We start from the raw sequence: 50,055 nt of genomic DNA, 5'->3' as shown, positions 1-50,055 counted from the left end.
TGATGGGATCATTCAATTGATCTGCCGATTAATGTTTAACTGATCGGCATTAGTGCCAGTGCACTGCCTTTTGTCAGATAATGCAGCGCTTCATCGTATCGAGCGGCTTGATTACAAGCATTACCAGCCAAAAAGAGCAGCTGAGCATCATTGGGATTTTGCTTAAGCTTTTGCTTGTATATTTCTAAAGCATTATCTGGATGGCCATTAGTTAATGCGGTTTGTGCAAGCTGTAAATCTTGATCGCTAGGCTGATTTTTTGTCGACTGACAACCCACAACAAAGATTCCAGCCCATAAAAGGATCAACAACCGGCTCATAAGCTCTCCAAGGTATCAAATAGGCTTAGGATAACAGGGGCAACGATCATGACCACCACAGGAAGCATGATCAAAACGACAAGAGGGAAAGACATTTTTGCTGGGATCTTACCTGCCCATTCTTCGAGTTCAAGCAACTGATAATGGCGGCTATCTGCTGCTATTAAGCTCAAAGCCTGTGAAAGTGGCGTACCAAACTTCAGTGCTTGACACATGGTTACCACCATATTGTTGATATCGGAAAGTTCCAGCCTTTGATCTAGATTAGTGAGTGCCTGTATGGGCGAATCAAGTACGGCCATTTCTGTCGCAGTCTGACACCATTGACGAGAAAGCGCCGAAGAAACGTGTGCCATTTCTTCGCCCACAACTTGAAATGCTCTCTCAAGCGTCAAGCCAGACGCAACACACACAACCATAAGATCGAGTGCATCAGGCACCACCCTAGCGACTTGGCAACGAATCCTGTCCACCCATACTTTTAGTAAGCGGTCGACTAAGATGCCGAGTAATATAGAAATGGCGACACACTGAGCAACATCTACCATAGACCCTGTTAGCTCTCTCAGAGCAAACCACAGCAATGCGCCCACAACCATGATAGAAAGCCGAAACAATACAAACAGTGTTTCAGCTAAATCGTGATTAAACCCGATTAACGCTAATGCTTTACGACGCTCAGGATTAGCCTTCCAACGCCATTTAATCCTTTGTGAGTTAGCGGTAAGAGACACAGAGCTCACCTGATTAAGGCGACGCTGAACCAAGTCTTGCTGACGCGCTAGCCTAAAACACATCAAGGAACTAAAGACACCAGTAATAATCAAAACAGTCGCTATCATGGTGATCATGAGAACTTCCTATTTTTGGTGAGCGAATGCAGCGTCAACCCACCTAGCGCTAGGCTAATGCCACAATAAATGAGCACCCACTGACCACTTTCGCTGTAGATGAGCAATTCGAACAAGGATGGATCAATCCAAGCAACCGCCAATACAAGAAAAACGGGCAGAAACGACAAAAACTTCGCCGTCATCCTAGGCTCTGAGGTCATGCTGGCAACCTTCTTTCGCATCGCCCGATTGTCATGCAGCGTTCTGCTCAGATTGTGCAAGATATCCCTCAATTGTCCGCCATTACTTTGATTAAGTATTAGCGCGACAGTAAAGTATCGAAAAGTGTTATAGGGCAAACGAGTACATGCCTCATCCAAAGCTTGGCGCAGCGGAATACCAAGAGATAAGTTATCGTTAATGCGAGAAAATTCTCTACCTAGTACCCCCTCTTGAGTTTTCGCTACCTGCTCCAACGCCTGCTGAACAGACAACCCAGCAGAAACCGCTCGGCTCACTAAACCCAAGACCTGTACAATAGCTTTTTCAAACTCTTCGACTTGCTGCCTGCGGCGCAAGGCGAACAAAACGCCAAACAGCCCAATCACACAAGATATAACTAATAAAGCTTGCCAGTACCAATGTTGCGGTGGTAGCCACCATGAAATCAAAAACGGCAATATGCAAGCAGCTAAAGCCAGAAAAAGCTTATCTTGACGTCGCAACAGTACTTGCGTTCGGCGCCAAAAGCCTCCAACTTGCCCTCCTGAGTATCGCGGCTTAACAATAGCTTTTGCTATAGACTTGGGCTGAGCAATATATCGGACTAACCGAAGTTTGATGCACCGACGACGCTGCCAATAGTGTTTCAAAACCAGCAGACTGCCTAAGCACCAAATCGTGAACAAGACTATGCTCATACTGCAAGCCTCATTGCAGCGCGCAGTTGAGAATCAAGTTGATAGTGCTGTGCTTTAGCAACAAAGGAAGGAAGGCGCCGAGCACTGACATATTCACCTAAAATCTTACCTTGGTGATCTTCACCATGAGTATCAAAATGATACAAATCTTGAGTGATATATTGCTCGCTTTCGATGCCAACCACTTCGGTTATCGCGACTATGCGCCGCTTTCCATCACGCATCCTATCAACTTGTATAACGATATCTATCGTATCGGCAATTTGACGACGCAAGGCAAATAAGGGTAAGGTCGATGGCGCCATCATAAGCATATTTTCAACTCTGACTAACGCATCGGCAGGTGAATTGGCGTGCAAAGTAGACAGAGAGCCGTCATGACCGGTATTCATCGCCTGCATCATTTCAAAGGCTTCTTCACCCCTTACTTCTCCAAGTATGATGCGATCGGGACGCATTCTTAATGCATTCCTAACCAGTTCTCTTTGAGTGACTGCAGCCAATCCTTCGGCATTTTCAGAGCGTGTTTCTGCACGCACCACATGAGGTTGCTGGAGTTTAAGCTCCGCCGCATCTTCAATAGTAATAATACGTTCATGAGGAGGTATGCTAAACGACATCGCATTGAGCAATGTAGTTTTACCCGCACCCGTCCCTCCGGCGATGAGCACATTCAATCGGCAACGAACAATGACATCAAGCAAATGCATCATCCCTTCACTCAAAGCATCATTTTGTACCATTTGGCTCAAGGACAGTTTTTCATGATTGAACTTACGAATAGAAATGCACGTTCCATCAAGCGCTAGCGGAGGGATCATCACATTGACACGGCTACCGTCTTCCAAGCGAGCATCAACCAAAGGAGAACTTTCATCAATACGACGTCCTATTTTACTTACAATTCTCCTCGCCATGTTAAGTAATTGTTCTTCTGAGCGAAATTCAACAGCGGTTTTATGCAATCTGCCCAGCTTCTCGATATACACCTCATTGGGTCCATTAACCATGATGTCACTTACGCTGGGATCGTCGATTAAAGGCTGAAGAGGTCCTAAACCCAGCAACTCATCGACCAATTTCTGAACAACCTTAGTGACTTCACGATGACCGAGCGGCAATTGGTGGGTAGCCACCACATCTGTAACCAATGCAAGAATTCTTGCCTCCAACTCATTCGAGCTAAGTTTTACAACCGCACTCGCTTCTATCGTATTCACCACCTTGGAGTGAATAAGCTGGTAATGATCACGAATGGGATCGGAGTGAGGCGTACCTAGCTGAGTATGGCTGGGGGTGTCAATGAGTCGAGAAGACTTAAACATTAAGCGCCCCTCTTCCAAAACTGAAATGATCTCGGGCTTTCAGCGCCCATCACTTCATCAGCTAACAAACAAAACGCTCGGCTGACTTTACGGTGGCCCTTCACAGCGGACTGACCAAGCGCGCTTTTGTTTAAAAAATGTAAAGGAGCAAAGGGGATTGAGACATCAATTTCAGCGCCCAAAGCACGATGAATATCGTTTAATGTTAATAATGACGCTTTATCAGATTTAGTATGATTGACCACCAATAAGTTCTTTCTGTTGAAAGCCGCTTGCTCCCCGGAAGATAAAATACTCAATATCTGTCCAGCATTACGAATCGCGGCCAAACTGGGCTCTATGACCAAAATACGCACATCAGAGCTCTTCAATGCGCTCATACCTACTTGATCTCTCAGTGAAAACGCCGGGATATCAAAAATTAGACTGTCTGTGTGCTGTAAACAAAACTTACTAAAATGCTCAAGCGCTTGTTTTTCTGGCCAAAATGGATCGCTATCCAACGGCAGATAACCAGTTAGGAGCGACAGATTTGTATCTACATTTATGCTGCTTCGCTCAAAAACCACAGGTTCGAGACGTTCAGGATATTGCAGCATTTCGACCAATGCCGCGTTGCCTTGCACGTCAAAATGTAAATCCAGATCGCCTGCTGAAAAATCAAGGTCAGCGACCATCACTGACTGCCGCCTCTCGCTCAAGATTCGAGCTAAACTGGCGACAACGGTCGAAGTCCCGACCCCACCTTTACAACCAACCACAGAAATACGACTGCCCATTGACTGAGTTTGCTGCTGGTCATGAAAATCCACCGCCACTAAGCCATGTTCAAGCACAGGAGTAACCAAATATTCAATCGCCCCTGCTTCACAAATAGCACGATAGTAAGGGATAGTCTGATCATCACCGATGGCAATCACTTTGCAACCCGTACGACGATTCATATCACTCACCCAGCCACGCGCCTCTTCTATAGGCATACCCATTACATCTAGGGCTATCACATCATGACTGTCCGATAAGGCTTGCTTAATGAGTAGTTCTCTATCCATAGCAACTTGAGTCAGTTGGGTTATCCCACGCTCAGCAAACGCCAAACTTAAGTGATAAGTATCAAGGGAAGGAGAGGCCGCGACTAATACGGAAAAGTTATCGACTTTCATCATTGGTTACCTGCTGTAATACCGACACTAGAATCCGAGTTTTGGCTGCTACTATTGTTCGCCGAAGGGCTGACATAAGCATCGATAGCAGCAACTGCCTTTTCGCCATTGGCTGGCCCCAAACGCTCTCCCACAATCAATTCTTTCGGATTGACAACCATTTGAGCAAGAGCAGCCGCATTAGTGCAGCCATAAGCCTGATGTGATTGATATTGGTTAAATACTACTGGCTGCATTTTGCTGGCTCCGCAATTTGCCACTTTGGCGCGAAATGATTCAACGATAAGCTGAATATCACCTTGCTGAGATGGGCTTGCGTCCTGGTTACTTATTTTGCTTTTACTAATGCCGCGAGCTAGTAAAACTTGATGTATTTTCTCTAATTGATCACGTCCCTTAGCTGAGCCACTAACCAGCTTGACACGCAAACCATAGGGATTACCGCGTCTAGCAATAAAATCTTCAACTCTAAGGATTTGCTCAGTAGATAGTTCATTGTTATCAAGTGTAAGAGTCAGCTTATTGGTGACAGCAACAACATCAATGGCAGGTTGTTTAGCAATACGGTCATGCACGCAGCCACCCAGTACCAATAAAACCGGCAAAACAAACAGATTTAGTCTCATCTTCACCTCAGTAGTAAAATCCATTATCACCTAACAAACGCGGTTTGCGGTTGTCGGTATAAGTTGCATCACCGCTGGCTGCGGCATTCTTTTTACTCGGCAGTGCTAATAACCTTTCTAGGTCGCTCTGGGGGATCAAAGTATCCGTTGGTAAAGGAAAGTTATTAGAGCGGGTAGGCTCAACCAGATAAGCCGTCGCAATGATGATCAGCTCTGTCTCTCGACGCTGATATTGGTTAGAGCGAAATAGAGTACCTAAGATTGGAATATCCCCTATTCCTGGCACTTTTTGTAACTGATCGATTTCACTACTTTGTAACAAACCACCAAGAGCAAAACTTTGTCCGCTCGCCAGCTCTATCGTGGTTGAAGCCCTACGCGAAGTGAAAGAGGGCAGCACATTACCATTAAATACGGCTTGGTTGTCCACCGAGACACTGCTCACTTCCGGCTCAACTTTTAGACTGATTCGATCAGGGCCAAGTACTATAGGTTTGAAGTTAAGATTAACGCCAAAAGGACGGTATTCAACCTTTGCAGTATCGCCTTGAATCAAAGGAATTGGCACTTCTCCCCCGACAAGAAAACTCGCTTCTTCACCTGAAATCGCCGATAGGTTGGGCTCTGCTAAAATCGACATATCACCCGTCGATGCCAAGGCATCAACTAAGGCACTAAAGTTAGGTTTAGTCCAACTGCTGACACCTGATGGTTTGTTGTACATAAAACTGCCAATCACATTCTCAGCGCTACTCCCTTCCCCCATTAGTGATCCCCATTTAATGCCTAATGTATTTGAGACATTACGAGAAACTTCTGCAATTCGAACACGTATATTGACTTGGGTTGGCATGGTGACAAGTAGCTGGTTGATCAGTTCATCATTGTTCTCAGAGCTTGGCTCGGCTTGCTGCGTTGATGAGCTATCAGATTGAGAAGAATCACTCTCATTTGAGCCTTGGGACGCAGTGATCGGAGATAGATAGCCTTTCGCCACATTGACTATGCTATGTGCCATAGCTGGACTTGGTACTGAACCTTTCAGCCATAACTTTCCACCCAAAGATTCAGTCTTGACTGAGGCCTCAGGAAACTGAGTTTTAATCAGGCTATCTAACTCTTGAGTATCATGAACAACACGAATTTTATTGCTGTATATTACCTGCTCTTTATCGTTCAAAATGGTCATTGTCGCCGTGCCAGCCTGCTTACCAAATACCATTAATTTGGTATTTGTCATTGGCTGATAGTCAGCAATATGCGTGTTAGAGATAAAAATCGATTTTGCCTTTTGGGGCAAACGTACCATTTGCGCTTCATTTATGTTTACTTCAAGCGCCGACGCCCAAGAAGAGCATGTGAAAAACAAGCTAGGAAGCAATAACAAGCCCCACCAGCGCAGTAATGTAGTCATTGGTTGTTCCTGAAATTGTTAGTTATTTTTGTTATTTGGACGGAGCTCAATCAAATCCACATCTGGCGCGATTATTTTGCTTTGTGGGTTAAGCTGCGTCGAAATAATCATGGAATTAACGGGTTCCGTCAAGTTCGGTTCTCCAGCACCACGCAAAGATAAAGTAAGCCGACCAAGTTGATTGGCTAAAACAATTTGTGTTGCTTGCTCTGGCGTAACTTCAAGTGAGACTGAACTGTTGTCAGGTATTTTGGCGCCGTAGTCTCGGCGCTGCTCTTGAAACCCTTCTGATGATGACAAGTTGTTAAAAGCAAGGATGCGCACATTATGCGCAATAGTGCTAACATATAAGCCTTCAACTTGGTTGTCATACTTTTTCAGTTCACTGAGCTTTGACGCCAAGAGTAACACGTCAACTTTATCTCCCGGTTGAACAAAGCCCGAGTTAGCTGTGACTTGATCAACAGGTACGGATATAGCTCGATAACCTGACCTGACTTTTAGTGCCAGTGATACACCGCCTCTAGGTGGCGTTAAATCCGCAGAACTTATCACCTGACCTTTCTCAATCGCAATATGCGCAACCCCAGCAGAAAGGTGAGCAGACTCAAGCTCATCTTCTGTAATGTAATCTAAATAATCATCCAACTCATTTTGGGGCACTGCCTGCCAACGAAACATGGTGGCGCTATACACATCGCCTGCTTCAATATTTTGATTTGAAACCAGAACTCGCTTAAACACCGCTGCAGCTTGGTTAGCCTCAGGGGACTGTGGCGTGGGTGAGTTTAAAAGCAGCAATACTATCCCTATCCCTGACAATAAGATAGACATCAACATCAATCGCTTCGCTGTCATGACTTGTCCTTGTTTGTCTTTTTAATTGCCTGAGTCTTGAGTCTGTTCGAGTGACTCAATCACAGTGTCATAGGCGCCAACAATTGCTCTTGTCAGCTTGCCATCGCTGCCACCCACAAATGAGAGTAGAACCACAGACATGGCCGCGGCTAAAATAGCGTATTCAATCGCTGCTGCCCCACGTTGCTTTGTATTACGTAACATTAATAAACTCCTGAAAATGCTGTTCAGTCTCATTTAGACTTAAGGTGTTGCGATAAAACGGTATAGGTATCTATCATTAGATAACGATACTTGTTTAACCTCTCCGAGAACGAAATCAAAATAAATAGGTTTACTTTGTGTTGGAAAATCAGTGAAGTATTGTTCGCGGATAAGAGTGCCGAATGGATCTTTTACACCATTGTAAATCAATACATTCCGCTCAACAGGGATTAGATTACCTAACTCACTAACGCTGGGAAGGCGCCAATTCGACAAACCACAAACTTGCTCTGATGTTTGAGCGTCTAGGTTCTGTGAGGTCCTCATAATCAACCCATCGTGTGTCTCCGCGTTTATCAAACAGTTGCCAAACATGGCCAGTAATTAGATTTTTTGCGCAGCTTGCCTCTTCGCGGTTTTCCACCGACCCACCACTTACATCCAAATATTGCCATTGATTAGGTAAAGTGTTTTCACTCACAAGACGCACTAGAGCCGCCATGTTGTTAGCTGGAAAGGACTTAGATTCCTCGCTGTTACTTGTTGATGCATAAACATACGCTGTTTGTTTGCCCTCTTTCTCTGGCTTGGAAGACCAATAATAAACTTGCTGATTGTACGGATGATTAACAAATACATTGGTGTCGATACTAAGACCTTTATCACTAGAATATTCTGAGGATTTAACATAGCTAGAGGCTAAGCTTTGTAACTGAAGTATACTTGGCACTTTCCAATCACTGACCCCGCAAAGTGCCTCTTGATTGACTTTTGAAATATACCCTTGGGGGCCTAACACATTTTTGCTTTCATCACGGCTGCCTTGATACGCGAAATACTCAAGTTCGTTTGCTTCAACGTTAGGCAGTAACATCCAAATTCGTCTTCTATCGCCTGAGCCAAGCTCTAATACGCAGCGCCAACCTTGCTCGTAGGTGGCATCTTCGGCCAGATACAGCCCTACTTTGTCCAACTTGGCATACTGTTTACCGGCTGCATCAACAATAATGGCTTCAGATCGCGAGACAACCTCCCCTGAGTTTTGTGCCTTTTCCAATGCCGCTACAATAAGTTGCTCTATCTTTTCCTTGTCGTAGTGACTCAACAAATCGTATTTATCTATCAGCGCCAAGGCACCATTACTTTTGAGGTTTGGTAGACTCTCAAGCCAAGCCGTTAGCTCAGTCCTTAATTGCTGAGAAGTAAAAAAGGCCTTGTGGATACGATTGGCGCCAATCTGTAGGTTTTTACCGTCTGACTCCTGAGACAGCACCGCTATGCTACTGGCAATAATATCATTTTGCTGATGAAGCTTAGCTAGGCTATCAAACGCTTGCAGCTCTTTGAGTAAAGCTGCTGCGACTATAAAGTTATACTCATATTCACGCCAGTCACTAACATAGTTGTTCACCTTTAACACAAACTCTTGGCTTATCCTGTCGCTACGATTTTTTGCCAGAGTCGCTTGCTGAATAAAGAAAGTCATCGCGGGTTGGTGCCCAGAATAGATATCTTGCCATGATGCCAAGGCGCTGCTTAATAGAGTTTGATACTGGGCGCTGTCAACACTGAGTCTGGTGTAATCAACTGAGGTATCATCTAACAAGCTAAGCAGATTCACCACAGCATCACGAATTTGTTGTAAACTACCAGCTTGCTCACTTAATCGAACTTTCTGGGTAAGCTGGGCACCATCAATCTCATCGACTAACTGAGCGCCAGCAGGCAAAGACCAAACAGCAAACCATTGGTGAGAGAGATCGGGACTAATATCACCTTCACCTGATTTTTTAATAGAAACGAGAGTTTCATTTCTAGCCGCAGCTAGATAACCTGAAAGGCTATTGATTACAACACCTCTGACTTTTTCATCAACCGTACGACGTCGCAACCTTTTTGCTTCATCAGCCTCGATAAGTCCCCACCCTTTAATGCCACAAACATCCAATTTGGACGCTTGGTCATTTGTCTTCTCAAATGTATTACTTTTCAAGCGTTCACTCGTAATCCAAAAAATAGGCTCACCAGATCCATCTAGATTATATTCTGCAACGCAATTCGCTCGCGTGTAGTCCCAGCCACTATCGCCAAAGGTCATCACTTGGTTTATATTATCCATAGGAACAAATTGCAGTGCTACAAACTCACCTCGACTGGTGCTAGTGGCAAAAAGAGTCTCGCTAGGCGGAGTTGGCATACCTTCCATAGCATTTTGTTTTACGCGTATACCAACCTTATTTTTCGCATATGCTTGCGGGCCAATAAACTGAGGTTTGGAAACTACCGTCTGCCAAGTACTTCCGCCATCAGTGGTATATTCATAGTGCTCAGGTTGATCGAATGTTACTGGCGAGTTCCAAATACTCACACTGAGGTCATCCCAAGAAATCATATTCCCGTAGATAGGGTTATCATCTGACGTCGATAGAATGTCCATTTTCTCTGGTGCTGGGAATTTGGGATTATTGCTAGAAGAAACATTATCTGTCGTCGTGTTAGCGGCAAGGTTAGTAGCGTCAAGCTTAGGATCCGACTCATTTCCTCCTCCACATCCAGCAATAAAAGCCGCACAGGCCATAATACCAAAGGTTTGGGCGACTATTTTCACGACCAATTACTCCTAAAACTTTGTGTTCCCTACAAAATCAGGCCGAGATAGTAATGCAAATGATATTTACTATCAATATCATTTGATCTTTTATTTGCACAAGTGATTAAATAAGCGCACACGATAACACTTTAAACCAAATTTGGTAAACAATTGATCAAAATGAACAAACTACCATCACCGCGCGTGATAGCCATCGCTGTTTCATCAGCAATCTCGCTTTATGGATGTGGCGGCAGTGACAGCTCAGACAGTACTTCGCCAACGAAGAGCTATGCTCACTACAATCAAAAAACATGCGCTGATACAAATTTTGATGGCCAATGCAGTCAATATGAACAAAAAGTATTACTAGGCAGTGGTTACCCTAAGATGCTCAATGTTGGTGGAGCTATTCTGACTGCTCCCGGCGAACTTGATATTATTTCTCCCTTTACAACCTTAATACACAGCGAAATGCTTTATAATCCCGCAGTTCAAGGGCAAGTCGTCAATGCTAAAGCTTACTTGCAGGCCAAATTAGGCAATTATGTTGGTGTTAATTTCGACACACTCGATATCAATTACGGACCTAAAAGTGAGAGCCAAGTCTTAACTCAATCGCTTATTCAAGCACAACAAAGCGGTCCAAATGGCGCTTCTCCTTTGGTCAAAATCGCTCATGCTCTTGATGTGATGATAAAGTATAAAACGCTTGACCTTAGCTCAATAAACTTAGACAAAGAGAGTTCACAACAGTTGAACCTTGATGGAGCGGTTCTTATACATGGGTCTCAGGAGGAAAAGGGACTCAAGTCACTTAAATCGATTGCACTAAACCCAGCCAACAATAAACTCCTTTATCTCGACGACTTGGATACGGTTAAAGAACTGAGTGCTTCAGTCAAAAGAGCAGCTGGCTCAGCGACTTACCTGCAAGCGCCCTCAGAGGGAGCAATAGCCCCAAGTTCAATAACAAGAGCAAGTCTCAGAAGTGATGACCATCACGAATCAGACTATGATAAGGAACACGACGATTTTGGTGGTAACGCAAGTAAACTGCCATATTTTGAAAAGGATGCTTCTCGAGAGTTAAAACAAGTATTACCTGCATTAAATGGCGTACAATCCTATAAGCTTTATAACCCTCAAAACCACGCTATGCAGGCCGATGCATGTGAAGCAAGCGGCGGCAATGGTATTTTACTGACCAGCCTACAAGATAACACTGGCCACGACAGCTCTTCAGAGGCTCCTGACGTAATCACAATTCAACCAGCTATGGCTATTGATACTATCGGTGGGGCATCTGGCAGCGAGTTACCAACCTTGCCACCCGCGCCAGTGGTGATTGAGCCCTCTTCTGCCGCCTGTTACAACGATAACTTCGAATGGATGAAGCCCCTATACAGTCAGAGTAGTATTCTAGCCCGTTGGGATAATGGCTTAGATACAAAAAAGGACCAGCTCTGGCTTTTGGATGAAATAAGCCTAAATAAATTATCATTACTGGATCAAATCTCTGAAAAAAATATCCTTGTATCTAAAGATGAGCAAGACATCCTGCTCATTGCGGATAGCGACAGCCAAACAATTGGCACATTAGAAGCTAAGTTGATCCCACTGACCAATCGAAGTTTTGGCGCTCCATCAATGATCAAACTTCGAAAAGACGACAATTACCCCATTATTACTACCGCCAGTTTCGCTGCCAACCAGCAGATTGTATTTGCCTTACAAGACGAAAATAAAACAAAGCACAAAATCACTTGGGTAAATAAAAGCGCACCGAGTAAACCCTTATATAGTATCCAAGGCCAAGGGGTTATAAAGTATTTAGAATCATCGCCCGATGGTAAGTTTACCGTTGCAGTTACGAAAAAAAATATCTACTTACTTGATAATCAAACGCAGCAGATTTCCAAAACAATCAACTTTGATGCAACCAGCATGACAAACTTATTTGTCCAGAATGATAAAGCGATTGCAATAGGAGAAGGCAAAATTGATTACTTCCAGTTTGCTAATATTTCTGGCCCTCCGCTGATCGTCGCCACTCATTTGATTACCAAACAGTTAGTCAATCAATGGGGAAAAGCCGAGTTAGGTCCAATTACTTTGTATGATATGTTAAACCAAACCCCTCAGTACACTAACTTGGAAGCTCATAACACACTTACTCCATTTGAAAACATTAACTTAGAATGGAATGTATTAGGTGGCCAGATCAGAAGCGTGAACATTAGTGGCACCTACAGGGGAGAAAATATTACTATCACCAAGCCTCTATAAAAGTAAATGTGTTGGTCCTCTCGCTACTTAAAGGCCAACACCCTTTTATTCTCTAGTTCCAACAAACCGATTAGTTCGCCTTTATAAGAACCGACCCAAATTCTACAACATGACGACTAGACATAAGAGACCACTGTCGATATGTTTCTCAATCATTAGGTTATAAAGGATGTTCTGATGACCCCGACTATAGAAACAATTTTATCTCATCGTTCCATTCGTAAGTTTACCGAGCAAGCGATTGACCCTGAGCAGCTAGATACCATTATCCAATCCGGACTTGCTGCATCTTCATCAAGCATGCTTCAAGTGGTCTCTATTATTCGCGTCACTGATTTAGACAAACGTAAAACCTTAGCAAAGCTCGCTGGCAATCAAGCTTATGTAGCAAGCGCAGCGGAGTTTTTGGTATTTTGCATCGATTATCACAGGCATTTTACTATCAACCCTAAGGTCAATGCTGAGTATACAGAACTCACTATCATTGGAGCGGTAGACTGTGGAATCATGGCTCAAAACTGCCTTTTGTCTGCTGAATCACTAGGGTTAGGAGGCGTCTATATTGGGGGGCTTAGAAATTCGGCATCTGAGGTCGATGAACTTCTCGAATTACCGCAGCATTGCGCCGTTTTATTCGGATTGTGCCTTGGCCATCCTGATCAAGATCCACAAATCAAACCTCGACTACCAGCGAAAGTGATCATGCATGAAAATAGCTATCAAGCTTTAGATTTATCCAACATTGATAGTTACGATAGAAAGATGCAAGACTACTACGCAAGTCGCAGCGCCAATCAAAAGCAAAGTATTTGGTCTCAAGAAGTGACTAACAAGCTTGCTGGTGAGTCCCGCCCACACATCAAAGGCTACCTAAATCATAAAGGGTTAACCAAACGCTGAGTTCACGATGAAATAAAAAGCAGCACTAACCGCACGTTCTTAGGGGTGTTAGGAGCATGTTTCAATGCTAGTGCTGCATAAGTTATTGATTTTTTGCTTTCAGTTGATCTTAAAGCCATCAACCAAATCAGGATGACCACTGACATAGGTTAATTAAGTTCAAAATCGCACGCCGCTCCCATTTAGACTGAGCAAGCTCTAGCCTAGCATAATAATAGGTGGCCATCTGGTTATGCTTGTTCGTATTCATCATTTTGTCCTATCTGGTTGCCTCAGTCATTATCACGCCTTATGAGGAAACTTAAAACTGAGACATTTTAAAAATACCTTTCCTAATTTTGATAAAAACAACCATAAACCCACTAAAATCGACTGTATTCTGATAAAATAGGGAAAATAACACTTCAATAAAATGCTTGTTTTGGAGCCCAAATGTCAGATCTCAATTTGCTGCGCTATTATGCACGCCTTGAACCATTAGGCGTGGGGGAAGATATTAAAACAGCGCTACCAGATGTCGCTGAACGGCTATTTACTAGCCATCGCCATGCGAGAAACTTACTCAATCAAATGCAACAACTAGAATGGCTATCATGGGTCCCGAAAGTGGGAAGGCATCAAAGGTCAACTCTTGTGCTCAACTTAACACTGCCAGACCTCAAATCTCAGTTGGCAAGCAAACGCATACGACAGGGACAGTACGAACAGGCCTTAAACATTCTCGATGATGATCAAAAAGCGTTTGGGCGTTTGCTACAAAGTACGTCAGGGGCCACCATACGTGAGGGACTACTACATATACAGCTGACTTATAAACGCTCTTTTGAACGCATAGTGCCACACCAATTACAGCGTTCTAGCGAACGTTATCTACTCAGGCAAATATACTGCTGCCTAGTGAGTAGTAACCTAGAAGGTCACTTGGAGCCTCAACTAGCTCACCACTGGCAATGCGAAAACAAGGGGCATCAATGGACTTTCTACCTTAGGCCTGCATTGACCTTCCATAATGGCGCCGCCATTGATGCCGATAGTATTGTGAGTCTTTTTGCTAAGCTTTCGACATTGGCGAATTACCATAATGAACTGGCTCACTTGGAAAGTGTTACTTCACCACTACCGAATAAGGTCGTGTTCGAATTTTCAAAACCCGATCTTGGATTTGGCGGCTTGGTTTCAGGAGTAAAGTACGCCATCCAACCTACCAGCCAAGTCAACAATGCAAACCATTATGGTGTCATCGGCTCTGGACCATTTGAAGTACGAGAACACAAAGAAGATCGCCTTTGTCTGCAAGCATTCGAGCGCTATTACGGCTGCCGTGCCTTAACTGACCAAGTCACTATCTGGAAACTGGACGAAAAAGAGCTGACGAATAGACAAATTCAAACCAACCAACCTGGCGTACAAGACAATAACGAGTGTGAGTACCACCTTTCTCACACAGATGACGCTCAACTTCAAAGCAATAGTCACAAGTCACGCCTCGAAGATGGATGCATGCTAGTTTTATTCAATCAATCTTCTCCCTCTACGCTTGATGACAGCCAAAAGCGCTATTTATCAAACATACTTAATCCACAGCATGTTTATGACCAGCTCAAACATAACCAGACACTTTTTGGTTGCAGCAAAGCATACAACATACTTCCTGCATGGCCACCTGTGCTAAGGCCACAAGTACCCGAAGCTGACCTTCCCCCACACATAGACATTGCTGTCTATGACTACAGAGCGCTGATAGACTGTGCTCTCGCCATTAAAAGCATATTAAATAAGCTGGGTATTGAAGCTAGAGTTAGTACCTACTCGTATCGTAAGCTTTATGAAATGTCGCAAAACAACCAATTAACCGAAACGCTAGTCGTGACCAACATTAACTTGGATGATAATCGCCATTCTTCAACCTTTTACAACTTGTACACTAATCCGGTACTTCATGCTTGTATTGGTCACAAGGCCAAACAGTGGCTCATGCACTCATTAGAAAGAATTCGGGAAACGACACCGCTTGATCGATATCTCGATGCTATAGAGCCCATTGCTTCAACTTTTATTCATCAGTATTGGGTAACACCTTTATTTCACCATCGACAGACACTTCGCTTCCATGGCGTACTCAAAAATGTTGAGTTAACCAACTGGGGCTGGCCCGATATCAAAAATGTCTGGTCAACAGACTAAGTCATTGGAGAGCAAAACAAGTATTGTCATAGAACTTATCACCAAAGCGTCGAATCGGGCCATCTATCACGCAATACATACCAACTCGTTATCCTAGATTTGAAGTTTGATCTCTATCACAAGGCACCCCTTGAATTTCAAAACTGATTACGTATCTTTTTACAAATCAAACACTGTATGGATAAACAGTTGAAAGAGAGTAAACTTCAATTTCACTACTATTTTAATGACGAGTCTCACTCTATGGATGCCATAGTTCGCAACCAGTGCGAGACTGAGATCGTTTCAATACTGTATGAAATAGCCAATATTCTTGATGTTCCACTAGTGATAGAAAGCGAAGCTCGCCAAGAAGGTGGACTGCGTGATATTTGGAAGTTGGCCAATTCAAACGCAGGTATTTTATCTGTCATCGTTGGTATTGCTTCTATCGCGATACCTTTGCTTCCCAAATCAGACTCAGAGTTAGAACGGCTACAAAAAGAAGAATTACGCCTAAGTATCGAAGAGAAAAGACTTAGAATACAGACACTAAAACAACAGGCGAACAAGGATAAAATTGAACCTAAAACCATTAAAAAAGTAGCCGAAGTCGTCAACGAGAATCACAAAGTGATCACGCGCCGATCCAATCTATTTAAACATCTTTGTGCCTATTCAAAAGTCACCAAGATCGGAATCAGCGAACTCGATTGTCATGGTGCACCATTAACCCCTGAATCATTGATCAGACGATCCAAGTTCAAAGCATTTGTACTGCCCTCCCATCGATTACCAGTACAAACCTTTGATGACACAACTATTGAAATTATTGCTCCTGTACTTGGCGAAGGTAAATATAAGTGGAAAGGGATATGGCAAGGTCAAAATATCAACTTTGCCATGTGTGATAAAGAGTTTAAACAAAGCATTCTGAATCAGAAAATGAGTTTTCAAAGCGGCTCCATTATCCGCTGTATCCTAAAGCTGAGTTCTAAGTTAGATCAGATAGGAGACATTGTGATTACTGGGTACTCAGTCACTAGCGTGCTTTCCTTCGGTGTCGATGAGACTCCGAAAGGCAAAATACATCGCCACCAGAAAAAATTCGAGAAAGCGCAGCTTGATTTGTTTGAAAACACATAGTCTGCGCTAAGAAGGCAAACCGATTGGAATAGTGACACGAATGCGATGTTCATCTGGGTCGAGCGCCACGAAGCTAACACCATAGGACAACTCCTTCGGATCTTGCGCAAAATCAACCGATTGTTTTTTCCAACTATGATACAAAGACTCAAGCTTAGTTTGGTCTTCAACCAATATAGATAGCTCAGCCCCACCACCCGTTATACGGCTTGTCGGCACTAAATTTGAGTTCTGCTTTAATAGTACTGACATATTGTTTGCAAACTTGATTTCCATACAGGTAGGAGAAAGAGATCTCGACTCACAACCAAGCACCTTGGTATAAAAGCCTTGGCTAATTTGGATATTTTCTACATAAAGAACATAGGTATCAATAGTTAACATATTATTTCCTCAACTGATAAAGTAACTAAGCAGTGGCATTACTATAATCCACCCCACTGTCAGAACCTGTCAGTAGGCTTTATCAAACTTAAAATATTATCCTTGGTGAAAATAGAGTTGAGTGCGTTTAGTACACGGTGGGTAGGTGATGTTGGCTGACTTAACGTTTTGAATATACAGAGCTACTCAATCGAGTTTTCGTCTTTAAGACTCCATTTGTGATAAATTTCTTTAATCTCACTTTCTAAGCCTAAAAAGGTATCCACCATATGTGGGTCAAAATGTGAGCCAGCGTTATTTTGTATTTCACTTAACGCGTCTTCAATTGACCACGCCCTTTTGTAGGGGCGCTCCATAGTCAACGCATCAAACACATCGCAGATGGCCACAATCCTAGCGCCTTGTGGTATTTCTTCCCCAGCTAAGCCTTCTGGATATCCTGTCCCATCCCAACGTTCATGATGATATTTTGCCACCTCTGCTCCCAACTGGAATACAGGATTGGAAGACATAGATAATATTTCATGGCCAATTTCCGAGTGCTTTTTCATCACTACCCATTCATCTTCAGCCAGAGGCCTTGGCGCTTTAAGTATCGCATCAGGTATTCCGATTTTACCCGTATCATGTAAGGGCGCAGCAAGTTCTAATAGGTTGTAATTCTCATACTCCCAGCCCACCGCTTTGGCTAATAACTTGCAGTACTCGGCCATGCGCCAAATGTGACTACCTGTATCTGTATCATTATAATGGCCCGCAACACCCAGCATTCTAATCGCCGATAGAGCCAAAGAGTCAACTTCAGCCAACCGCGTTAGAGACAGGTGAGTCGCCACACGGCGAAGCACAATAGCAGGAGAGAAGGGCTTAGTGATATAGTCGACCGCACCTAAGTCAAAACCCATTGACTGATCATCTGTGTCATCTTTAGCTGAGATAAAAATAACCGGAATATAAGCCGTTTCTGGCTCACGCTTGAGCCTTCGACACACTTCGAATCCATCCATCTCCGGCATCATGATGTCGAGTAAAATAATATTAGGCTGAGGCGACGTATTTGCGAGCTTTAGAGCCTTCTCACCGCTTGTTGCCGCTCTTACGGAATAGTTACCTTTCTCCAGTACGCTTTTCAGAATGCGAATATTATCTGGAACATCATCAACCACTAAAATCGTTTTATCCATTTTAGCCCCAACCTTTAACCCTGAATGCTAGACAGTATTTTGTCTAGACACTCTAGAGCTTCATCACTGTCATAGATTTCAACCGCTTCATTAAGATGTTCTATCTCAATAGCAGCGACCTGTCCTTGTACCATGGCGACCAAACTGGCGATGCTATCTTCTTCAAATTCGCCCAGTTCTAGTTGCTCCCTAATTTCTTCGCCTAAAGTTTTTACTCGTTCAAGGTCAAAGTCCTGAGATACAATGGGCGAAGCATCAATTTGAGTGTCAATAAGCGCAATAGATTCTAGAACCTGCAGCAAGGCGGATGAGAGCTCAGTCCATGATTCAGGAGCAATGTCCTTATCTTGTTGCTTAAACGCCTGCTCAAAGGTAAAAGCAATTTTAGATAAGCGGTGTGCCCCCAAAGAAGCAGAAGCCCCTTTTAAGGTATGTGCGGTAATTTCTCCCTGCGCATAGTCTTTGTCCTGCCACAAGATTTTCAAATCACGGAAGGTAGTCTGATTATTCTTCGAACAACTATTGAGAAGTTTGGTATACAACGCTTTGTCATCATTGACTCTAGATAGTCCTTCTTCAGAATCTATACCTTGTAATTCTGGCAGTTCTGCATCGTTATTAACCTCTTCACTCTTTTGAGTAGATGAATGTTCAAAATTTTCATCTTTGAAACTAGGATCAATCCACTTGAGTAACTTACTATACAATTCGCTGGTATCTATCGGTTTAGCAATATGATCATCCATACCCGCTTCTGCACATCGTTCTCTATCTTGCTGCATCGCATTAGCCGTCATCGCTATAATAGGGATCTCTCGATGGGTGGGTTGTTCCCTAAGTACTGCTGCAGCTTCTAAACCGTCCATCACAGGCATTTGTAAGTCCATAAGAATAATGGCATATTCACCATCAAGTGCCTTGTCCACCCCTTCTTTACCATTGTTGGCCACTTCCACATTAAGACCAACACTTTCAAGTAATTCCACAGCAATGATTTGGTTAACTTCGTTATCTTCCACCAATAACACGGGCGCTCCGCGAACACTGGCAAAGCTTTCATACAAGGCTTCTGTTTCATTTTTATGGCCGATACTGTCACTCATCACAGCCTTGCCTATAACTTCCATTACCGTATTGAGCAATGCAGAAGCATTGACTGGTTTAACTAAAAAGCCATCAATTTTTGCTTCAGAGGCTTTAACAACCACTTCTTCTCGGCCGTATGCCGTCATTAAAATGATTTTCGGCGAACAACCTATATCTAAGTTTTTAATAATCTCAGATGCTTTGATGCCATTCATTTCTGGCATTTGCCAATCCATCAGCACTAACTCAAAAGGTTTATCATCACTGACTGCTCTTTTAACCATATCAACCGCTTCAAGGCCATTGACTGCTGTTGTAATATCGAGCGAGTATGCACTTAAAAGTTCTCTGTTAATTTCACGTGCACTCTTATTATCATCAACAACAAGAGTTTTCATACCCTTTAATTTCTTCCAGTTGGTCGCCCTCTCCTGCTGGCTTTCAAACTCTTTGTCCAGCACGCCAAATTCAGCAGTAAAAATAAAGCTACTTCCCTCTGTGTAAACACTTTCTACCCAAATCTCACCCTTCATCATTTGGACTAAATTCTTACAAATGCTTAGCCCAAGGCCTGTACCACCATACTTTCTGGTTGTTGATGTATCAGCTTGACTGAACGCACTGAAGAGTTTTTGAATTTGCTCTGGTTTTAGGCCAATTCCGGTATCTTTAACCTCGAACTTTAACTTCACGCTGTCTGTAGCAGAGTTACAGCTGCTTATTTTAACGATGATCTCTCCCTGCTCAGTAAACTTAATCGCATTGTTACACAAGTTAGTCAGTATCTGACCAAGGCGTAAAGGATCACCAATCAAGTAATTAGGCATATCTGGAGGGGTAGAGAAAATCACTTCTATGCCTTTTTCTTGCGATTTAAGGGTTATGATGGTGCATAGATCATCCAAAACCTTATCAAGCTGGAAAGGAATAGACTCCATCTGCATTTTGCCAGCTTCAATTTTGGATATATCAAGAATGTCATTGATAATGCCCAGCAATGCACGACCCGCTGAATTTATCTTGCTCACGTAGTCATGCTGCTTGGAAGTGAGTTTGGTTTTGAGCACAAGCTCACTGAGTCCGATAACGGCATTCATAGGTGTACGAATCTCATGGCTCATATTAGCGAGGAAATCGCCTTTGGCTACATCTGCTTCTTTGGTTCTTTCCAAAGAAATTTGTAGTTCCCGCATTAATTCATGCTGAGAAAGTTGATTCAATTTTCGGCGCTGAACTCCCACATGATCGAGAGGAGAAAAACTAGGGTGTGGGATTTGCTTAAATGCCGTGATTGTGTGGGCATTATTACTGGCAGTATCGACGCTAAAATCTTCAAAAATATAATCATAATTCATGGAGGATATTGAACCCGAGTCACTACTCAATACTAACTTAATTCCCCATTTACCTACTCTATTTGCAAAATAGATCGCAGCATCAAAACGATTGGAAGTAGATAACAGCTTGTGGCAAACCTCGGATGCCGCAGTGGCAAGGCGCACAGCATTCACTCTAGAATATTGACAGCTTAAGGCCAGCTTTTTAATTTTATTTCTAAAATCAACAATGGATTGGCTATCTTCAATGCTGTATTCAGCAAGCTTTACGTTATCGTGAGTGGAAGCTTGCTCAAGTTCCTTTAAAACGGTTTCGAGATTCATGTGCCATTTACGACCTCTTAGTTAACCCGAATGACTAAGCACGTAGCATCATCTGACGTCTTAGCGAACCTCCGAGTGATGTTTTGGGCAATAGTTTCAGCATTATCAGTATAGATGCTTGGGTAGTCTTTAGGATCAAAATTAGTAACAATCCCATCAGAATAGAGAATCACAATTTCCCCCGGAGTAAGATGGACTGTATTTTCCACTGGAGTGCGTATTTGATACCCAAGAACCCCCTGCTGACAAATAAACCTTTGCACCTCTTTGCCTATCTTACACATGAAAATATTGCCAATACCGACATAGTCAAAGCGCAGTGAATCTGTATCAAGCTTAGCAATAATCGCAACTCCACCATTTGTACTGCGCAAACTATCATGCAATTGCTTCATTATGCTTGTCAGCTCTCCCTGATGGACCTGCTTTAACAAGCTGCGAGTCATGCTTGCGATTCTATGGGCACTTTTCCCATGACCCGCACCATCAAAAAGGCTGACGAAATACCCATTCCCATTTTGTTGAAAAAAGGCATCATCCCCATTGACGTCTGCAAGTGGTTTTTCACTAATCGCGATTTCAATGTCTGCCATCATTATCTCAGCCATTTCCTTACCGTCACTTCCGTTCCTTCACCAAGCTCTGTTTCTATATGTAAAGAATCCATTAACCTTTGGGTACCTGGTAGACCAACACCCATGGTGCCATGGGTACTAAAATTGTCACTTAGTGCTTTATTTACATCGTGAATGCCTCCACCATGATCCTTAGCAATAATTTCAATGCCTTTTTTTGCACCCTCTTCTAGATACTTGATGTAGAGAAGTCCTTTGCCCGCATGATTAAGAATATTGCGGGTAAGCTCACTAACAGCAATTGAGATCATGTATTGGTCGACTGTTGAGAAACCCAGTTTTTGAGCAAACTTCTTCGCATCCAAACTGGCATAGCCAACATCAGAGTCAGTCACTATGTCTATTTTGACAATATTATTCACCCTTAATCCAACCTCCGACCCATCAAATATACTCGTGACATTTATAGTTCGTTTAGCTTTGATATGTACGCAGATAATCTAAAGCCTCTTCCATATTTCGCTTTGTTTTTAGGCAACTGGTGTCTAAGTTGGAATCTATCATCGACGCGATAATGCCAGGACTTAAACCTGTTATTGCCGCCTGAGAGCCCATCACATTAATCATATTGGCCGACTTGATAAACACGTCCCAAAGAGAGCTATCGACAATATCTACCCCAGAGAAATCAATAACGACCCCTGTCACATGTCTACTTCCCAGCGCATCCAAAATCACTTCTTGGACTCTCTTCGCATCATCCACCGACAGTTCCTCTTGTATAGGCACAATCAAGCATCGACTCATGTCGTGAACGACGACTTTTATCATGTCACTCTGGGTATTACTCATGCCATTGTTCCTGATGATCTTCACTTTGAGACAATGTGTAACCAGCTATTTTGAATGAATTGTTGACGCCTTCTTTTAGTGTGGACTGGGTCACCACATCATTTAATTCAATCCCAAGATTGACTATTGCCTGGGCAACGACAGGAGAAATACCGGTGACAATACACACACACCCCATCAAACGTGTCGCCTTGGCAACTTTTAAAAGGTGATTAGCTACCGCACTATCCACTGTGGGAACCCCTTGGATATCAATAACGATCACACGAGCTTCAAAATCGATAACTTTTTGCAGCACTGCCTCCATGATCATCTGGATTCGGTTGGAATCAATTAGCCCAATAACAGGTAACATGAGTACTTTGTCCCAAAGCTGCATAACAGGCGTCGACATCTCCATTATCATGGACGCTTGCTTAGCCCTTTCCTCAGCCATTTTCTTCCTATCTGTAATATCAGAAGCGACTTTAAGTACCTTATAAGGTTGCCCCTTGATATCTAATACTGGATTATAGGTAGCTTGAATAAAAACCTCGCGACCATTTTTGGCAATACGTTTAAACTCCCCTGAACTGAACTCACCTGCACCAAGGTTTCGCCAAAACTCCTGATATTGCTCTGTCTCGCTGTACTCTTTTTCACAAAAAAGTCTATGATGTTTACCTTGGATTTCTTTGAGGGAATACCCCATAAGATCAAGGAAATTTTGATTGGCCGTTATTATGGACCCATCCAAGTTAAACTCTATCGTTCCGAGTGATTTATCGATTGCGTCCGCTTTGGCTTGAGCTTCATTAGTGATTTCTTTGTACTCTGTAATGTCTGATGCGACTTTAAATACCTTAACGGGTTTACCTTGATCATCAAATACTGGGTTATAAGTCGCTTGGATAAAGACCATGTCACCGTTTTTCGTAATACGGATATATTCCCCTGAGCTAAATTCACCTTTACTAAGCTGTTGCCAAAACTCTTTATATTCTTCACTTTGGTGATACGCTTTTTCACAAAACATCCTGTGATGCTTCCCCTGAATTTCATCCAGTGAATATTGCATAAGATTGAGAAAATTCTGATTAGCGGTAATTATGGTTCCATCCAAATTAAACTCTATGGTAGCAAGCGATTTGTCGATCGCCGAAATACGGCTGCTTGACTTCATGCTAGCAAGTTTATTTTCGGTGATATTTGTAGCAACCTTTATCACCCTAATGGCTTTGCCTTTATCATCAAATACAGGGTTATAGGTTGCCTGAAGGTAGATTTCTTTCCCTCCTTTAGCCACACGCTTATATTCGCCAGAATCAAACTCACCTTTTCCTAACTTAAGCCAAAAGTCCTTGTAAGCTTTGCTTTTAGCATGAGCAGGCGTAACAAACATTCGGTGGTGTTGCCCTTTTATTTCATCAAGCGTATACCCAACAACATCGAGAAAGTTTTGATTTGCGTTATATATGGTGCCATCAAGCTCAAACTCTATAACACCTTGGGAGCGGTTAATCGCATTGTAGACACTTTCATATAGTGCTGACTCTGTGTCAAAACCTTGATTTGTTTTTTTCATTGTCACTCCTTTGAATAATTCCGTCCCAGAAAACTTCAAGTAACTCGGTCGCTTTAATCACTAAACTATAGATTAATGCTTACAAAACAGCCTAGCTCAATTCTAACCATTATCGACAAATTTCACATATGGCTCCGGTTAACTCAGCGCACAAATTGTCACTTTCCTTTCATTTAAGTGCTTGATACAGAGTTAACTTACTACTGCATCTTTATAAAATTGGCTATTCTTAATACATAACTAAACGACATGTAACATAAACAGGAATCAACTCATGACTCAGGACAACTACAGCAAGCTTTCTGACAGCGAACTTGAGTATGTGGATGATAAAACTGCCGCCTTATTACTCAATACTCCCAGTAGTGCCCGTATTATGCTTTGGGTAATGGTGTTATTTTTAATTTTCGCGGGGGTTTGGGCGTCTTGGGCACAGATTGACAAGGTAACCGTGGGAGAAGGAAAAGTAGTCCCATCTTCTCAAGTTCAAATCGTTCAAAACCTTGAAGGTGGTCTTGTTAAAGAGATTTTAGTGCAAGAGGGACAAGCTGTTCAAAAAGGACAGCAGCTACTGTTAATAGACGACACACGTTTTCGGTCCGACTTTCGCGAACGCGAACAGCAGATTGCCAACCTCACCGCAAGCGTGTTGCAGCTATCTGCCTCAATTACTAGCGTGACCATCAATGCAAAGTTTAACCAAAGCTCTTGGCAAAAAAGCGTCGAAATTAATTTTAATAAGCTCGCTTTCCCCCCTTCTTTAGCTGAGAAACAGCCTCGCCTTGTTGCAAGACAAAGAGCTGAATATCAACAAGATCTCAACAACCTCAATAACCAAATTTCAGTCATCGACCAGCAAGTAAAACAAAAGCAACAAGACCTGGTAGAAATACAAGCTAGAGTAAAGAATTTACGTGAGAGTTATAATTTTGCCCGCAAAGAGCTTGAAATCACCAAACCACTTGCCGATGAAGGCGTAGTACCACAGATAGAATTATTGAAACTACAGCGACAAGTTAATGATACCCGTAGGGAAATGACGTCTAGTGAGCTTAAAGTACCAGTACTCAAATCTGCTATCCAAGAATCCATGTTAAGCCGTATTGATGCTGCGCAAAAGTTTCGTTCCGAGCAACAAGAAAAGCTCAACCAAACGCAAGACAAACTCTCCGCACTTACAGAATCGAGTGTCGGTTTAGAAGACAGAGTCAACCGAACCATCGTTATCTCCCCTGTCATTGGGACGGTAAAAACTCTTAATGTAAATACGGTCGGTGGGGTTATCCAACCAGGCATGGACATTGTGGAAATTGTGCCCAGTGAAGACACATTATTAGTAGAAGCCAAGATAGCTCCTCAAGATATTGCCTTCTTAAGGCCAAACTTAAGTGCCATTGTGAAATTTAGCGCTTATGATTTTACTAAGTATGGTGGACTCGAGGGCAGCCTTGAGCATATTAGTGCTGACACAACCACGGATGAAGAAGGAAACAGCTTTTATCTTGTAAGGGTTAGAACCAAAGAAACAAGCCTAAATAATGATGCTTCATTACCCATAATACCGGGCATGACAGCATCAGTTGATATAATTACAGGAAAGCGCACAGTGATGGAATACTTACTAAAGCCTATCTTCGGAGCCAAAAACAACGCACTCAAGGAATAACAATGCCAGCAACTCTACTTACTTATTTGCATAGACAGTGACGAAATGAAACTTCTGCTCTCACTTCTATTGTTTATTATGGTCTCAACCGCTTCACAGGCACTCAATACCCAAGAACAACGCTGGGTTGATGCGGTTAGGAAGACATATGGAGAGCGAGCAGGAAAAAGAGTCGAAACTTGGCGTCGTGAAATGGTCCAATTCAAAGGGCTACCAGAGAAGGAAAAGTTGGTGAAAGTAAATCGCTTTTTCAATCAACTCAATTTTGTCAATGATGATAGGCTGTGGGGCAAGAAAGACTATTGGGCAACTCCACTTGAATTTTTGGGCAGTAATGGCGGCGATTGCGAAGATTTTACTATCGCAAAGTATTTTTCACTGCTTGAGCTTGGGGTCTCAGATAAAAAACTCAGGCTGGTCTACGTTAAAGCAATCACGCTAAATCAATTCCATATGGTACTGGCCTACTATTCGAAACCAAGCGCAGAACCTATTTTGCTCGATAACATTGATCCACAGATTAAAAGAGCGTCCAAACGCCGAGATTTATTACCGGTATACAGCTTTAACGGTAAAAATCTATGGCTAATGAAATCGAAGAAAGGGCAACTGGCCGGGAAATCATCAAGACTAAGTTTATGGAATGATCTCAGGGCTAGAGAGAAATCACTCAAATTGAATAAACCAATTTTGAAATACGATGAGTAGGCAATATGACTTTATATAAACAACTTGTCGCGGGGATGATAGCGGTATTTTTGATGCTGATGGTTTCAGTTTTCATCATCGAATTTAACACAACGCGAAACAGCCTGATCCAGCAGCAGCGGTCAGAAATGAACAATACCATCAACACTGTCGGTCTTGCTTTGGCACCTTACTTGGAAAGCAAAGATCAAATAGCGGTTGAATCGGTCGTTAATGCTCTATTTGATGGCAGTAGCTATTCCATCGTGCGTCTCATTTTCCTTGATAATGGGGAAGAAATTATCCGTTCCTACCCCGTCAAACCACTCGATGTGCCCGACTGGTTTACTGGCCTGCATTTATTTGATCGTATCCATGATCGCCGAGTCGTGACCAGCGGCTGGATGCAACTCGCTGAGGTTGAAATCGTAAGCCATACTGGGGATGCTTACACCCAGCTTTGGAATGCATTTGTTCGCCTAGCCATGGCCTTTAGCCTCATCTTCGCCATTGGCTTAATGTCGATCGCTTTTATCCTAAAACGCGCACTGCGTCCTTTACACCTCATCGTTACTAAAATGGAGCAAGTGGCGCGTAATCAATTTGGAGACCCATTGCCCAGACCTTCGACTACAGACCTTATCTATGTTGTCGATGGTATCAATAGTATGTCTTCTCAATTGGAGCAATCATTTAAAGCCCAAGCACAAGAAGCCCAAAAACTCAGAGAACGCGCTTATATTGATCCCGTATCAAAACTGGGTAATCGCGCCTACTATATGAATCAGCTCAATGCTTGGTTAGGCGAAGGTGGGGTTGGTGGAGTTGCCATGCTTGAGGCAAGCTTTATTCATGATCTCTACGAAGAGAAAGGCTATAAAGCCGGTGACAGTATGGTCAGAGAACTGTCTGATCACCTCAGTGTCTCATTAACCTTTCCCGATATCACCATAGCGCGAATCTCTCCCGAAGAGTTTGCATTTATCATCCCTAACATGAGTGAAAATGAACTAAAAAATGTCTCTGAGAGCATCATTAATTATGTCCAAGGAATTAACCCTGATCCAACTGGGATGGCGAAATCAAATGTGGCGCTAGGTGTTGTGTACAATGAGGTGCCTAAAGACACATCCAGCATTCTGACTATGCTGGATAATGCGTTAGCGACAGCAAAATCGGATCCAGAAATTACTTTCGGTTACGTCACCAGTGACAACTCTGACAATCTGATGGGCAAGCAACAGTGGAAAGCACTAGTCGAAGAAGCCATGAGTAACGACTGGTTCAAATTCCGCTATCAGGCCGCAAACGATGGTTCAGGAGAAACCTACCATAGAGAGGTTTTCTCGGCGATTGAAAGAGATGGCGAAAGATTCAGTGCCAATCAATATATGTTTGCTTTGGAACAGCTCCACGCCAGCCATCTATTCGATGAGTACGTCATTCAAACCATGGTTACTCAACTCGAACAAGGCGCTTTCTCTGATCCTGTAGCAATTAATATCTCACAAAGTAGTATTGCTGAGCCAAGTTTTATTCGCTGGGTTACGCAAATCTTAAGCCGACATAAGTCAGCTGCCCCACTCCTACATTTTGAAATTCCCGAAAACTGCTTTGTTAATACACCTCATCACACAGCACTCTTTTGTAATGCAATTCGTAATGCAGGCGCTGACTTTGGTGTCGATAACTACGGAAGAAATTTCCAATCTTTGGATTATATCAACGAATTCAGACCCGCTTATGTTAAAGTTGACTATCTTTACACACACCACTTAGACGAGGAAAAACAGCAATTTACCTTAACTTCAATTTCGCGCACAGCACATAACCTTGGGATTAAGACTATTGCATCTCGTGTAGAAACTCAGGCACAACTCGACTTTTTAGCGGAGCATTTTATCGATGTATTCCAAGGCTTCATTGTAGATAAGTAAGAAGGTTACAGCCGTTAATGCAAGATCCTTTACTCAATTCACTCATATACATTAGCCGCTACTTTGGGCTAGCTAATTCACCAGAAGCTCTGATCAACGGCTTGCCACTATCGTCTGGAAAACTAACTCCGTTCTTATTCCCTCGATCAGCTGAACGCGCTGGGCTGGTCGCTAAAGAAAACCGTTCACAATTAACAAAAATATCAGAGCTAGTCCTCCCTGTTGTATTGCTTCTCAAAGGTGGGGACGCTTGCGTGCTCAATACGATTAACATAGAAAAGCAAGAAGCCGAAGTGGTCACTGGCGAATCAGGGCTAGTGCCCATTTCAATATCGATTGAGGAGCTTAATGAGCTGTATATAGGCCGCTATTTTCTCGTGAAAAAGCAGTTTCGTTATGATGAACGATCGCCAGAAATTTTAAAAACTCGTCAAGGTCATTGGTTCTGGTCAACATTGTGGCAGTCAAAAAATATCTATCGAGACGTTTTTATCGCTTCAATAATGATCAATTTGTTCGCAATAGCAGCCCCCATGTTTACACGTTTGGTCTATGACAAAGTTGTCCCCAATCTAGCCTTTGAAACACTATGGGTTTTGGCCAGTGGTATCTTTGTAATTTTTCTTTTTGAACTCACACTGAAAATTCTTCGCAGCTATTTTATCGATGTAGCGGGAAAAAAATCTGACGTACTCATATCGTCAAAGCTCTTCAGTAAGGTTCTTGGAATTCGAATGGAAGCCAAACCTCCGTCAGTCGGCGCTTTTGCAAGACACCTACAGGAGTTTGAATCAATTCGAGAGTTTTTTACCTCAGCAACGATTGGTTCTCTTATCGACCTTCCTTTTGCCATATTATTCTTATTGTTAATATGGCTAATGGCGGGAGACCTAGTCTGGATTCCTATATTTGGCGTTCTGATCCTCATTATCTATTCCATCATCATACAAGGACCACTCAAGCAATCGATTGAAGAAGGGTCTCGTTTGGCATCACAAAAGTATGCCAATCTCATTGAAAGTTTATCTGGATTAGAAACACTCAAACTGTTTGGGGCTCAAAGTCAATTTCAGTTCAAATGGGAAGAAGCTGTTGCACATATGTCGAACTGGAGTATTAAAAGTCGACGAATCACAGATGGTATTCACAACACTGCTGGCTTTGTTCAACAAGCCTCAAACGTAGGTATGATCATTCTTGGGGTGTATTTGATCGCCGATGGCGAACTTACCATGGGAGGCCTTATTGCTGCTACTATGCTCAGTAACAGAGCCATTGGTCCTATGGTTCAGCTATCACTCCTTTCGACTCGATATAATCAAGCCAAGTCTTCGTTGTCTATTATAGAACAAATAATGTCTATGCCTGATGAGCAAGAAGAGGGAAAACGCTATATTCATAGGCCAATAGTAAAGGGCAAAATCGAGCTGGATAAAGTCACTTTCCACTATCCGGACTCTACAATCGCTTCAATTCGCGATCTAAATATCACCATAAATCCTGGTGAAAAAGTCGCTATTATAGGCAGAATAGGCTCAGGAAAAACCACACTGGAGCGGCTAATTTTAGGGCTTTATCAACCAACAGAAGGCCATGTCCGTATTGACGATACAGACATACAACAACTTCACCATATTGATATCAGACGCAATATTGGTTGCGTGCCCCAGGACAGTCAGCTGTTTTATGGCTCAATACGTGACAATATCACCCTTGGTCGCCCGCTCGCTGATGATCGAGATGTCATGGACGCCGCAAATCGCGCTGGAGTGACCGTTTTTACTCAGCAAGATCCAGCAGGTCTTGAGCGCCAAGTCGGTGAAGGCGGGCTGCTGCTTTCTGGAGGGCAACGACAAGCGGTTGCGATCGCAAGAGCATTCCTACACAGGCCCCCAGTCCTTCTAATGGATGAGCCGACCAGTGCGATGGATAATCGCTCTGAAATGCACATTAAACAGCAGCTTTCCCAACTTAAAGCCTCAGAAACACTGGTTTTGATCACTCATAAAACATCAATGTTGGATGTGGTCGATAGAATCATAGTGATGGAAAAAGGCACTATCATAACAGACGGACCAAAAACTGAGGTTCTCAAGAATTTAAGACAAGGCAATATACGCGCGGTTAATTGATAGTTTAAAAAGATATTAATATGGCGAGAAAGAATAGGCCCAACGCACTCAAGTGCATTGGGCTGTTTTTACACAGTTAGTAAGTGGTTGCCATGGCATACTTTTGCTTTTAGATAGTTTTCGTTGCCGTCTTTAATATGAGCAGACGTATTTACTACTTCGATGATTTCAATACCAGAATCGGAAAGTTCATTAATTTTCTTGGGGTTATTGGTTACCAGTCTCACTTGAGTAATGCCAAGTGCATTTAGCATTTGTGCTGCCTCTGTAAAGTCACGGAGGTCATCATCAAAACCTAAATGGTTATTTGCTTCATAAGTATTCATGCCTTGACTCTGTAGCCGATAGGCATCTATTTTGTTGTATAAACCAATACCACGTCCTTCCTGTCGTAAGTACAAAATAATACCTCCAGACTCGCCCATTCGGTTAATGGTTTCCTCAAGCTGCTCTCCGCAATCACATCGAGAAGAGTGGAACACATCGCCGGTTAAGCACTCAGAATGCATGCGTACCAAAGGAACCACTGGCATTTTATCTGCTTGTTTAAATATTACAGCCACATGTTCTTTGTCCGTCTTAAGACCATGAAAAGATACTATTTCCGCGTCAATATTACTCTTAAGCCCAACTTTAAAATCTACTCGCGTACGTACTTTAGACATAGGTATACTCACTTTCGTGTTTGAGATAACTGGTGATTACTGACGTCTATTGAATGTGCACTTTTTATATGCAACTACATTATTTATGATTTGCATTATTAAGGCTAGGAGAATATCACAAATTTACCAAACTTGTTTCATATTATTTTGTCAATAGTGGGAATGGTACGACAATATCTATAAATAACAATCTATTAATAATTGAAACATTTATGTCACTTTCAGTGCTCGCGTTTGAATTCGGCTTTCAGTGCATGACAAACTGACGTTTTAGGCGAAAACATCAATAAAAGGCAGGCACAATCAATGTTTGTCTATTAACAAAAGAGAAATAAAAACATGCGCACTAGACTAGTGCGCACGGTAAGCTTTAAAAAATGATCGAGTGTGCTGAAGGACTCCAGCCAAGCACTATAATTAAACCGTCTTCAATCAATTAATTAGTTGAGCAGTTGGCAGGACCTAGTTCTTCCCACACACCCCATGGGCCAGATTGAGAGGGGTTTTCACCTTGTGTCCACCATTTGGCTTGCCACTCTCTCTTGTCCCAAGTGGCTTTATCGCCTCCATTGTAAGTGGCGTTTGCATCCCAGAGATTGTCACACTGACCTCCACCTGTACCTTTCTTTTCTACAACGACTGTCGTTGATGCAACCGAATTGGCTTTTGAATCGCTTACATTGACAGTAAACAATAGTGAGGTGTCTAGATCATACTCAGCGGCAGTGAAACTAACTCGCGCTCCATCAATATCGACTTTTAATTGAGAGGGAACTTCCCAACGATAAGTTAAAGGATCATTATCTGCATCGGTTGAACCCGAAGCATCAACAACGACTAAGTCTCCAGCTTTAACTCTTGCGGGGGCAGATACTTTAGCAATAGGCGGTGTATTGCCTGGCCCAGTATCTTTGGGCTCAACTTTGACGACCAGACTATCTGTCCCTGTTGCTCCTTGGTTATCAGTGACCACTAGCTTGAACTCCAGAGTTTCAACTTGCGCCACTTCTGAAACATCAAAGCTGGCCTTAGCCGTGTTTTTCCCCGCAAGGGAGACTGGTGTGCCAGCTGTCTGCTCCCATAAGTAACTTACGATGCTGCCGTCTGAGTCAGTTGACAAAGAGCCATCAATAACGACATTTGCAGGACCAACAACAGTAATATTCGGCCCAGCATTAGCGATTGGAGCTCTATTTGCTGGTGGACCACCCGCTACACCTTCATGCATAGCATTAAGAATATCGCCATTATCGGCATCAATTTCCCATGAGAATAAACCAGCTAAACCTAAGCTTCGAACATAAGCGCCTTTGGCTTTTACCGAGCGGTCATCATCGAAAGTAATCAGTTGGCCTGTTTTGGAATTCCAAACCCAAGGAGCCTCAGCTTGGCTATCATAGCCATACTCAAAGCCATTGACACCTTGTTTGTTGGCTCCAAGCATATAAGTTTTGATACCTTTATAATCAATCACTCCGTCTTCCCAGACACCTTGCTGTGTCGAACCTTTAAGCTTCCCTGTTGCGGTGCCTGTCATAGGATCATTTGGATCGGTCAAAGTATCAGGTTTAACCCCTTCCCAGCCTCTTCCATACATGGCGGTCCCCAGCACTAATTTGTTGGCTGGCACACCCTGATCAAGGATAAGTTTAATTCCATTGTCCCCTGTATAAGCTGGACCTTTGTAGGGCACACCATCTCCATCCACACCAGAGCCATCGCATTGACCAGGACGCATGAAAGTACCGCAATAGAGGGCTGTCTGGTGACCGGGCACATTATTCCAACCACCATAGAAGTCATAGGTCATAGCAAATATGTAGTCCATATACTGGACCGCATCGGCATAGTCCACATCTTCAATTTTGTCATAGCCCACACCAATCGCAGAGGTCAGCTCATACGTACGCCCTGAATCTCGCTCGAGCTGATCGAACATGGCACGTAGTTCTTGCATTAGAGCAACATAAGCGGGGCCATCATTTACGGGGTCTCCTAGATCAGGCGCAGCGCCACCGCCACCCGGAAACTCCCAATCGATATCAACACCATCATAAAATTTCCAAGTAGTTAAGAATTGTTTAACCGAGGCGACAAAAGTATCTCGATTCGCCTTATTGGTGAAATCATAAAAGGGATCAGAAAGGGTCCAACCTCCAATCGATGGGATAATTTTAAGCTCCGGATAACGCTGTTTCAGCGCCATTAGCATGGCATAGTTGCCCTTAATAGGAGAGTTAAAGGTATGTCCAGCTTGAGAAAAGCTCTTTTGATATGCAGCCCATGGATCATGGATTACTACCTCGTAGTCAGGCACTCCGGTACAAGCAGTTTTAAGTGCCTGATAGCTGTTGCCACCTACCGATTTTAGCGATTCATTGGGACCACAGATAGGGATAAAACCGTAAAGGATATGAGTGAGGTTGTGAGCAGGAATATTATCCACGGTAAAATCCCGCCCATAAATACCCCATTCGACAAAATATGCTCCCATAACCGTGTTAGCATCGATATTATAGTTTTTGTTATTAGGATCCACATTCATCGGCAAGGGTTCTAGGTGTGCACCGTCAGTATCAGCGACCACAATTTGTGCTGGAGAGCTCGCACTACAGCCCGATGAATCACAGGCTTCAACTGTTAACTGATAACGTCCACCTTGCGCATACTTGAAGTTGGCGGTAGTTTGGCTCGCTGAAATATTGCCACTGGCCACTTCAACACCATCAAAGTAAACCTTGTATGTGTCGCCAGTTGTACCACTCCATTGGTTAAACTTGATCTTGATATTGGCCTCATCAAAATACTTCACCATCTGTTTGTATCCAGACGTAGTATCCATCGCGAGTTCAATCTTGGAGAATTGAAGATTATTTGACCCATAAACATCAATGGTTGGGGTTGCGGGCAATGCCATTACTGAGGTCGATGATGCTAAAGCAATACTCGCAGCATACAAAGTTATCCGATTCATAGTTGTCTCTCTTATTCCTTGTTAACCTCCCTAAACTGGGAGTCTCGTCATGCCTGTTCTTATCAGATAAAGCACTGGAAAAAGGGAGCGTAATAACTCAGCTCTACTTCTTGTCGCATTCCGATGAACATAATTTGAGTATTTAAGAGACTTTTTTTTAAATGAAAAAAATAAACCTTGTTTTCGAGTCAAGCTTAAAAATTCGCGGAGCAAATTTACTGTGTTACATATTAAAGTGGATTTCGACCGAAATTTTATAACTATTCACAGAAGTTATTAATCAAATTATTAACTATAAAAGTTAACTTTCCGTGAAATCTTATCACTTTGACATTCCTCCAATTGAAATATTGGGTAGCACTAGGCAAAGTGTACGCTTTCCAAACTAAGTGGATAGAGTCATGAACATCAAAACAACATTTCTGGCTGCGGCAGCTCTGACGATAAATAGTCTAGCTATGGCAGATGTGACAATTACTGTACCAGACACTATCGATGTCTTGGTGGTAAACGATAGTAAGCCAGAGCTCTCGGGAAGTTTCTTCTCTTCAACAAAAAACCTCACCCTGCCCGATGGAGAAAACCAAATACTGTTTCGTTACCAGCCGTACTTCACCCAAGGTAGCGATCGTATCATCCTAGAAAGCGATCCAATTATTGCTAAATTTAATACCAGCGATGCCGAACTAAACTTTGATCTGCCTAAGTACAAAGATCGCTATGAAGGTGAAAAGGAAATCAAAAACCTTAAATGGCAGCTGACCACAGCAAGTGGTGCAGCTTTAACAATCAAAGAAGACAAACTCATTAAAGACGGGATGCAAGTTGGTCGAAATTTCAAATTAGAGTTAGCCGACTATAACCGTCGAGGTGGTGTGGCAGCAGTTGGAACCATGACTTCCCCAACAATACCATCGTCAGCACACAAAGTGGCGAGTGAAAGTCTAGAGACTGACTCAACAGCAGAAGAAATGTTGCATTTTTGGTACAACAAAGCCGATGCTGAAACCCAATCCCGCTTCAAACAATTCTTGCTAAGTAACGGCTCATAAGACGCAATTGCCAGCGTGTTTAAACGCTGGCTTCTTCGACATAATCTGTTGAAATTCCAAAGCAATGCTGTCCATGTGCTCGTAAACACTCAAACACCGCTTTGTCTAATTTACCCGCTTCAACCAAAGCACGTATTATTGGCATAGCTTCGCTCATTTTTAAACCATCGCGATACGGCCGAGACTGAGTCAAAGCTTGAAAAACATCCGCAACAGCAATGATTCTACTGGGTAAGTCAATATCTTTCGCCGTCTTTCCGAGAGGATATCCGCTACCATCAAGCCTCTCATGGTGATTAGCAGCCCAATCAACGATCTGACTAGAGTGGAAAATATTCATCAAGGCATGCCTGGTATCTGTCGCGTGACGTTTGATACATGCGTATTCCTCTTTGGTTAAATCTGTCGGCTTATGAAGAACAACAGAAGGCGTTTTCAGTTTGCCTATATCATGAACTAACCCAGCTAAGTACAACATACGCTGCGCCTTGGCCGAGAAACCAAGCTTCTTTCCTAGAAAAGCGCTAAGTTTGGCAACTTTTCGTGAATGTTGGCTGGTGAAGGGGCTTTTTGTATCTACAATCTCCGCAAAAAACTCAGCGACTGAAATGGAATCTTCTAAACCCATTCGCGATGCAAAAAAAGGCACGCTTGGGAAACGACTGGCTAAAGTCTCGATATATTCGGGTTGCATAGAAAACCAAAAATCATCACTGTTTATCAACTCGGACATACAGGTTACTAAATTCGGCTCAAATAAGGCGCCTGAATTTTCATCAAGTTCTTCTATGATTAAGTTCTTACCGTGTTTTGTGAGATTACCAAATTGGTCGAGAGGACTCCTGAGATAGAGAAAATCCACCCTATCACATATAAAAATCAAACTGGCGAGTTGTTTGTCTGTCAACGAAGGTCGGGAGTCTTTAGAAAGAGTTCGCCACTCGGTATGGTGATACAATACGGGCAATGCAAGCCCTGAAAGAGGCGGACAAACACTTAACAGTTGGTAGCCTTTATCGCAGTGGGCTTGAACATTCTCGGGTTGCATTGCTGCCAATAACGAAGCGCGTTCTTTAGGCTTAGATACACCACAATCATGAATCAATCCAAGAGCAAAAGAGACTTGAGCAAGTTCTTCTTCCCACCCCATTCTTTTAGAACATTTGTAGGCCATATACGCGACTCGATAACCATGCTGAATATCATCAACCCCCACGGCATCAAGGGAAGTAGCAATTTCAAACAACAAGTTACGCAAGTCTATACTGACATTATCCAGCAGCGCATCCATCTCTCACCACCTAACTTTATCTGGCTTAAACAGGCTAAACCAAACTATTTGCATAGGACCACACATTACTCATCGAAATTCATATAAATGTGATATGGGTAGCATTAAAGGGAGAATGGCGTGCTACATTTAAGGCTTCCACCCAGACTACATATTGCATAGTTACAAGGCTGGCTCTTTCTTATCGTCAATATACTCATTGATGGCCCGCACAAATTTCTTTTTGAGCTTGGCTATTTATCTGCGTCTAGTGATAGGATCAATGCTTACTTTAAACTGAGAACCTCCTGTGTCTTCGATACTCAAACTCTTCCTTGTGGTCTGTGCAATTGGTGTAGGATTCTTTACAAGAGATCTTTATCAATGGGTGAATACAGGCTCGCAAGTCAAACCTTTGTCAGAATATTGCCCTTTGACGACTCAGGCTTGTGAACTTGGTAATATTCGTGTAGAAGCTGATCGCGATATTAGTCAACCTTTAGTACCAACCAAACTCACCGTTGATTGGCCAAGCACTAAGCAGCAAAATCTGCTTGTTGTGTTGCAGGGTTATGAAATGGAGATGGGCACCCTGATGTTTAAGCTCAACAAAAGCGATGCTCATCAATATAGCGGTTCAGTGACACTCCCAGTCTGCACCAGTACCACTATGACTTGGGTTGGCGAGATCACCGACGGTCAGCAAAGTATAAGCACATCAATTAGGATGGAACAATGAGTAAAAAATGGTCTTTAATCTTAGTCGCTGCATTCGCACTCGGATTTGGCGTTAACTCTTATCTGGATTCAAAGCCCGACGAAGAAGCTCCCGTTGCCTCAAGCAAAGAAGTTATCCTGTTTGGCAAAGACGACAAGCCTGTTTCAATTTTTGATCAACAAGACTCAAGAATTCGTATCGTGTATTTTGGTTTTACGCGCTGTCCGGACGTGTGTCCTACATCACTTGCCATGCTGGCAGGTGCGTTCAACCAAGTTGACGATTCAATCACATCAAAATTTAGACCTGTGTTTATTTCCCTTGATCCTGAACGGGATGCAGCAGCGGACTCTTACAAATATGCACAATATTTTCATCCTATGATTGAAGGGCTGTCAGCACCACTGGATGTAACGACACCTCTCGCTCATAAATACGGTGTCATCTTCCGTAAAACTCAGTTAAAAAATTCAGAGCTCAAATACACCCTAGATCACAGCTCTTATTTTTACTTCCTAAAACCAGACGGCAAATTAATCACTAAAGTGCCGCACACGCTGACACCAGCACCTCTGGTCCAAGCAATGAAAACACTTACTTCACAAGGAAATTCGTAATGAAGTTCAAAGCCCTAATTCTCGCTTCTCTTGTTCTTAGCCCACTTGCTAATGCTTGCGGCGACATTATGTTCTCACATACTTATGCGCGTGCAACCCCACCTAATGCTGCAACTAGCGCAGTGTTCAGTCAGATCATGAACCACAGCGATAAAGACCGTGTGATTGTCTCAGCAACAACAGAAGCGGCTGGCAAAGTAGAATTGCATGACGTAATAAAAGAAGGCGACGTAATGAAGATGCGTCAAGTCGATAAGCTCACTATCCCAGCGAACAGCATGATCGAATTAAAGCCTGGTAGCTTGCACATTATGTTGTTCAACCTGAAAAAACCTCTAGCTGAAGGTGAAAACATTGATGTCACCCTCACCTTTGCTAATGGTGAAAAGAAAGTCGTCTCTGCACCGATTAAAAAGGTGATGAGCGGCATGAAGCATCAACACTAATTAGTGTGCCACCTAAAATAGATCACCCAGTTGGGTGATCTATTTCTTTTTCAATTACAATAGATTAATAAGCACGATGGTAAACGTTGCCCCTATCCCAGAGATAAACAAAGCGACACCGGCCCTTGAGGTACCATGTAACTTGGTCCACATGAATAAGCCCGTCAACGAGAACAAAATCAGAGATAGGGCCGCTAAATCACCAAAGAACTGCCAGCTTATCCCTGTCCCCATTCCTCGATGAAGTCTATTCATGAAAGCCCCAAAATTGGGATCTTGCTGTTTCACTCTCACCACCAATGTTTCCGGCACGTAGTAAACACGGAGACTACCGTTAAGACCAACCTTACTTAAGCTCCACACCTCCGGAATAGCAATAAACCCGCTCTCTGTTGGCAAGGGTATAGACTCTTTCACCATGACTTCAGTATCATCAAACCAGTCAAGATATTGATTTCTAGAGAAAGACTGAAACTCATGAGTGCTGTTAAACGGATGATCTAAGTTAAGGGTCTGGCTAATCATCTCCGTTTTTGGACCCGGTATTTTGAGTGTTGACCTATGCTGAAGCAATAAACCCGTCAGGCCATAAAGAAGCATGAGAGGGACCAATACGATTCCAGTCCATGCATGTATTCGGCGTAACCATTTGTTGTTATGTAAAGGGAATCTGCGTTTTCTCATAAAAAATGGCCAGCATTTTCTGGCCATACCTTTTGGTTAAAATTTATAGCTAGTCGTTAGGTAAAACTCTCTCGGAGAACCTGGCATGATCTGGCTAGCACTCGTTGCGCTGACGTAATACTCTTTATCCAAGAGGTTCTCAACACTTAGCTGGGCAATCCAGTTATCCCACTCGTATCCAACACGTGCATCGAAGCGAGCATAACCGGGTAAATTGACCTTGTTATTTTTATCTGCAAATCTGTCGCCAACCGCAATAAACCCGGTTTCACCAAACAAACCAGATTCTTGCTTGTATCCAACAAACAATTGACCATTCAATTGAGAGGTATTGGTTGGGCGGTTACCTTGCACATTACCCTCCGCTTTTACCAATTCTGCATCTTGGTATGCGACGCCACCTCTCACCGTAATTTGTTCGCTAATAAAACCATTGAACGACAGCTCGATACCGTCAGTTCTTTGAAGACCTGTAAGGATGATTTTGCTTAGATCTAGAGGGTCTTTGGTTCTTTGGTTGTACATCTCTAAACGGTATACCGACAAAGTCGTTGCAAGAGATCCACCAAACCAATCACTTTTAATGCCTGTTTCATACAAACGGGTATGCTCAGGGTCTAACTGATTGGCCTCTTTACCCGGGCTAATGCCGATAAGACCACCACCGACAGGTGAAAACGTCTTGCTGTACGAAAGGTAAGCGGCATGCTCCTTAACTGGATTCCAAACTAAGCCAAGACGAGGGCTCCAACTTGAATTAGAGACTGTTTCTTCAGAGTTATCAGTATTCTTATGTGTGTTAATTTTAAAGTCGTCATACCTTATGCCTGCCAAAGCAATCCAGTTGCCAATTGTCACCTGATCTTGAAGGTACAAGCCATAGCTTTCTACTTTATGCTCAGAATCAAACTGAAGTTTCATAGAACCATCATAGCTAGGTATCGTATCCGGGCGGTAGGCATTAGCAGGTGGAATGGTACCCGAATGTTTATATAATTTGGGAATACGTTCCTGCCATGACTGCTCCCAACCAAGAAGCAAGTTATGCTCAGCAATACCGGTGCCGAATTGGTTCTCTAATTCAAAAGTGTTTGAAAAGTTACTGGCGTTTAGATCTTGCTGATAGCGAGAGCGTTTTAAATCACCGTTAGCTTCTACACCTGACACGTAAGTGTTATCAAATTCGCTACTAAGATTGGTATAACTTAAAAGATGGCGAAGCTGCATTTCAGGATTAATCTGCCAAGTAAGTCTAGAGCGTGCTGATTGAGCAATGTCTTTTATGTAGTCACGGTCAGTATTGCTGTAAACCGTATCAATTGGAACATCAACGAGAGAGCCATTGATACTTGGAATTCCTCTATCTGGAACACGTTCTGATTCGTGACGTTCATATTGAACAAGCCATGTCACGTCATCATTGATATTCCAGTTGATGGAAGGAGCAAGCATATTTCGCTTGCTATCGACACCTTTGCGAAAACTGCCTGCATCTTCATAAGACATGTTAAGACGCACCTGGACCTCGTCATTCACTTCACCATTGAGGTCGGCATCAACTCGGTAGAAATCATGGCTACCAATCCTAGTTGTTAATTTAGAACCTAGGCCTACTTCTGGCTTTTTGGTCACTCGATTTATAATACCGCCAGAGCTACCTCTGCCATAGAGAACAGCCGCTGGCCCTTTTAGAATCTCGACTTTTTCTATATTTCCAAGATCTCTCGTGTACTGCATGTCATCTCTAAATCCATCTAAATAGAAGTCATTAGAGGCTTTAAAGCCGCGAATATTTAAGCCATCAAATCGAGTGTCACCGCTAGCATTAACCCCAGGGATTCCAACTAGGGCTTCACTAAGAGTGCTATTACTAAAGGCGGTGATTTCTTCAACAGGCAGGCTTTCAATGGTCTGAGGAACTAATTTTGCGGGTGTTGCGACTTTAGTCGCCGTCGTCACTTGAGAGTGCTGAGTTCTTTCACCAACAACGGTTATTGTTTCCTCTTGTTCGGCTAAAACAGGAGTGCTAGCGGCCATAATAGCCATAGATATTAGATTGAATTTAAGGTTGTTTTTCATAAAGTGTTTATATAACGAACATGAATGCAATTAAGAATTATTAACATTATCATTTATAAAAAATCAACTAAAGACAAAAGTGTCAATAAATGTAAATGGGGAGCACCCTCTGTAAGAAAAACAGAGGCTTAACTAGCCTTATTTATTACTGGAAGCAATGAGGCTATTAGCCTTGGGAAAGGCGGGGTTTTAGTAAGGGGGTCAGAAAGTCACATGAGGTCTCATAGAGACATTGGTGAAAAATAAGCGATCATGCCGATTTTGGGGGACGAAAAGAAAGTAGCGGCGTCATTCATGTCTTTCCCACCAAAGTGATGAATCGAAAGACCACTTTAGAACAAAAAGAAATCAAGGCTTAGAGGTAGAGAAAATATCTGGGTGCTTAATACTTCAATTTTACCGGATAAGCCATTTAGTAAGGGTAGTGAATTATTTGCAATTAATAATGACTAAACTCTGCTAGTAGAGAAGCCTGTCAGTCAAATAAATAACGACAAGGATTGAAAGGCTAAGAAAAAAGGGGATACTCAATTTCATGACCAGCTTTTTCACCAAACTTGGGTTATTATCAAATACCATACCTTCTGCTTGTCTTACCCTTCGCTCCTCATCAAAATGCCACTTAATCGCCAAAAAGGCTCCAATGGCTAATATAATGAGCTTAAAAGCTCCTGCAAAATATGGAAAAAAGTTAGCCCAGCTGTCATTCATTATCTATCTCCATCAAACTAAATATGGATTTTTTATTATAAAATTTAGAGTTTATTGGTTACATCCGAAAGAACAAGTTTACTGCTCTTACTAGAGGCCTACAAGTCAATTTAAATATTAACTTCCGTACTTGTTAACTTCATATAAAATCAGTATAAACATTTATAACACAATAAGTTATTGTAGAGCAGTCAAATAGATTTTCGCTACACATAACGCCATTCGAAAGGAAGGAGAATATATGGAAATAGTTGAAGCCAGTCTTTCAGATCTAGACTCATTCTTCAAATATATAGAGGTGTAGCTTCTTGAAAATGCCGATGATAATTCCCCCCTTTTTCAGCCAATATCTAAAGAAAGTTGCCACATTTCTGATGAGTTTAAAGCTGAGTTTCAAGATGGATTTAAGTACAACTTAGGAGAGCACGGCTGGAGAAAGCTCTGGGTAATAAAAGACTCTAACCAGAAGGTGGTTGGCCATATTGACTTACGACATCACAAGGATGCCTATAAATTTCATCGCGTTCTTTTGGGTATGGGTGTTGACTCTCGTATACGAAAACAAGGTTTAGGTATAAAACTCATTGAGTGCGTGACTCAGTTTTGTATTCAGAATCCAGCTATCGATTGGTTAGATCTCAGTGTTCTTTCTGATAACTTTCCTGCGAAAAATTTGTATTTAAAGTCTGGGTTCAAAATCATAGGAGAAATGACCGATTGCTACCGTATAGATGGAAAAGCTGTCTCAGAAACTCTGATGACACTATGTACTAAAAGTCATGCTTAAGTAATTCCTTAGTTTACATAATACACAAATAAATTTATGACCTTGTTTTACAACACCTCAAATTTCAATACATCTTAGGCAAGGTCATTCATAAGTTTTTCCCCTATAACTACTTATTTTTTGATCCGAGAAAGCCTCCTTACTTCAGCGACTGGTTGCCTTACCCACCCCTAAATATGAAATTAATTACAATAATAAATCAATAGATAACTTGAATATACATTATCAAACCCAATAAATGTGGTACTAGGTGAGTATTTATTGGTGAAAAAATGTATCTAAACAAAATCAACAATATAGACCGTCTCTGTCAACAGAACGAATTCAACAAAGATGAAAATAGTGAGCCCAGTTTGGCAAGTAAAGTTCGCTCTGTGTCTCATAAACGACGCCCTAAAAAGCTTGGCTTATCTTTAACTATGCCCAAGGAAACAACAAAAGGATCCTTGTTAGGTACAGGTCTGTGCGGTGAGGTTAGACGAGATCTTGCTCATGAAGGGTTTGTGTTAAAAAGCTTTAGCCGCTATTCCAAAGAACTTGCTCAAAAAGAATGCAGTCTATTTATTCGTATATATGGGGAAGGAAGCGCTGAAGTTATAGAAGAAGCTGATGGACTTTATTTACGCATGTTAGAAGTTCCCGGAGTGTCTTTGGATAAGTGCAACCCGTCTGAATTGCCTGATAATGCGCGTGAGTTATTTTTCCAAATGATATCTGATTTAAATGAAGCAGGTATCATCCATGGAGATCTGCATTCTGGCAATATTATGTACGATAGAGACGCAAATAGGTTTTGGCCAATTGATTTATCTAACGCCTATGACTCTTACTATGATAGCTCGCCTCATGGCCGAGCTTTGATGGATATAGACAACGAAAAAAGGTTCAAGCAGGTAATGAGAAAGTTAGGTGCCTAACTCTGTGTGATATGGGTGTATTTATCGCCATCTACTCAACAAAAAATAAACCATCGAAGATGGCCCCCCCTCGCGAGCTCCAACGAGCTCGCCTTTAAAGGCATTAATAATGTGTAAAGCGTAAAGCTCCCTCGTTTAAGTAAAATCAACGCTTTCAGCATGTTCCCTATTTATGCGATTTTAAACTTCTTTGTCTTTGTACTAACCACTTATCCAAATGGTTGGCGAATTGCTGCCTATCAGCTTGACTTAAAGGAGCGGGTCCACCGGTTTGCACGCCACTACTACGCATGGTTTCCATAAAATCGCGAATATTGAGCCGGGACTTTATATTTTCTTTGGTAAATAGCTCGCCACGAGAACTCAATGCGTGACCACCTTTGGTTATAATTTCATCGGCCAAAGGAATATCACTGGTGATCACTAAATCATCTTTCTCACAGCGCTTCACTATTTCGTTATCTGCCACATCAAACCCAGATTGTACCTGCAGCATAGTAACTTTAGGTGATGCGGGAGTGCGAATAAACTGGTTTGCCACCAAAGTCACTTCAACGCCTGTTCGCTCAGATGCTCGAAACAATACATCACGAATAACAACTGGACATGCGTCAGCATCTACCCATATTTTCATTACTTATTCTTCCCAATACCTTCAATGGCTCCATTAAACCCCAAAAGTCATGCTCTTGGTAGAACTATCTCTGTTAATAGGGAGATGAAATAATTCATAATCAGCATGAATGAATTAGAGGTAACAAAAAACAAAACTTAGTTATAGGAGGACAAATTATAATCTTTCTTCCACTAACTATTCATTTTTCACCAAGAAAAAATACAGCCTTGTTGTCCTAGAAACACAGCGATATCAGCTGGTAAACCCCCATAAAACTAATAATTAAATCAATAACAAGAATGGCAAACACTAAAAAATGAGATCTGTAATTAAAAGTATAAGATCAGCTTACAAAACGAAGCTTACATACAAAAAAGAATAAAAAGCCAAGAAATATGAATTGTTAACCAAAAAAAAGAGAGAGAAGCAAAAACATACATAAAGTGAATAATATGAAGATAATGGTGTTATTTTGAGCTAAAACGCCTTTTTGTGTAAACTTAAGATTAAAATTAACAGTAAAATAAGCAAAAAATGTTACCTATAGGTTAAAGTTAATGACAGATAGGTGATCTTTGTCACATCTATATATCTAACAATGCATTTTACGTTCGTATTTTTCTCTTCCCCTGATACCCTCCTGAACACCTTGAAGTGAACTCAAGGTGAATAACTATAAGGAGTGTTCACGATGAATACCAAGAAACCTATGTCGCTCACCAGCCGTGTTATCTTAGGCATGGTAGCGGGTATCTTGACAGGATTTGCCATTCGCAGCCTTTTCGCCGACAACGGATTTGTCGACACATATATAGTCAATGGATTGTTTGACGTTGGTGGCCAAATTTTTGTTGCCAGCTTAAAAATGCTTGTTGTACCGCTAGTCTTTGTTTCACTAGTCTGCGGTACAAGCTCACTGAAAGATCTTTCGACCTTGGGCCGAATGGGTGGTAAAACGCTCGCTTTTTATATTGCGACGACGACTATTGCCATCACTTTTGCTCTTGTTATGGGAAGTGTTTTCCAGCCAGGTGCTGGAGCAGATCTCACCGCAGCTAGTTCGTTTAAGTCAGCCGAAGCACCTTCTCTGGGACAAGTTATTATCAACATGTTCCCAACCAACCCTATTAGCTCTATGGCTGAAGGTAAAACTCTGCAGGTGATTGTATTTGCAGTACTGTTTGGTATTGCCATTAGTGCGGCTGGAAAACCAGGTGAAAGAATCGCGTCTGTATTTGCCGATTTAAACGAAGTCATCATGAAGCTTGTCGCACTACTGATGAATCTTGCTCCTTACGGTGTCTTCTTCTTAATGGCTAAACTGTTTACTGGTTTGGGCTTAAGTGCCATAACAAACCTTGCTGAATATTTCTTAGTTCTTGCGGGCACCCTAGTTCTTCATGGTCTGGTTACCTACAGCTTGATGCTAAAAGGCTTTACAGGCCTAAGCCCAATTAAGTTTTTGAAGAAAATGGAAGATGCCATTATGTTTGCTTTTTCTACCGCTTCTTCAAATGCAACCATCCCTGTATCGATGGAAACAGCGAAAAATCGTATGGGTGTAGACAACCGCATTTCCTCTTTCACTATCCCTCTTGGCGCGACAGTGAACATGGATGGTACGGCAATCATGCAAGGTGTGGCGACAGCGTTTATTGCTCAAGCATTTAATATTGATCTCACCATGGGTGATTACTTGATGGTCATCCTAACCGCGACTCTCGCTTCAATTGGTACTGCAGGTGTACCTGGAGTGGGCCTAGTTATGCTTGCTATGGTACTAAACCAAGTGGGCTTACCTTTAGAAGGTATAGCGTTAATTATGGGTGTTGATCGATTGCTTGATATGATCAGAACCGCGGTTAATATCACAGGTGATAACGCAGTTACTGTCATCGTTGCTAAATCAGAAGGGGCACTCGATGAAGAGCGCTTTAACAACCCACTAGCAGGTGAAAAAGAAGAGCAAGTGAGTCTAAAACACTCCGAAGCATAGACAAGTCGCTCACCTAATCATTAATAAATATTTAATGAGTTCATAGGTCTCATAAGTAAGATAGAAAAGCCCCCAAACAAGTGTTTCGGGGCTTTTTCTTTATAATCAAATTACTAAGGCTACCAGCCATTCTTACTAACAAAAAAACACCCTAATAACCGATCGACCCACTCTATTTACACCATTATCAATAGAGTCAAAAACCATTATTGCCATAAGCCAATTCGGAGGGTACGATCATGTTCCACAAAGCTAAACTTTCAACCTTTATTGCCGTATCTCTCACGCCGATATCATTGGCAACCATGGCAGAGCAAGCCTCATATGGAGCGAGCCAACTCATGTTCGAAGCTCATAATACATGTATAGTACGCTTCGATGATTCCGTCAGTAAATTTGATGTAGAAGGAATGGCTCGCGGCATACTTGTTTCAGCCAATGCAAAGGCCAAGCATATTTATAGCCACAGCATTAAAGGATTCGCGGTTAACATGCCATGCAACCAAGCACACAAAGCCTTTGGCGATAACGACTCCATTGCAAGCTTTGAACAAGACAGCCTTGTATTTGCGGTTGCTCCCCCTCCAGGAAAAGGCAAGAATAAAGATGAAGAGCCAAGCGAACCACCAGCAAGCCAAACCACACCATGGGGGATCAGCCGAGTCGGCGGGCCGTTTGACGGTTCTGGACTGACTGCTTGGGTAATAGATACAGGTATTGATCTTGACCATCCGGATCTTACCGTTGACTCTTCAAGAGGCTACAGCGCGTTCTCTAATGGCCCAGATAGTAATCCAGATGATAGACACGGCCACGGTACCCATGTGGCAGGAACCATAGCAGCACTTGATAACAGTATCGATGTTGTCGGCGTTGCCGCTGGGGCGACTGTGATACCTGTAAAGGTATTAGATAGAAGAGGCTCTGGCACGACTTCAGGTGTTATTGCAGGCATTGATCACGTAACTGCAAATGGTTCTGCTGGTGACTGTGCGAATATGAGCTTGGGAGGTGGTAAAAGCGCATCACTGGATGCTGCCGTTCAAGCATTGGGCGCAACAGGTGTATTAGTGTCACTCGCTGCAGGTAATGAATCCCAATTTGCTGGCAATGTGTCTCCGGCTGGAGCAAATGGCCCGACAATCTATACTATTTCTGCAACTGATCTTAATGACAACTTTGCGTCTTTTTCTAACTATGGAAACCCACCCGTCGATTATGCAGCCCCAGGGGTTGGCGTTCTTTCCCTAAGAGCTGGGGGAGGCACAACAACAGCAAGTGGCACATCCATGGCTGCCCCCCATGCTTGCGGTGTCCTACTCAGTGGCAGTCACACCAGCAGTGGCACTGCAAATGGCGATCCAGATAACAACCCAGACCCAATTATTCACATGTAACACATAAGACTGCAAGCAGCGCAATGAAGTAAGATCTTCATTGCGCTTCCATATGCCTACTTCATATTGAACTCACACCACACTTATTGCCAGATATCCTTAGTTAACATAGAAATTGTTCTACTCCAACCTTGTAAGTTTGCTAAAACATGTCTTTAATTTTATGAGGTTAGCAACACTGATTGAGTGACTAGCATCACCTCAAAAGATTGGTAATCAGAGAGTAAATTCAAGCGGTTCGATACTTTTTCTAGTGGCTTACGACTCGCTTTTTCCAGTGAACTGACACGCTTTTAGCCCGTATTTTTATCGCGGTAAGACAATATCAGATTTGGAACTCAGTCATGACTCAGCGTAAACCAAAAAAACAAACCTTTTCTATTCGGGTAACCATAGGCTCACTGTTATCGCTGGTGACTGCGCTGACCGCCACTTTAGCGTTATCGATTCACTATCATTTTATCTACCAAACCCTAGAAGAGCATCAACTCGAAGAATCTTCTAAAGTAGCAGAGCACGTCAGTAACAATATGAAGGATACTGACACTCGTATGCGTAACATTACCTCTACTCTTGCCCATGTCATTGACCCGTCAAACGATACTAAAAAATGGCTCCCTGCATTTTTAGCGACATTAGAAGCAACTCCTGAGCTTTATAGTATCTTTTACGGTACTCAAGATGACGATTTCTATCAGGTGATTAACTTAGATGTGGAAAAAACATTAAGAGCAAGTATGGATGCAGAGCCTACTGACAGATGGGTGATGGTCAATGTTAGACAAACCAAAGACGGAGAAAGAAAAAAGATCGTTTCCTTTATTAGTCAAGACCTCAAGGTTCGCAAGACTCAAGAAACCTTAAGTGGCTATTTTCCATCTTTAAGGCCTTGGTACCAAAATGCCAAGGCCAACTCTGACCAAATCATCAAAACAGAGCCCTATATATTTAGCCAAGTCGCGGTGTCTGGGCAAACCTACGCCACTCAAAATACCTCGGGAACAGCAGTAATAGGAATCGATGTATTACTCTCAACCCTTTCAACCATACTTAAAAAAACTTTTGAAGAGCAGTTAAGTGAGGCTTATGTTTTTCGTCAAACTGGGGAGCTGTTAGCAGATACTCACCCAATTCCTAAAGAAAAGCCATTGCCAACACTTTCCGCTCTAGTGATGACGGAGCAAGAAAAAGCACTGGTTAAAAGTTTAGGCCCTTTACGAATATCCAATCAAAGAAACTGGGCTCCCATCGATTACAGTGTTCTTGGCGAGCCCAGAGGCTACGCCATTGATATGGTTAAAATGATAGGTGAAATGACAGGTATACAATGGGCCTTTAGTAACGGATTGGATTGGAGTGAACTAGTCAAACAGTTCAATGACGAAAAGCTCGATGCCTTACACTCTCTTCAATACCATAAAGACGGCTATGCCCAAGGCGCATTTAGTGAACCCTTATTCTCTTTACCTTTTGGAGTTTTGGTTCCAACGTCACTTTCCGGGGTACGAGACCTTGCTGAATTCAATGGTGAGAGCGTTGCCATCTTATCGGGATGGTCTATTATACCCAAACTAAAGAAGGCCTATCCCAACATTGATATCATAGAAGTCAGTGACTCGTTCGAAGGGCTAACGCTACTCAAAACAAGTAAGGTTAGTGGATTCATCGATACTAGCGCCATTCTTCAAAACGCTGTTCATCAATACTTTACCCATGGTGTCACCGTTATTGAGGACATAGCACCTTTTAATCGTGAGTTTGAGACTAAATTTCATATCGCGCTCAACCAGCGCTACGCAGCATTACTGCCAATAATAAATCGAGCAATAGAAGAAGTTAATGGCACCCAAAAGGATTTCCTACTAGCTAAATGGTTTGGTGACTCGGCGGCAACAAAGCATAGAGTCATACCTCATGCTGCATTTTATGACATGATGACCTCACCTTCGCAGCAAGGTAAATTAATCAACGCGACAACAAAATCAGGTGACACCTATATCTATTTGCAGCCTGTCGGCTCTTCTTCTCCCAGTGAGTTTTTGGCTATCACCTTGCCAGTCTCCATCCTTCATAACCAAGTCGTACATCAGGTTTTATACGCCACGGGGATATCTGCATTAATCATGTTACCTATGCTATGGCTCGCGTGGCTATCTGGTACCCCAATTATTCAAGCAATTCGCTCACTTAGACAAGAGACTCGAAAAATTCAAGCGCGTAACTACAATGAACTGCAACCTGTTAAAAGCCGAATACGAGAAATATCTCAACTTTCAACCTCTGTCGAAGAAATGGCTAATCAGCTTCAAGCACATGAAAAGCAACAAGAAGCCTTACTTGACTCCATTGTTCAGCTTATCGCAAGAGCTATTGATGATAAGTCTCCCTACACCGCAGGCCATTGTAATCGCGTTCCTGTTATTGCCATGATGCTGGCTGAAGCTGCCGAATCATCAACACAAGGGCCTTTTGAAACCTTCCGTTTTCATAACGAACGAGAAAAACGAGAGTTTCAAATGGCAGCTTGGCTCCATGATTGCGGAAAAATAACCGTCCCAGAGTATATAGTCGATAAAGGCACCAAATTAGAAGCAAAGTAAGCTGGCGGTAAACCCCATCTAATCATTTCCTTTTAAATTCGGTATTG

Annotated in this window: 41 protein-coding genes and 1 pseudogene; 17 read left to right on the top strand and 25 right to left on the bottom strand. The window is 42.6% G+C overall.

The annotated features are described in order from the left end of the window. Window positions 1–35 precede the first annotated feature (35 nt). The 11 genes from AAFM34_RS08390 to AAFM34_RS08340 are packed head-to-tail and all read right to left on the bottom strand — an operon-like array spanning window position 36 to window position 10,271. On the bottom strand, window positions 36–320 hold the full coding sequence (locus tag AAFM34_RS08390) for a CDC27 family protein (RefSeq protein ID WP_341661836.1): 285 nt from the start codon (window positions 318–320) through the stop codon (window positions 36–38). Beyond that, window positions 317–1,171, bottom strand: a complete 855-nt coding sequence (locus AAFM34_RS08385) for a type II secretion system F family protein (RefSeq protein WP_341661834.1) — start codon at window positions 1,169–1,171, stop codon at window positions 317–319. The genes AAFM34_RS08390 and AAFM34_RS08385 overlap by 4 nt, the downstream gene beginning before the upstream one ends. Further along, window positions 1,168–2,073, bottom strand: a complete 906-nt coding sequence (locus AAFM34_RS08380; protein ID WP_341661832.1) for a type II secretion system F family protein — start codon at window positions 2,071–2,073, stop codon at window positions 1,168–1,170. The genes AAFM34_RS08385 and AAFM34_RS08380 overlap by 4 nt, the downstream gene beginning before the upstream one ends. Beyond that, complete coding sequence (locus AAFM34_RS08375) at window positions 2,070–3,398, bottom strand: CpaF family protein (RefSeq protein ID WP_341661830.1); 1,329 nt, start codon at window positions 3,396–3,398, stop codon at window positions 2,070–2,072. The genes AAFM34_RS08380 and AAFM34_RS08375 overlap by 4 nt, the downstream gene beginning before the upstream one ends. Then, the gene (locus AAFM34_RS08370; RefSeq protein WP_341661828.1) at window positions 3,398–4,564 is read right to left on the bottom strand and encodes a P-loop NTPase; all 1,167 of its coding nucleotides are present in this window, start codon (window positions 4,562–4,564) and stop codon (window positions 3,398–3,400) included. The genes AAFM34_RS08375 and AAFM34_RS08370 overlap by 1 nt, the downstream gene beginning before the upstream one ends. Beyond that, a complete protein-coding gene (locus AAFM34_RS08365; protein WP_341661826.1) occupies window positions 4,561–5,187 on the bottom strand; it encodes a CpaD family pilus assembly lipoprotein in 627 nt (208 codons plus the stop codon). Before AAFM34_RS08365 ends, AAFM34_RS08370 begins: the two co-directional genes overlap by 4 nt. A gap of 7 nt (window positions 5,188–5,194) precedes the next feature. Further along, on the bottom strand, window positions 5,195–6,601 hold the full coding sequence (locus AAFM34_RS08360; RefSeq protein WP_341661824.1) for a type II and III secretion system protein family protein: 1,407 nt from the start codon (window positions 6,599–6,601) through the stop codon (window positions 5,195–5,197). An 18-nt stretch (window positions 6,602–6,619) separates the two neighbouring features. Continuing rightward, window positions 6,620–7,459: a Flp pilus assembly protein CpaB gene (gene cpaB / locus AAFM34_RS08355; RefSeq protein WP_341661822.1), complete on the bottom strand. Its 840-nt coding sequence runs from the start codon at window positions 7,457–7,459 to the stop codon at window positions 6,620–6,622. 21 nt (window positions 7,460–7,480) lie between these two features. Then, on the bottom strand, window positions 7,481–7,663 hold the full coding sequence (locus tag AAFM34_RS08350) for a Flp family type IVb pilin (protein WP_114784101.1): 183 nt from the start codon (window positions 7,661–7,663) through the stop codon (window positions 7,481–7,483). A gap of 39 nt (window positions 7,664–7,702) precedes the next feature. Then, on the bottom strand, window positions 7,703–7,939 hold the full coding sequence (locus tag AAFM34_RS08345; protein ID WP_341661818.1) for a hypothetical protein: 237 nt from the start codon (window positions 7,937–7,939) through the stop codon (window positions 7,703–7,705). Further along, window positions 7,911–10,271, bottom strand: a complete 2,361-nt coding sequence (locus tag AAFM34_RS08340; RefSeq protein WP_341661816.1) for a DUF1566 domain-containing protein — start codon at window positions 10,269–10,271, stop codon at window positions 7,911–7,913. Before AAFM34_RS08340 ends, AAFM34_RS08345 begins: the two co-directional genes overlap by 29 nt. A gap of 162 nt (window positions 10,272–10,433) precedes the next feature. Between AAFM34_RS08340 and AAFM34_RS08335 the strand changes: the two genes are divergently transcribed. From AAFM34_RS08335 to AAFM34_RS08320, 4 genes are all read left to right on the top strand, one after another. Next, window positions 10,434–12,542, top strand: coding sequence for a hypothetical protein (locus tag AAFM34_RS08335; RefSeq protein WP_341661814.1), 2,109 nt, complete (start codon window positions 10,434–10,436; stop codon window positions 12,540–12,542). A gap of 177 nt (window positions 12,543–12,719) precedes the next feature. Next, complete coding sequence (gene nfsA, locus AAFM34_RS08330) at window positions 12,720–13,442, top strand: oxygen-insensitive NADPH nitroreductase (protein WP_341661811.1); 723 nt, start codon at window positions 12,720–12,722, stop codon at window positions 13,440–13,442. Between the two features lie 432 nt (window positions 13,443–13,874). Beyond that, entirely contained in the window at window positions 13,875–15,626 is a 1,752-nt protein-coding gene (locus tag AAFM34_RS08325) for an SgrR family transcriptional regulator (RefSeq protein WP_341661809.1), read from the top strand. 177 nt (window positions 15,627–15,803) lie between these two features. Then, window positions 15,804–16,751: a hypothetical protein gene (locus AAFM34_RS08320; RefSeq protein ID WP_341661808.1), complete on the top strand. Its 948-nt coding sequence runs from the start codon at window positions 15,804–15,806 to the stop codon at window positions 16,749–16,751. Window positions 16,752–16,757: 6 nt separating this feature from the next. Here AAFM34_RS08320 and AAFM34_RS08315 read toward each other — a convergent pair whose 3' ends face one another. The 7 genes from AAFM34_RS08315 to AAFM34_RS08285 all read right to left on the bottom strand — a co-directional run bounded on the left by AAFM34_RS08315 (window position 16,758) and on the right by AAFM34_RS08285 (window position 24,057). After that, window positions 16,758–17,135, bottom strand: coding sequence for a glyoxalase (locus AAFM34_RS08315; RefSeq protein ID WP_341661806.1), 378 nt, complete (start codon window positions 17,133–17,135; stop codon window positions 16,758–16,760). 182 nt (window positions 17,136–17,317) lie between these two features. Further along, window positions 17,318–18,319, bottom strand: a complete 1,002-nt coding sequence (locus AAFM34_RS08310) for an HD domain-containing phosphohydrolase (RefSeq protein WP_341661804.1) — start codon at window positions 18,317–18,319, stop codon at window positions 17,318–17,320. 14 nt (window positions 18,320–18,333) lie between these two features. Continuing rightward, the gene (locus AAFM34_RS08305) at window positions 18,334–21,066 is read right to left on the bottom strand and encodes a response regulator (protein WP_341661802.1); all 2,733 of its coding nucleotides are present in this window, start codon (window positions 21,064–21,066) and stop codon (window positions 18,334–18,336) included. 17 nt (window positions 21,067–21,083) lie between these two features. Then, on the bottom strand, window positions 21,084–21,674 hold the full coding sequence (locus AAFM34_RS08300; RefSeq protein WP_341661800.1) for a SpoIIE family protein phosphatase: 591 nt from the start codon (window positions 21,672–21,674) through the stop codon (window positions 21,084–21,086). After that, window positions 21,662–22,063 carry an anti-sigma regulatory factor gene (locus AAFM34_RS08295; RefSeq protein ID WP_341661798.1) on the bottom strand — a complete coding sequence of 134 codons (402 nt, stop codon included), beginning with the start codon at window positions 22,061–22,063 and terminating at the stop codon, window positions 21,662–21,664. Before AAFM34_RS08295 ends, AAFM34_RS08300 begins: the two co-directional genes overlap by 13 nt. 52 nt (window positions 22,064–22,115) lie before the next feature. Further along, entirely contained in the window at window positions 22,116–22,493 is a 378-nt protein-coding gene (locus AAFM34_RS08290; protein WP_341661796.1) for an STAS domain-containing protein, read from the bottom strand. Further along, a complete protein-coding gene (locus tag AAFM34_RS08285) occupies window positions 22,486–24,057 on the bottom strand; it encodes a PAS domain-containing protein (RefSeq protein WP_341661794.1) in 1,572 nt (523 codons plus the stop codon). The genes AAFM34_RS08290 and AAFM34_RS08285 overlap by 8 nt, the downstream gene beginning before the upstream one ends. A gap of 274 nt (window positions 24,058–24,331) precedes the next feature. Here AAFM34_RS08285 and AAFM34_RS08280 point away from each other — a divergent pair, with 274 nt between their 5' ends. Genes AAFM34_RS08280 through AAFM34_RS08265 form a run of 4 tightly spaced genes read left to right on the top strand, consistent with a single transcriptional unit; the run spans window position 24,332 to window position 30,479 of the window. Beyond that, window positions 24,332–25,723 (top strand): HlyD family type I secretion periplasmic adaptor subunit, encoded by a 1,392-nt coding sequence (locus tag AAFM34_RS08280; RefSeq protein WP_341661792.1) that lies wholly within the window; start codon window positions 24,332–24,334, stop codon window positions 25,721–25,723. 45 nt (window positions 25,724–25,768) lie between these two features. Continuing rightward, window positions 25,769–26,431 (top strand): transglutaminase-like cysteine peptidase, encoded by a 663-nt coding sequence (locus AAFM34_RS08275; protein ID WP_341661790.1) that lies wholly within the window; start codon window positions 25,769–25,771, stop codon window positions 26,429–26,431. A 5-nt stretch (window positions 26,432–26,436) separates the two neighbouring features. Continuing rightward, the gene (locus AAFM34_RS08270) at window positions 26,437–28,347 is read left to right on the top strand and encodes an EAL domain-containing protein (RefSeq protein WP_341661788.1); all 1,911 of its coding nucleotides are present in this window, start codon (window positions 26,437–26,439) and stop codon (window positions 28,345–28,347) included. 17 nt (window positions 28,348–28,364) lie between these two features. Continuing rightward, window positions 28,365–30,479 (top strand): type I secretion system permease/ATPase, encoded by a 2,115-nt coding sequence (locus AAFM34_RS08265; protein WP_341661786.1) that lies wholly within the window; start codon window positions 28,365–28,367, stop codon window positions 30,477–30,479. A gap of 68 nt (window positions 30,480–30,547) precedes the next feature. Here AAFM34_RS08265 and ribA read toward each other — a convergent pair whose 3' ends face one another. Together ribA and AAFM34_RS08255 are read right to left on the bottom strand one after the other, a co-directional pair. Next, a complete protein-coding gene (gene ribA, locus AAFM34_RS08260) occupies window positions 30,548–31,144 on the bottom strand; it encodes a GTP cyclohydrolase II (protein WP_341661784.1) in 597 nt (198 codons plus the stop codon). Window positions 31,145–31,580: 436 nt separating this feature from the next. Continuing rightward, window positions 31,581–34,118, bottom strand: a complete 2,538-nt coding sequence (locus AAFM34_RS08255; RefSeq protein WP_341661782.1) for a glycosyl hydrolase family 18 protein — start codon at window positions 34,116–34,118, stop codon at window positions 31,581–31,583. Window positions 34,119–34,519: 401 nt separating this feature from the next. On the opposite strand from AAFM34_RS08255, the gene AAFM34_RS08250 reads away from it, so the two are divergent. Continuing rightward, the gene (locus tag AAFM34_RS08250) at window positions 34,520–35,170 is read left to right on the top strand and encodes a DUF2057 family protein (RefSeq protein ID WP_341661780.1); all 651 of its coding nucleotides are present in this window, start codon (window positions 34,520–34,522) and stop codon (window positions 35,168–35,170) included. 19 nt (window positions 35,171–35,189) lie between these two features. On the opposite strand, the gene AAFM34_RS08245 is transcribed toward AAFM34_RS08250, so the two are convergent. Next, the gene (locus tag AAFM34_RS08245) at window positions 35,190–36,461 is read right to left on the bottom strand and encodes an HD domain-containing phosphohydrolase (RefSeq protein WP_341661778.1); all 1,272 of its coding nucleotides are present in this window, start codon (window positions 36,459–36,461) and stop codon (window positions 35,190–35,192) included. Between the two features lie 289 nt (window positions 36,462–36,750). Here AAFM34_RS08245 and AAFM34_RS08240 point away from each other — a divergent pair, with 289 nt between their 5' ends. Genes AAFM34_RS08240 through AAFM34_RS08230 form a run of 3 tightly spaced genes read left to right on the top strand, consistent with a single transcriptional unit; the run spans window position 36,751 to window position 38,221 of the window. Next, window positions 36,751–37,179, top strand: a complete 429-nt coding sequence (locus tag AAFM34_RS08240) for a hypothetical protein (protein WP_341661776.1) — start codon at window positions 36,751–36,753, stop codon at window positions 37,177–37,179. Continuing rightward, window positions 37,176–37,775 carry an SCO family protein gene (locus tag AAFM34_RS08235; RefSeq protein WP_341661774.1) on the top strand — a complete coding sequence of 200 codons (600 nt, stop codon included), beginning with the start codon at window positions 37,176–37,178 and terminating at the stop codon, window positions 37,773–37,775. Before AAFM34_RS08240 ends, AAFM34_RS08235 begins: the two co-directional genes overlap by 4 nt. Further along, window positions 37,775–38,221 carry a copper chaperone PCu(A)C gene (locus AAFM34_RS08230; protein ID WP_341661773.1) on the top strand — a complete coding sequence of 149 codons (447 nt, stop codon included), beginning with the start codon at window positions 37,775–37,777 and terminating at the stop codon, window positions 38,219–38,221. Before AAFM34_RS08235 ends, AAFM34_RS08230 begins: the two co-directional genes overlap by 1 nt. A 54-nt stretch (window positions 38,222–38,275) precedes the next feature. On the opposite strand, the gene AAFM34_RS08225 is transcribed toward AAFM34_RS08230, so the two are convergent. From AAFM34_RS08225 to AAFM34_RS08215, 3 genes are all read right to left on the bottom strand, one after another. After that, the gene (locus AAFM34_RS08225; protein WP_341661771.1) at window positions 38,276–38,905 is read right to left on the bottom strand and encodes a PepSY-associated TM helix domain-containing protein; all 630 of its coding nucleotides are present in this window, start codon (window positions 38,903–38,905) and stop codon (window positions 38,276–38,278) included. A gap of 36 nt (window positions 38,906–38,941) precedes the next feature. Further along, window positions 38,942–40,984 carry a TonB-dependent siderophore receptor gene (locus tag AAFM34_RS08220; protein WP_341661769.1) on the bottom strand — a complete coding sequence of 681 codons (2,043 nt, stop codon included), beginning with the start codon at window positions 40,982–40,984 and terminating at the stop codon, window positions 38,942–38,944. A 459-nt stretch (window positions 40,985–41,443) separates the two neighbouring features. Then, window positions 41,444–41,695 carry a hypothetical protein gene (locus tag AAFM34_RS08215; protein WP_341661767.1) on the bottom strand — a complete coding sequence of 84 codons (252 nt, stop codon included), beginning with the start codon at window positions 41,693–41,695 and terminating at the stop codon, window positions 41,444–41,446. 241 nt (window positions 41,696–41,936) lie between these two features. Between AAFM34_RS08215 and AAFM34_RS08210 the strand changes: the two are divergent. Together AAFM34_RS08210 and AAFM34_RS08205 are read left to right on the top strand one after the other, a co-directional pair. Then, window positions 41,937–42,482 (top strand): annotated as a pseudogene (locus AAFM34_RS08210) (GNAT family N-acetyltransferase). 272 nt (window positions 42,483–42,754) lie between these two features. Beyond that, the gene (locus AAFM34_RS08205; RefSeq protein WP_341661765.1) at window positions 42,755–43,399 is read left to right on the top strand and encodes an RIO1 family regulatory kinase/ATPase; all 645 of its coding nucleotides are present in this window, start codon (window positions 42,755–42,757) and stop codon (window positions 43,397–43,399) included. Between the two features lie 166 nt (window positions 43,400–43,565). On the opposite strand, the gene AAFM34_RS08200 is transcribed toward AAFM34_RS08205, so the two are convergent. Next, window positions 43,566–44,033: a YaiI/YqxD family protein gene (locus AAFM34_RS08200; protein WP_341661763.1), complete on the bottom strand. Its 468-nt coding sequence runs from the start codon at window positions 44,031–44,033 to the stop codon at window positions 43,566–43,568. A 673-nt stretch (window positions 44,034–44,706) separates the two neighbouring features. Here AAFM34_RS08200 and AAFM34_RS08195 point away from each other — a divergent pair. The 3 genes from AAFM34_RS08195 to AAFM34_RS08185 all read left to right on the top strand — a co-directional run bounded on the left by AAFM34_RS08195 (window position 44,707) and on the right by AAFM34_RS08185 (window position 50,008). After that, complete coding sequence (locus AAFM34_RS08195) at window positions 44,707–46,011, top strand: dicarboxylate/amino acid:cation symporter (protein WP_341661761.1); 1,305 nt, start codon at window positions 44,707–44,709, stop codon at window positions 46,009–46,011. A gap of 239 nt (window positions 46,012–46,250) precedes the next feature. After that, a complete protein-coding gene (locus tag AAFM34_RS08190; protein ID WP_341661759.1) occupies window positions 46,251–47,408 on the top strand; it encodes a S8 family serine peptidase in 1,158 nt (385 codons plus the stop codon). Between the two features lie 344 nt (window positions 47,409–47,752). Next, window positions 47,753–50,008 carry a transporter substrate-binding domain-containing protein gene (locus AAFM34_RS08185; protein WP_341661757.1) on the top strand — a complete coding sequence of 752 codons (2,256 nt, stop codon included), beginning with the start codon at window positions 47,753–47,755 and terminating at the stop codon, window positions 50,006–50,008. The last annotated feature ends 47 nt before the right edge of the window (window positions 50,009–50,055 follow it).

This window comes from Vibrio sp. (assembly GCF_038138445.1).
Classification (GTDB): domain Bacteria; phylum Pseudomonadota; class Gammaproteobacteria; order Enterobacterales; family Vibrionaceae; genus Vibrio.
This window is presented reverse-complemented; position numbering and strand designations above follow the sequence as displayed.

Coding starts and splice junctions, on each gene's coding strand:
- AAFM34_RS08350 (WP_114784101.1), bottom strand. CDS start 7,663: ATGTTACGTAATACAAAGCAACGTGGGGCAGCAGCGATTGAATACGCT.
- AAFM34_RS08250 (WP_341661780.1), top strand. CDS start 34,520: ATGAACATCAAAACAACATTTCTGGCTGCGGCAGCTCTGACGATAAAT.
- AAFM34_RS08360 (WP_341661824.1), bottom strand. CDS start 6,601: ATGACTACATTACTGCGCTGGTGGGGCTTGTTATTGCTTCCTAGCTTG.
- AAFM34_RS08275 (WP_341661790.1), top strand. CDS start 25,769: ATGAAACTTCTGCTCTCACTTCTATTGTTTATTATGGTCTCAACCGCT.
- AAFM34_RS08290 (WP_341661796.1), bottom strand. CDS start 22,493: ATGAGTAATACCCAGAGTGACATGATAAAAGTCGTCGTTCACGACATG.
- AAFM34_RS08195 (WP_341661761.1), top strand. CDS start 44,707: ATGAATACCAAGAAACCTATGTCGCTCACCAGCCGTGTTATCTTAGGC.
- AAFM34_RS08305 (WP_341661802.1), bottom strand. CDS start 21,066: ATGAATCTCGAAACCGTTTTAAAGGAACTTGAGCAAGCTTCCACTCAC.
- AAFM34_RS08185 (WP_341661757.1), top strand. CDS start 47,753: ATGACTCAGCGTAAACCAAAAAAACAAACCTTTTCTATTCGGGTAACC.
- AAFM34_RS08370 (WP_341661828.1), bottom strand. CDS start 4,564: ATGATGAAAGTCGATAACTTTTCCGTATTAGTCGCGGCCTCTCCTTCC.
- AAFM34_RS08235 (WP_341661774.1), top strand. CDS start 37,176: ATGAGTAAAAAATGGTCTTTAATCTTAGTCGCTGCATTCGCACTCGGA.
- AAFM34_RS08230 (WP_341661773.1), top strand. CDS start 37,775: ATGAAGTTCAAAGCCCTAATTCTCGCTTCTCTTGTTCTTAGCCCACTT.
- AAFM34_RS08365 (WP_341661826.1), bottom strand. CDS start 5,187: ATGAGACTAAATCTGTTTGTTTTGCCGGTTTTATTGGTACTGGGTGGC.
- AAFM34_RS08325 (WP_341661809.1), top strand. CDS start 13,875: ATGTCAGATCTCAATTTGCTGCGCTATTATGCACGCCTTGAACCATTA.
- AAFM34_RS08270 (WP_341661788.1), top strand. CDS start 26,437: ATGACTTTATATAAACAACTTGTCGCGGGGATGATAGCGGTATTTTTG.
- AAFM34_RS08225 (WP_341661771.1), bottom strand. CDS start 38,905: ATGAGAAAACGCAGATTCCCTTTACATAACAACAAATGGTTACGCCGA.
- AAFM34_RS08280 (WP_341661792.1), top strand. CDS start 24,332: ATGACTCAGGACAACTACAGCAAGCTTTCTGACAGCGAACTTGAGTAT.
- AAFM34_RS08215 (WP_341661767.1), bottom strand. CDS start 41,695: ATGAATGACAGCTGGGCTAACTTTTTTCCATATTTTGCAGGAGCTTTT.
- AAFM34_RS08220 (WP_341661769.1), bottom strand. CDS start 40,984: ATGAAAAACAACCTTAAATTCAATCTAATATCTATGGCTATTATGGCC.
- AAFM34_RS08200 (WP_341661763.1), bottom strand. CDS start 44,033: ATGAAAATATGGGTAGATGCTGACGCATGTCCAGTTGTTATTCGTGAT.
- AAFM34_RS08385 (WP_341661834.1), bottom strand. CDS start 1,171: ATGATCACCATGATAGCGACTGTTTTGATTATTACTGGTGTCTTTAGT.
- cpaB (WP_341661822.1), bottom strand. CDS start 7,459: ATGACAGCGAAGCGATTGATGTTGATGTCTATCTTATTGTCAGGGATA.
- AAFM34_RS08390 (WP_341661836.1), bottom strand. CDS start 320: ATGAGCCGGTTGTTGATCCTTTTATGGGCTGGAATCTTTGTTGTGGGT.
- AAFM34_RS08245 (WP_341661778.1), bottom strand. CDS start 36,461: ATGGATGCGCTGCTGGATAATGTCAGTATAGACTTGCGTAACTTGTTG.
- AAFM34_RS08380 (WP_341661832.1), bottom strand. CDS start 2,073: ATGAGCATAGTCTTGTTCACGATTTGGTGCTTAGGCAGTCTGCTGGTT.
- AAFM34_RS08285 (WP_341661794.1), bottom strand. CDS start 24,057: ATGAAAAAAACAAATCAAGGTTTTGACACAGAGTCAGCACTATATGAA.
- AAFM34_RS08300 (WP_341661800.1), bottom strand. CDS start 21,674: ATGGCTGAGATAATGATGGCAGACATTGAAATCGCGATTAGTGAAAAA.
- AAFM34_RS08315 (WP_341661806.1), bottom strand. CDS start 17,135: ATGTTAACTATTGATACCTATGTTCTTTATGTAGAAAATATCCAAATT.
- AAFM34_RS08265 (WP_341661786.1), top strand. CDS start 28,365: ATGCAAGATCCTTTACTCAATTCACTCATATACATTAGCCGCTACTTT.
- AAFM34_RS08255 (WP_341661782.1), bottom strand. CDS start 34,118: ATGAATCGGATAACTTTGTATGCTGCGAGTATTGCTTTAGCATCATCG.
- AAFM34_RS08335 (WP_341661814.1), top strand. CDS start 10,434: ATGAACAAACTACCATCACCGCGCGTGATAGCCATCGCTGTTTCATCA.
- AAFM34_RS08190 (WP_341661759.1), top strand. CDS start 46,251: ATGTTCCACAAAGCTAAACTTTCAACCTTTATTGCCGTATCTCTCACG.
- ribA (WP_341661784.1), bottom strand. CDS start 31,144: ATGTCTAAAGTACGTACGCGAGTAGATTTTAAAGTTGGGCTTAAGAGT.
- AAFM34_RS08375 (WP_341661830.1), bottom strand. CDS start 3,398: ATGTTTAAGTCTTCTCGACTCATTGACACCCCCAGCCATACTCAGCTA.
- AAFM34_RS08310 (WP_341661804.1), bottom strand. CDS start 18,319: ATGGATAAAACGATTTTAGTGGTTGATGATGTTCCAGATAATATTCGC.
- AAFM34_RS08320 (WP_341661808.1), top strand. CDS start 15,804: ATGGATAAACAGTTGAAAGAGAGTAAACTTCAATTTCACTACTATTTT.
- AAFM34_RS08205 (WP_341661765.1), top strand. CDS start 42,755: ATGTATCTAAACAAAATCAACAATATAGACCGTCTCTGTCAACAGAAC.
- nfsA (WP_341661811.1), top strand. CDS start 12,720: ATGACCCCGACTATAGAAACAATTTTATCTCATCGTTCCATTCGTAAG.